General features: G+C 62.3%; 57 protein-coding genes and 2 riboswitches. Of the genes, 43 read left to right on the top strand and 14 right to left on the bottom strand.

Translation table 11 applies throughout. The annotated features are described in order from the left end of the window. Positions 1 to 205: 205 nt before the first annotated feature. Positions 206 to 580: a 50S ribosomal protein L19 gene (gene rplS / locus R1W01_RS00900; RefSeq protein ID WP_297756482.1), complete on the top strand. Its 375-nt coding sequence runs from the start codon at positions 206 to 208 to the stop codon at positions 578 to 580. 11 nt (positions 581 to 591) lie between these two features. Next, positions 592 to 813 carry a 50S ribosomal protein L31 gene (rpmE, locus tag R1W01_RS00895; RefSeq protein WP_243611385.1) on the top strand — a complete coding sequence of 74 codons (222 nt, stop codon included), beginning with the start codon at positions 592 to 594 and terminating at the stop codon, positions 811 to 813. A 59-nt stretch (positions 814 to 872) separates the two neighbouring features. On the opposite strand, the gene R1W01_RS00890 is transcribed toward rpmE, so the two are convergent. Further along, positions 873 to 2,114 (bottom strand): NAD(P)/FAD-dependent oxidoreductase, encoded by a 1,242-nt coding sequence (locus tag R1W01_RS00890; RefSeq protein WP_297756483.1) that lies wholly within the window; start codon positions 2,112 to 2,114, stop codon positions 873 to 875. 251 nt (positions 2,115 to 2,365) lie between these two features. On the opposite strand from R1W01_RS00890, the gene R1W01_RS00885 reads away from it, so the two are divergent. The 6 genes from R1W01_RS00885 (at position 2,366) to R1W01_RS00860 (ending at position 7,586) form a co-directional block, all read left to right on the top strand. Continuing rightward, entirely contained in the window at positions 2,366 to 3,472 is a 1,107-nt protein-coding gene (locus R1W01_RS00885; protein WP_297756484.1) for a CobW family GTP-binding protein, read from the top strand. 179 nt (positions 3,473 to 3,651) lie between these two features. After that, on the top strand, positions 3,652 to 4,062 hold the full coding sequence (locus R1W01_RS00880) for a GFA family protein (RefSeq protein ID WP_297756485.1): 411 nt from the start codon (positions 3,652 to 3,654) through the stop codon (positions 4,060 to 4,062). 120 nt (positions 4,063 to 4,182) lie between these two features. Beyond that, on the top strand, positions 4,183 to 4,869 hold the full coding sequence (locus R1W01_RS00875; protein WP_297756486.1) for a lysoplasmalogenase: 687 nt from the start codon (positions 4,183 to 4,185) through the stop codon (positions 4,867 to 4,869). Positions 4,870 to 4,914: 45 nt separating this feature from the next. Further along, positions 4,915 to 6,015, top strand: a complete 1,101-nt coding sequence (gene ftsY, locus R1W01_RS00870; protein WP_297756487.1) for a signal recognition particle-docking protein FtsY — start codon at positions 4,915 to 4,917, stop codon at positions 6,013 to 6,015. Positions 6,016 to 6,031: 16 nt separating this feature from the next. Beyond that, a complete protein-coding gene (locus R1W01_RS00865; protein ID WP_243611391.1) occupies positions 6,032 to 6,934 on the top strand; it encodes a DMT family transporter in 903 nt (300 codons plus the stop codon). Between the two features lie 40 nt (positions 6,935 to 6,974). Continuing rightward, complete coding sequence (locus R1W01_RS00860) at positions 6,975 to 7,586, top strand: inner membrane-spanning protein YciB (protein WP_243611392.1); 612 nt, start codon at positions 6,975 to 6,977, stop codon at positions 7,584 to 7,586. A 6-nt stretch (positions 7,587 to 7,592) separates the two neighbouring features. Here R1W01_RS00860 and R1W01_RS00855 read toward each other — a convergent pair whose 3' ends face one another. Then, positions 7,593 to 8,528: an alpha/beta hydrolase gene (locus R1W01_RS00855; protein ID WP_297756488.1), complete on the bottom strand. Its 936-nt coding sequence runs from the start codon at positions 8,526 to 8,528 to the stop codon at positions 7,593 to 7,595. Between the two features lie 114 nt (positions 8,529 to 8,642). Then, positions 8,643 to 8,720: riboswitch (SAM riboswitch) on the top strand. Positions 8,721 to 8,783: 63 nt separating this feature from the next. Between R1W01_RS00855 and metZ the strand changes: the two genes are divergently transcribed. After that, complete coding sequence (gene metZ / locus R1W01_RS00850; protein WP_297756489.1) at positions 8,784 to 9,965, top strand: O-succinylhomoserine sulfhydrylase; 1,182 nt, start codon at positions 8,784 to 8,786, stop codon at positions 9,963 to 9,965. Between the two features lie 118 nt (positions 9,966 to 10,083). Further along, entirely contained in the window at positions 10,084 to 11,184 is a 1,101-nt protein-coding gene (folE2, locus tag R1W01_RS00845) for a GTP cyclohydrolase FolE2 (protein WP_243611395.1), read from the top strand. A gap of 94 nt (positions 11,185 to 11,278) precedes the next feature. On the opposite strand, the gene R1W01_RS00840 is transcribed toward folE2, so the two are convergent. The 3 genes from R1W01_RS00840 to R1W01_RS00830 form a co-directional block, all read right to left on the bottom strand. Then, on the bottom strand, positions 11,279 to 12,676 hold the full coding sequence (locus tag R1W01_RS00840) for a PepSY-associated TM helix domain-containing protein (RefSeq protein WP_297756490.1): 1,398 nt from the start codon (positions 12,674 to 12,676) through the stop codon (positions 11,279 to 11,281). A gap of 41 nt (positions 12,677 to 12,717) precedes the next feature. Then, a complete protein-coding gene (locus R1W01_RS00835) occupies positions 12,718 to 13,011 on the bottom strand; it encodes a hypothetical protein (RefSeq protein ID WP_297756491.1) in 294 nt (97 codons plus the stop codon). A gap of 358 nt (positions 13,012 to 13,369) precedes the next feature. Continuing rightward, positions 13,370 to 14,512: a trans-sulfuration enzyme family protein gene (locus R1W01_RS00830; RefSeq protein WP_297756492.1), complete on the bottom strand. Its 1,143-nt coding sequence runs from the start codon at positions 14,510 to 14,512 to the stop codon at positions 13,370 to 13,372. A gap of 103 nt (positions 14,513 to 14,615) precedes the next feature. Here R1W01_RS00830 and R1W01_RS00825 point away from each other — a divergent pair, with 103 nt between their 5' ends. Further along, entirely contained in the window at positions 14,616 to 15,191 is a 576-nt protein-coding gene (locus R1W01_RS00825) for a pseudouridine synthase (protein WP_297756493.1), read from the top strand. A 141-nt stretch (positions 15,192 to 15,332) separates the two neighbouring features. Further along, complete coding sequence (locus R1W01_RS00820) at positions 15,333 to 16,142, top strand: division plane positioning ATPase MipZ (RefSeq protein WP_297756494.1); 810 nt, start codon at positions 15,333 to 15,335, stop codon at positions 16,140 to 16,142. Positions 16,143 to 16,200: 58 nt separating this feature from the next. On the opposite strand, the gene R1W01_RS00815 is transcribed toward R1W01_RS00820, so the two are convergent. The 3 genes from R1W01_RS00815 to R1W01_RS00805 form a co-directional block, all read right to left on the bottom strand. Beyond that, positions 16,201 to 17,058, bottom strand: a complete 858-nt coding sequence (locus R1W01_RS00815; RefSeq protein WP_297756495.1) for a DMT family transporter — start codon at positions 17,056 to 17,058, stop codon at positions 16,201 to 16,203. Continuing rightward, on the bottom strand, positions 17,055 to 18,494 hold the full coding sequence (locus tag R1W01_RS00810; protein WP_297756496.1) for a pyridoxal phosphate-dependent decarboxylase family protein: 1,440 nt from the start codon (positions 18,492 to 18,494) through the stop codon (positions 17,055 to 17,057). The genes R1W01_RS00815 and R1W01_RS00810 overlap by 4 nt, the downstream gene beginning before the upstream one ends. Before the next feature lie 74 nt (positions 18,495 to 18,568). Beyond that, on the bottom strand, positions 18,569 to 19,006 hold the full coding sequence (locus tag R1W01_RS00805) for a MarR family winged helix-turn-helix transcriptional regulator (protein WP_243611403.1): 438 nt from the start codon (positions 19,004 to 19,006) through the stop codon (positions 18,569 to 18,571). Between the two features lie 76 nt (positions 19,007 to 19,082). On the opposite strand from R1W01_RS00805, the gene hmgA reads away from it, so the two are divergent. From hmgA to R1W01_RS00710, 19 genes are all read left to right on the top strand, one after another. Then, on the top strand, positions 19,083 to 20,438 hold the full coding sequence (gene hmgA / locus R1W01_RS00800; protein WP_297756497.1) for a homogentisate 1,2-dioxygenase: 1,356 nt from the start codon (positions 19,083 to 19,085) through the stop codon (positions 20,436 to 20,438). A gap of 46 nt (positions 20,439 to 20,484) precedes the next feature. Beyond that, positions 20,485 to 21,756 carry a fumarylacetoacetase gene (gene fahA, locus R1W01_RS00795; RefSeq protein ID WP_297756498.1) on the top strand — a complete coding sequence of 424 codons (1,272 nt, stop codon included), beginning with the start codon at positions 20,485 to 20,487 and terminating at the stop codon, positions 21,754 to 21,756. Between the two features lie 80 nt (positions 21,757 to 21,836). After that, positions 21,837 to 22,787, top strand: coding sequence for an MBL fold metallo-hydrolase (locus R1W01_RS00790; RefSeq protein WP_243611406.1), 951 nt, complete (start codon positions 21,837 to 21,839; stop codon positions 22,785 to 22,787). 132 nt (positions 22,788 to 22,919) lie between these two features. Beyond that, complete coding sequence (locus R1W01_RS00785; RefSeq protein ID WP_297756499.1) at positions 22,920 to 24,530, top strand: FAD-dependent oxidoreductase; 1,611 nt, start codon at positions 22,920 to 22,922, stop codon at positions 24,528 to 24,530. A 4-nt stretch (positions 24,531 to 24,534) separates the two neighbouring features. Continuing rightward, on the top strand, positions 24,535 to 24,741 hold the full coding sequence (locus R1W01_RS00780; RefSeq protein WP_243611408.1) for a DUF2783 domain-containing protein: 207 nt from the start codon (positions 24,535 to 24,537) through the stop codon (positions 24,739 to 24,741). A gap of 4 nt (positions 24,742 to 24,745) precedes the next feature. Continuing rightward, a complete protein-coding gene (locus R1W01_RS00775; RefSeq protein WP_297756500.1) occupies positions 24,746 to 25,291 on the top strand; it encodes a VOC family protein in 546 nt (181 codons plus the stop codon). A 78-nt stretch (positions 25,292 to 25,369) separates the two neighbouring features. Continuing rightward, the gene (maiA, locus tag R1W01_RS00770) at positions 25,370 to 26,008 is read left to right on the top strand and encodes a maleylacetoacetate isomerase (protein WP_297756501.1); all 639 of its coding nucleotides are present in this window, start codon (positions 25,370 to 25,372) and stop codon (positions 26,006 to 26,008) included. Positions 26,009 to 26,275: 267 nt separating this feature from the next. Beyond that, the gene (pcaF, locus tag R1W01_RS00765; protein WP_297756502.1) at positions 26,276 to 27,478 is read left to right on the top strand and encodes a 3-oxoadipyl-CoA thiolase; all 1,203 of its coding nucleotides are present in this window, start codon (positions 26,276 to 26,278) and stop codon (positions 27,476 to 27,478) included. Positions 27,479 to 27,496: 18 nt separating this feature from the next. Beyond that, complete coding sequence (gene paaA / locus R1W01_RS00760; RefSeq protein WP_243611412.1) at positions 27,497 to 28,489, top strand: 1,2-phenylacetyl-CoA epoxidase subunit PaaA; 993 nt, start codon at positions 27,497 to 27,499, stop codon at positions 28,487 to 28,489. Positions 28,490 to 28,596: 107 nt separating this feature from the next. After that, positions 28,597 to 28,881 (top strand): 1,2-phenylacetyl-CoA epoxidase subunit PaaB, encoded by a 285-nt coding sequence (gene paaB, locus R1W01_RS00755; protein ID WP_243611413.1) that lies wholly within the window; start codon positions 28,597 to 28,599, stop codon positions 28,879 to 28,881. Continuing rightward, entirely contained in the window at positions 28,881 to 29,645 is a 765-nt protein-coding gene (gene paaC, locus R1W01_RS00750) for a 1,2-phenylacetyl-CoA epoxidase subunit PaaC (protein ID WP_297756503.1), read from the top strand. The genes paaB and paaC overlap by 1 nt, the downstream gene beginning before the upstream one ends. 33 nt (positions 29,646 to 29,678) lie before the next feature. Further along, the gene (gene paaD, locus R1W01_RS00745; RefSeq protein WP_297756504.1) at positions 29,679 to 30,140 is read left to right on the top strand and encodes a 1,2-phenylacetyl-CoA epoxidase subunit PaaD; all 462 of its coding nucleotides are present in this window, start codon (positions 29,679 to 29,681) and stop codon (positions 30,138 to 30,140) included. 12 nt (positions 30,141 to 30,152) lie between these two features. After that, complete coding sequence (locus R1W01_RS00740; RefSeq protein WP_243611416.1) at positions 30,153 to 31,229, top strand: 2Fe-2S iron-sulfur cluster-binding protein; 1,077 nt, start codon at positions 30,153 to 30,155, stop codon at positions 31,227 to 31,229. 13 nt (positions 31,230 to 31,242) lie between these two features. Beyond that, positions 31,243 to 32,001, top strand: a complete 759-nt coding sequence (locus tag R1W01_RS00735) for a Phenylacetic acid catabolic protein (RefSeq protein ID WP_297756505.1) — start codon at positions 31,243 to 31,245, stop codon at positions 31,999 to 32,001. Positions 32,002 to 32,114: 113 nt separating this feature from the next. After that, positions 32,115 to 32,326: riboswitch (cobalamin riboswitch) on the top strand. Positions 32,327 to 32,453: 127 nt separating this feature from the next. Further along, complete coding sequence (locus R1W01_RS00730) at positions 32,454 to 34,289, top strand: TonB-dependent receptor plug domain-containing protein (protein WP_297756506.1); 1,836 nt, start codon at positions 32,454 to 32,456, stop codon at positions 34,287 to 34,289. Further along, entirely contained in the window at positions 34,276 to 35,115 is an 840-nt protein-coding gene (locus R1W01_RS00725; RefSeq protein ID WP_297756507.1) for an ABC transporter substrate-binding protein, read from the top strand. Before R1W01_RS00730 ends, R1W01_RS00725 begins: the two co-directional genes overlap by 14 nt. Then, positions 35,115 to 36,095 (top strand): FecCD family ABC transporter permease, encoded by a 981-nt coding sequence (locus R1W01_RS00720; protein ID WP_243611420.1) that lies wholly within the window; start codon positions 35,115 to 35,117, stop codon positions 36,093 to 36,095. Before R1W01_RS00725 ends, R1W01_RS00720 begins: the two co-directional genes overlap by 1 nt. Beyond that, positions 36,092 to 36,850, top strand: coding sequence for an ABC transporter ATP-binding protein (locus tag R1W01_RS00715; protein ID WP_297756508.1), 759 nt, complete (start codon positions 36,092 to 36,094; stop codon positions 36,848 to 36,850). The genes R1W01_RS00720 and R1W01_RS00715 overlap by 4 nt, the downstream gene beginning before the upstream one ends. Continuing rightward, the gene (locus tag R1W01_RS00710; protein WP_243611422.1) at positions 36,850 to 37,518 is read left to right on the top strand and encodes an adenosylcobinamide amidohydrolase; all 669 of its coding nucleotides are present in this window, start codon (positions 36,850 to 36,852) and stop codon (positions 37,516 to 37,518) included. The genes R1W01_RS00715 and R1W01_RS00710 overlap by 1 nt, the downstream gene beginning before the upstream one ends. A 115-nt stretch (positions 37,519 to 37,633) precedes the next feature. Here R1W01_RS00710 and R1W01_RS00705 read toward each other — a convergent pair whose 3' ends face one another. The 4 genes from R1W01_RS00705 to paaG are packed head-to-tail and all read right to left on the bottom strand — an operon-like array spanning position 37,634 to position 40,769. Further along, the gene (locus R1W01_RS00705) at positions 37,634 to 38,230 is read right to left on the bottom strand and encodes a TetR/AcrR family transcriptional regulator (RefSeq protein WP_297756509.1); all 597 of its coding nucleotides are present in this window, start codon (positions 38,228 to 38,230) and stop codon (positions 37,634 to 37,636) included. A gap of 3 nt (positions 38,231 to 38,233) precedes the next feature. After that, positions 38,234 to 39,544, bottom strand: a complete 1,311-nt coding sequence (paaK, locus tag R1W01_RS00700) for a phenylacetate--CoA ligase PaaK (RefSeq protein WP_243611424.1) — start codon at positions 39,542 to 39,544, stop codon at positions 38,234 to 38,236. A 17-nt stretch (positions 39,545 to 39,561) separates the two neighbouring features. Continuing rightward, a complete protein-coding gene (gene paaI, locus R1W01_RS00695) occupies positions 39,562 to 39,987 on the bottom strand; it encodes a hydroxyphenylacetyl-CoA thioesterase PaaI (RefSeq protein ID WP_297756583.1) in 426 nt (141 codons plus the stop codon). 2 nt (positions 39,988 to 39,989) lie between these two features. Continuing rightward, positions 39,990 to 40,769 carry a 2-(1,2-epoxy-1,2-dihydrophenyl)acetyl-CoA isomerase PaaG gene (paaG, locus tag R1W01_RS00690; protein ID WP_297756510.1) on the bottom strand — a complete coding sequence of 260 codons (780 nt, stop codon included), beginning with the start codon at positions 40,767 to 40,769 and terminating at the stop codon, positions 39,990 to 39,992. A gap of 106 nt (positions 40,770 to 40,875) precedes the next feature. Between paaG and paaZ the strand changes: the two genes are divergently transcribed. After that, positions 40,876 to 42,906, top strand: coding sequence for a phenylacetic acid degradation bifunctional protein PaaZ (gene paaZ, locus R1W01_RS00685; protein ID WP_297756511.1), 2,031 nt, complete (start codon positions 40,876 to 40,878; stop codon positions 42,904 to 42,906). Positions 42,907 to 42,942: 36 nt separating this feature from the next. Next, positions 42,943 to 43,806, top strand: coding sequence for a PaaX family transcriptional regulator C-terminal domain-containing protein (locus R1W01_RS00680; protein WP_317275010.1), 864 nt, complete (start codon positions 42,943 to 42,945; stop codon positions 43,804 to 43,806). 25 nt (positions 43,807 to 43,831) lie between these two features. Here the strand turns inward: R1W01_RS00680 and hpaR are convergent, their stop codons facing one another. After that, positions 43,832 to 44,290: a homoprotocatechuate degradation operon regulator HpaR gene (gene hpaR / locus R1W01_RS00675; protein WP_243611429.1), complete on the bottom strand. Its 459-nt coding sequence runs from the start codon at positions 44,288 to 44,290 to the stop codon at positions 43,832 to 43,834. Between the two features lie 118 nt (positions 44,291 to 44,408). Here hpaR and R1W01_RS00670 point away from each other — a divergent pair, with 118 nt between their 5' ends. The 10 genes from R1W01_RS00670 to R1W01_RS00625 all read left to right on the top strand — a co-directional run bounded on the left by R1W01_RS00670 (position 44,409) and on the right by R1W01_RS00625 (position 54,810). Further along, positions 44,409 to 45,821 carry a pyridoxal phosphate-dependent decarboxylase family protein gene (locus R1W01_RS00670; RefSeq protein ID WP_317275009.1) on the top strand — a complete coding sequence of 471 codons (1,413 nt, stop codon included), beginning with the start codon at positions 44,409 to 44,411 and terminating at the stop codon, positions 45,819 to 45,821. A 118-nt stretch (positions 45,822 to 45,939) separates the two neighbouring features. Next, positions 45,940 to 47,115, top strand: a complete 1,176-nt coding sequence (locus R1W01_RS00665) for a substrate-binding domain-containing protein (RefSeq protein WP_243611431.1) — start codon at positions 45,940 to 45,942, stop codon at positions 47,113 to 47,115. 76 nt (positions 47,116 to 47,191) lie between these two features. Next, complete coding sequence (locus R1W01_RS00660; protein WP_243611432.1) at positions 47,192 to 47,956, top strand: ABC transporter ATP-binding protein; 765 nt, start codon at positions 47,192 to 47,194, stop codon at positions 47,954 to 47,956. Continuing rightward, positions 47,949 to 48,674: an ABC transporter ATP-binding protein gene (locus R1W01_RS00655; RefSeq protein WP_297756514.1), complete on the top strand. Its 726-nt coding sequence runs from the start codon at positions 47,949 to 47,951 to the stop codon at positions 48,672 to 48,674. Before R1W01_RS00660 ends, R1W01_RS00655 begins: the two co-directional genes overlap by 8 nt. Before the next feature lie 46 nt (positions 48,675 to 48,720). Further along, positions 48,721 to 49,752 (top strand): branched-chain amino acid ABC transporter permease, encoded by a 1,032-nt coding sequence (locus R1W01_RS00650; protein WP_243611434.1) that lies wholly within the window; start codon positions 48,721 to 48,723, stop codon positions 49,750 to 49,752. 10 nt (positions 49,753 to 49,762) lie between these two features. Further along, entirely contained in the window at positions 49,763 to 50,821 is a 1,059-nt protein-coding gene (locus tag R1W01_RS00645; protein WP_297756515.1) for a branched-chain amino acid ABC transporter permease, read from the top strand. Between the two features lie 131 nt (positions 50,822 to 50,952). Further along, on the top strand, positions 50,953 to 52,125 hold the full coding sequence (locus tag R1W01_RS00640) for an MFS transporter (protein ID WP_297756516.1): 1,173 nt from the start codon (positions 50,953 to 50,955) through the stop codon (positions 52,123 to 52,125). Positions 52,126 to 52,134: 9 nt separating this feature from the next. Next, positions 52,135 to 53,151 carry a glycosyltransferase family 4 protein gene (locus R1W01_RS00635; RefSeq protein ID WP_297756517.1) on the top strand — a complete coding sequence of 339 codons (1,017 nt, stop codon included), beginning with the start codon at positions 52,135 to 52,137 and terminating at the stop codon, positions 53,149 to 53,151. A 110-nt stretch (positions 53,152 to 53,261) separates the two neighbouring features. Continuing rightward, positions 53,262 to 54,284 (top strand): aspartate-semialdehyde dehydrogenase, encoded by a 1,023-nt coding sequence (locus R1W01_RS00630; protein ID WP_243611438.1) that lies wholly within the window; start codon positions 53,262 to 53,264, stop codon positions 54,282 to 54,284. A gap of 205 nt (positions 54,285 to 54,489) precedes the next feature. Next, positions 54,490 to 54,810 (top strand): hypothetical protein, encoded by a 321-nt coding sequence (locus tag R1W01_RS00625; protein ID WP_297756518.1) that lies wholly within the window; start codon positions 54,490 to 54,492, stop codon positions 54,808 to 54,810. A gap of 13 nt (positions 54,811 to 54,823) precedes the next feature. On the opposite strand, the gene R1W01_RS00620 is transcribed toward R1W01_RS00625, so the two are convergent. Beyond that, on the bottom strand, positions 54,824 to 55,474 hold the full coding sequence (locus tag R1W01_RS00620; protein WP_243611440.1) for a carbonic anhydrase: 651 nt from the start codon (positions 55,472 to 55,474) through the stop codon (positions 54,824 to 54,826). Between the last annotated feature and the right edge of the window lie 99 nt (positions 55,475 to 55,573).

Below are 55,573 nucleotides of genomic sequence, written 5' to 3'. Positions count from 1 at the left end.
GTGTTTTTGATGTGCCTGCATGAGGCCGCAACGGGTTTTCTTCTGCCCTGCGCACCGCCTGCACCCCGGCACAAAGGAAACAGGACCAAGGAAAGACGATCTTACCTCCGGCGGGCGCATCCTCGCGGACCCGAGCGAAGACCAGGAGCTATGAGACCGCGCAAATCTTCGTGGGTTAACCACGGGCAAAATAGGAGATGATCAGATGGACCTGATCGCACAGCTCGAGGCGGAACAAGTTGCCGCCCTGGGGAAAGACATCCCCGATTTCAAAGCCGGTGACACCGTGCGTGTCGGCTACAAAGTGACCGAAGGCTCGCGCACCCGTGTGCAGAACTACGAAGGTGTCTGCATCAGCCGCAAGAACGGCGACGGCATTGCCGGTTCCTTCACCGTCCGCAAGATTTCCTTCGGCGAAGGCGTGGAACGTGTGTTCCCGCTGCACTCGACCAACATCGACGCGATCACCGTGATCCGCCGTGGCCGCGTGCGTCGCTCGAAACTCTACTACCTGCGCTCGCGCCGCGGCAAATCGGCCCGTATCGCGGAAGACACCAACTACAAGCCCAAGCAAGCCTGAGGAGTGGTATCATGAAAAAAGACACCCATCCCGACTACCACTTCATCGACGTCAAGATGACCGACGGCACCGTCATTCAGATGCGCTCCACCTGGGGCAAAGAAGGCGACTCGATGCAGCTCGACATCGACCCGACCGTGCACCCGGCATGGACCGGCGGCACTTCGCGCCTGCTCGACGCTGGCGGCCGCGTGTCGAAGTTCAAAAAGAAATACGAAGGCCTCGGCTTCTAATAAGCCCCTTCTGGTTTCAAAAAGACGCCGCTCCAACCGGGGCGGCGTTTTTCTTTGGCTCAGACAAAACGCCGATCCGGCGCAAACCCCGCAATCGGCAGGTTCGGCTGACGCCCCTCGGCAAGGTCCGCCACGATCCGCCCGGTGATCCCGCCAAGCGTCAGCCCAAGATGCTGATGTCCAAAGGCATGAATGATCCGTTCCGACTGCGGCGATTGCCCGATCACTGGCATACTGTCGGGCATCGTGGGACGAAACCCGAGCCATCGGCTCTCCGGTTCCGGCAGCGGGCCAAGCATCCGCTCGCCCATCTTGGCAAGGTAGCGGAGCCTGCCCTGGTTCTCCGGCGCATCCAGCGCGGCGATCTCCACCGTGCCGACAATCCGAAGCCCCTGCGCCATGGGCACCGCATAGAAACCGCCCTCGGCCCACCCGACGGGCCGCGTGACCCGATGCGCCTCTTCCGGGAAAAGCAGGTGATAGCCCCGCTCCGTCCCAAGCGGCAATCTCTCAGCCCCCGAGCCGCGCACGGACTTCGAATGCGCCCCCGCCGCAATGACAACCCGCGCCGCATTCACCCTGTCGTCACCCACGCAGACCTCGACACCCTCCGCATGTGCGCGTGTCTCGTCCACGCCGGCCTGCCGCCACTGCCCGCCAAGGGCAATGAACCGGCGATACATCCGCGTGATAAGTTCCTGCGGATCGCGCACCGAGCGCGCAGCCTTGAAATGCACCGCCGAATGCACCGGCAGCTTCAACCCCGGCTCCATCGTAAGCGCCTCTTGCGGACCAAGCGTCTCGAACGGAATGCCCTGCGCCTTGCGAAAGGCGAGCGCCCCGGCATCCGCCTCCGCCCCGGCCTTCGTGGACCAGACCGTCATTTGCCCCCGCTCCACAATCAGGTCTTCCGCCCCGGCGTCTTCGATCAGCGGGTTAATCCCGGCATCGGCATGCGCCATGATCCCGGCCAACTGCCGCGCGATATGCGCTGACCGCGCCGACCGGCAATTCGCAAGAAAGGACAGCATCCAAAGCGGATGCCGCAACGCATGTGCGAAATTGAGAGACAGCGGGCTTTCACTGCCAAAAACCAACTTGGGCAGATCGCGAAACACAGACGGTGTATTGACCGGAAGGACCGCATAGGTCGCCAATGTGCAGGCATTGCCGAAACTCGTCCCTGACCCCGGCGCATTCGGATCACACAGGAGCACCTGCAAGCCTCGCTTCTGCGCCCAAAGCGCCGAAGATACGCCCACGATGCCCGCACCGACAACCACAAGGTCAAAGTCATGCATGTTCCGGCTTCCCGTCCCTAAACGTCCGAAGGCGAGTTAGGGCAGTGCAAATCCCCCCTGTCAAGATATGGACCGCGCCGCTGTTCTCATCCACGCAAAAGGGTTTTCGATAGCCCTCCCCCCGGCGCGAGACCCCGCACCGTCGCGCCCCCAGATCCCCTCTTGCACTGCGCGCGCGCATCGCAATAGTGACCCTCTGACCCTTTTCGCGCGCGTCTCCCCCGCGACACCGACCGCAAGGATGCCTTCACATGCAAGACCCAAGAACCCCCGTCACCTTGTTGACCGGCTTCCTCGGCGCCGGGAAAACGACGCTTCTCAACGCAATCCTTGCCGATTCCTCTGCCGGGCGCATCGCCGTGATCGTCAACGAATTTGGCGAGGCCGGGCTTGACCATGACCTGATCGAAAGCACCAGCGAAGAAGTCATCCTGATGCAATCGGGCTGCCTCTGCTGCACGGTGCGCGGCGATCTGGCCCGCACGATCATTAGCCTCTACGCCCGCCGCGAGCGAGGCGAGTTGGAGTTCGAGCGCGTAGTGATCGAAACCACCGGCCTCGCCGATCCCGCGCCGATCCTGCAAACCCTGACGACCGATCCTTACCTTGCCCAGACGACGCGCCTCGACGGCGTGGTAACGGTCGCCGATTGCGCCAACGGTCCAGCCACGCTCGACGCCCAGTTCGAGGCCGTCTCACAGGCCGCGATGGCCGACCTCATCGTCATGAGCAAACCCGACCTCGTGTCCCCGGAAAATCTCATCATGTTCGAAGAGCGCCTGCGTGGCATCAACCCCGGCGCGCGCCTGCTGCACGCCGTGCGCGGCGCGGGTCTCGAAGGCCGCCTCTGGGGGCTTAGCGGTCTGCGCCAAGGCGTTGCGCCGAAAGAGGCGCTCGACTGGATGAAACTCCCCAAGCCCGCCGCCGATCCGCTGGCCAACCTCTCCGGCCTTGCCCCCGTCGCCCCGGCGGCAAAACCGATCTCATCGCATGACACCCGCATCAAAAGCGCCTCGATCACTTTTGATCACCCGCTGACGGATACCGCATTCGACAACTGGCTCAATATCCTCGTCGCCCGACACGGCGCCAATCTTCTGCGCGTCAAAGGCATCGTCTTTCTTGAAGGGATCGACTTCCCCTTCGTCTTCCACGGGGTGCAGCACATCTTTGAACCGCCCTTGCCGCTCAAGGATTGGCCCGCCGGAGACACCACCTCGCGCGTCGTCATCATCGCCCGCGACCTAAGCGAACGCACCTTGAAAGAAAGCCTCGAAGAGCTGCGCGCCAACGAGGCACCGGAAAAGGAAGACCCATTCCCCGGCTGGAAAGACGTCGAAGTTACGAACTGGCCGTAAGGGGCCGCGCAAAGCCCCCCCTGTCGCGGTATCTCTGCCCCCACAGCGTATATTGGACCTGAGGGCCGGCGAAGGACGGGTTGGGGCACATTTTGACCTTGGTCCAACACGCGGATACAAGGGCCAATAAAAACGCGTTCGACTGGCTGCATGAGGCTTGCCTGTCGAGAGGAGTGCGAATGGAGAACAATCCGACCACCGGACAATGCCTCTGTGGCGCAGTAAAATTTCGCATAGCGGGAGAGTTCGAGAGCTTTTTCCTGTGTCACTGCACCCGCTGCCGTAAGGACAGCGGTTCAGCCCATTCGGCTAATCTGTTTTCGTCCACCGCCAAAATCACTTGGGTCTTAGGCGAAGAACAGATCAAGACGTTCCAGTTATCCGGTTCACTCCATGTGAAGAGCTTTTGCTCCCAGTGCGGGTCCGCGCTGCCAGTTTCCCAGCCGGAGATTGGATTGCTTGTGGTGCCGGCGGGGGCACTTGACAGCCAATTCGACATGCGACCGAACGCGCATATCTGTTGTTCCAGTCGCGCGAACTGGGACAACGACCTTGCCTCCATTGAAAAGATCGAAGGGCTTCCCGGCTGAACGGTCGAGCCGATGATGCAACTCAGACAATAGGCAGATGACAAATGCGGGAATGTCCACTTCGCCCGCATAGCCGACCTCCCCCTTGTGCCCCCTGCCATTTCTGAGTCAGATACATCCATGGGTGTTGTCGAGGAAATCATGCTGCGCCAGTCGGTGCGGTTTGGGCTGCTTCTTGCGGGAGGCGGGGCGGCGCTGATTTATGCGCTGTGGTTTTGTTATCGCGGGGCCTCGGGGCTCAAGACGCTGGTAAAGGCGATCCCGATGCTCGCGTTCGCGGTGGCGGTCTGGGTGTCGTTTGGCCATCCGCTCATCACCCTCGCGCTTCTCGCTTCGGCGCTGGGCGATATTGCCTTGTCGCGATCGGGGGAGCGGGCGTTTCTTGTCGGCCTCATCAGTTTCGCAGTGGCGCATCTGTTCTATATCCTGCGCTTTTGGGGGCTTGTGGGGCTCGAGGGCGTGATCGCATTGCCTTGGGCGGCGGGGCTCGTCATCATTTTCGCGCTCTCAACCGAGCGCTGGCTCATCCCGCATACGGGCGATTTGAAGGTGCCGGTGCGGATCTATGTAGGACTGATCTCGCTCATGGGGCTGACGGCGCTTGGCCTGACGGCGGTGCCGGTCGCGGTGATTGGGGCGTTTGCCTTCATGGCCTCGGATACGATCCTCGCGATCCAGTTGTTCCGCATGACAGAAGCATCCCGCCTGCAAATCCCGGCCTCGATCCTTCTTTGGTTGCTCTATGCGGGCGGGCAATTGGCGATCGTGATTGGCGTCGGCTGGACAGAGCCGCTCTTCCATCTTTGATAAACTGGCATTAGGTGAGAAGGGGTAACACCCGGAGGCCCACGCATGGCGTTTTTCTCGAAACTGAAAGACCGTTTGTTCAAGTCGTCGTCCAAACTCGATGAGGGGTTGGATGCGATTGTCGAGGAAGGCGGCGAAGAAAGCGTCGAGGAGATCGCGGGCGTCCCGGCCGAAGAGGCATTGACGCCACCGATCGCCGATCCTGAACCGCTTGCCGCGGCAGAGCCTGACGCGCCCCAAGAGGATGCAGGCGCGCCGAAGGCCGGCATCCTTGCGCGGCTCACGGGGCGCGCGACGGGTGCGGGCGAGGTCAAGCGGGTGCTTGATGACGAGATGCTTGAGCAGCTCGAAGAACTGCTCATCGCCTCGGACATGGGGGTTGATACGGCACTGCGGGTCACGGCGAATATCGCCGAGGGCCGGTTCGGCAAGCGTCTTTCGGCGCGCCAGATCAAAGAGCTTCTTGCCGAAGAAATCGCGCGGATCATGGAACCGGTGGCCAAGCCCTTGCCGATCTATCCAACCACGCCGCAGGTTGTTTTGGTCGTGGGCGTCAACGGGTCGGGGAAGACGACGACCATTGGCAAGCTGGCGAGCCAGTTCAAGAACGCTGGGAAATCGGTTGTCATCGCGGCGGGCGATACGTTCCGCGCGGCGGCGGTCGAACAGCTTCAGGTCTGGGGCGAGCGGGCCGGGGTGCCGGTTCTGACAGCGCCGGAAGGGTCAGACCCGGCAAGCCTTGCCTTTGACGCCATGACCAAGGCGCAGGCCGAGGGCGCAGACCTTCTCATGATCGACACGGCGGGGCGCTTGCAGAACCGCGCGGATCTCATGGAGGAGTTGGCCAAGATCGTTCGGGTGATCCGCAAGAAAGACGAGAACGCACCGCACAATACGCTCCTCGTGCTTGATGCGACGACGGGACAGAACGCCATCAATCAGGTCGAGACCTTCCAGAAGCTTGCCGATGTGTCGGGCCTTGTCATGACCAAGCTCGACGGGACGGCGAAGGGCGGCATCCTCGTGTCGCTCGCCGACAAATTCGGCCTGCCGATCCACGCGATTGGCGTCGGTGAACAGATTGACGACCTTGCACCGTTTGACCCGGAAGAATTTGCTGCCGCGCTGACCGGATTGTCAGACTGATGGCGGCGGCACGGGCATGAGCGACTGGCTCATCTCCCTTGAAGGCACCGAAGCGGGGCATCAGCTCGCGCTTGCGCTGGCGATCCTTGCGGCCTTCCTGCACGCGGTGTTCGGCGCACTTCAAAAAGGGCGGCATGATCCGTGGCTGTCGCGCGGGGCGATAGATGGGGCCTATGGTCTCATGGCGATGCCTTTTGCGCTTTTCGTGGTGCCTTGGCCCGAACCGCATATGTGGATCATCTTTGCCGGCGCGTTCGTCATTCATACGGCCTACAAGTTCCTACAGGCCTATGCCTACACCAAAGGCGCCTACACGGTGGTCTACCCGGTGGTGCGTGGTACGGGGCCGCTTTTCGCGGTCATCGGGGCGTGGCTTGTCTTTGGAGAGCAGTTCACGCTCTGGCAATGGGGCGGTGTGGCGGTCTTGTTGATGGGGATTTTCGGGCTGGCGCTCTATAACCTCGTCTTCCTGACCACTGCGCGCGACACGCTGCCGACGGCGCTTGGTGTTGCCGTGGTGACGGGGCTGTTCGTGGCGCTCTATACGACCTACGACGCCTATGGCATCCGCGCGACAGAGAACCCGTTTACCTTTCTCGCGTGGTTTTTCTTTCTTGATGGTCTTGTATTCCCGCCCATCGCGGCGCTTCGGTGGTGGAACATGGTCGAGCGCCCCGCTTTGCCACCGCTTCTGTTGCGCGGCTTTTCCGGCGGGATTGTCGCCTTCTTTAGCTTTGGTGCGATCATGATGGCGACACGGCTCGACAAGGTGGGCGAAGCGGCGGTCCTGCGCGAGACCTCAACGGTTTTCGCGGCACTGATCGGGTGGCTCGTGCTGCGCGAGACGGTGGGACCACGGCGGATTGCTCTCATGACCTTGATCGCGGCGGGCGCGGTGCTGGTTGAATTGGGCGGGTGAATACGCCAGATAAAGCGAAACCAGACAGGACAGACAACAGATGAGCGACACCAAAAAGATCAACCCGCTTCTTAAGATGGGGCTCGAGCTTGGTCCGATCGTGGCGTTCTTCGTCGCCTACCTGCGGCTGCGCGACAAGACGTTCCTCATTGGCGGAACGGAATACGAGGGGTTTATCCTCGTCACCGCCGGGTTCATCCCCCTGATGATCCTAAGCACGACGATCCTGTGGAAGCTGACAGGGCACCTCTCAAAGATGCAGATCGCGACGCTTGTTCTCGTGGTGATCTTCGGTGGGCTGTCTGTGTGGCTCAACGATGATCGGTTCTTCAAGATGAAGCCGACGATGATCTACCTGCTGTTCGGTGGCGCGCTCGGCATCGGGCTTCTACGAGGGCAAAGCTACCTGCGCTACGTGATGGAAGAGATGGTGCCGTTGACGCATGAGGGATGGATGATCCTGACCAAGCGCCTGACGGCGTTCTTCCTTGGGCTGGCGGTGTTGAACGAGATCATCTGGCGCACGCAGAGCACGGATACGTGGGTCTATTTCAAGACCTTTGGCCTCACGGCGGCTGTGTTCGTGTTCTTCATGACGCAAGGCGGCTTGCTTCAGCGCCACGCGGCCGACGAGGGCGAAGGCGAGGCCTAAGGCGCCTTAACCAGAAGTTTTCCGACCTTGATGCATGGCAGGCGGCAGGAACGCGATCCGGCGCACCGGGCGCACCTGTGGCTGGGGCGTGGCAAGACGATCCTGCAGGTGCTGGAGCGGCAGGCGCGCGGGCGTGCGGATAAGCGCGTTGTAAAACGGGAACACGCCAGGGCGCAGGTACGTCGACCAGTGACAATGCCGATGACGCCGCGGCGCGATGACATGGCCCATATCGGCCAATGTCTCGAGCGTCCTTGGATCGTCGAGCCGCACCGTCAGAGCATTGCGCGCGCGCAACCCGCGACCAAGGGCGCGGTCCCCGCTCTGCTCGGAGGGCAGGACTTTCTCAAAAAGGAAATCATAGGGCGCGTTCTCACGGCTGACGATGTTGAGAAGCTCTGCGCCCTGCCCGCCCGACGCGGCAAGCGCGGCTTCGGCGTGGCTCTGGTAGGTGGCGCCATTGAGCAGGATCACCCGGCCCAGAACTCCGCGCGCAACGCGTTGCATCGCCGACAGGACAAGGTGCGCTCCAAGAGAGTGCGCAATGAGGTTCACGGGACGATCTGGCGCAATCTCTGACAGCATCGCCACAAGCTCTGCAAGAGCGCGGGCGGCGGTCTCGGCCTCCTGCCGCGCGGCCCGCAACCCGCTGCGCGCAGACCACCCGAACGCAATCGCAAGCCCCTCATCAGACGCGTTGCGCCCAAACCCAAGCTGGCGCGGCCAGCTCAGAGCCTTGGGGCAGTCATGGCTCTCGCCAGTCGAGAAGATATGCGTATGGGGGCAGTGGCGCGGATCGCCGGGCAAGAACTTGAACCCGTGCACCATGATGACAATCGGGCCGGGCGCGGCGAGGGCGCGAAAGAGGACCGGAGCGACCGGGTGCGGCGCCCCGTGCAACACGGGCCTTTGACCGTCGGCGTTGATCCGTATGAGCGGCACGGTGTGGCCTCCCCCTACATGTTGTGTGGTGTATCGAGGATTTTTGAAACGGGGCCGTGAAATCCGTGTTAAAGCTCCGTGACGGTCTTGACCCGCAACGGGAGCGGCTCTATGGCATCGTTTAGTGGCGATTTGTTACCGGATTGCGGGCCACTTAAAAGATTCCGCTAAAGAGGTCAGGACGACAGTAAACCCCTGTTCGCTTGGCCGATCGGGGGTTTTTTGTTGGGCCGTGGCCCGGGAAAGGATACGCGAATGAGCGATTGGAAAGCACGCACGAAGCTCGTGCATGGCGGGACACGACGGAGCCAGTATAACGAGGTGAGCGAGGCGATTTTCCTCACCCAAGGCTTTGTATACGACACAGCGGAACAGGCCGAGGAACGGTTTATCAAGTCGGGCGAAGATGAGTTCATCTATGCCCGCTACGGCAACCCGACCGTGGCCATGTTCGAAGAGCGGATCGCGGGTCTTGAAGGGGCCGAAGATGCCTTTGCCACGGCGTCCGGGATGGCAGCGGTCAATGGCGCGCTGATGTCGATGCTCAAGGCGGGCGACCACGTGGTCGCGGCGCGGGCGCTGTTTGGGTCGTGCCTTTACATCCTCGAGGATATCCTGCGCCGCTATGGTGTCGAGGTAACGCTGGTCGATGGCACCGACCTCGACCAATGGCGCGCGGCGGTGCGCGAAGACACGGTGGCGGTCTTTTTTGAATCCATGTCCAACCCGACGCTCGAAGTCATCGACTTGGTCGCCGTGGCCGAAATCGCTCATGCGGTCGGCGCGACAGTCGTGGTCGACAATGTGTTTTCGACCCCGGTCTTCTCGGATGCCATCGCGCAAGGGGCGGATGTGGTCATTTACTCTGCGACCAAACATATCGACGGCCAGGGCCGCGCGCTTGGCGGGGTGATCCTTGGCACGCGTGACTTCATTCGTGGCACGGTCGAACCCTACATGAAACATACCGGCGGCAGCATGTCGCCCTTCAACGCTTGGATCATGCTCAAAGGGCTTGAGACGATCGACCTCCGGGTGCGGGCTCAGGCGGCGAGCGCAGAGGCCATCGCCAAGGCGTTCGACGGCCATGAAAAGCTCGCCCGGATGATCTATCCGGGCCTCAAGAGCCATGCACAGAACACGCTTGTCCAGAGCCAGCTTGGCGGCAAGGGCGGCACGGTCGTGTCTCTCGACCTCAAGGGCGGACAGGCAGCGGCGTTCCGGTTCCTCAACGCGCTTGAGGTGGCAGTGATCTCCAACAACCTTGGTGATGCGAAATCCATTGCGACCCACCCGGCGACGACGACGCATCAACGCCTTCCCGAGGACCAGAAGGTCTCGCTTGGCATCACGCCCGGCCTGATCCGGTTCTCGGTCGGGCTTGAGGACGCGGAGGATCTCATTGCCGATATCTCCCGCGCGTTGGAAAGCGCCTGAGCCAATCTGCGCCGGGAATGATCCACAGGGTCGTTTCCGGCGTAAACCTTTCGGAATTGGCAATTCTGCCGGGGACGCCCTAAGTTAAGACTGTCCCAAGGCGCGAAAGGGCAAAGCAATGAATGTTCAGATGCACGACAAGACCGACGATCAGGCACGCAAGGAAGCTGTAGAGGCGTTGGCGCTTCTGCGGGACTGGGCCGCGCGCGCGACGGCGACCGAAATCGCCGAGCTTGATCCGGCGATTGCCCGTCTTCTGCCGGATCAGCCGTTGCCGAACTATCCCGACCTGAGCCGCGATTACCCGGAGGATTTTGAGGTCGATGCCGCCTATCGCGCCTCGCTCCCCGATCTTCAGAACGGCCCGTCGAGCCTCATCAAGGGCGAGAAACAGCATATTGAACATGTGGGGATATCGAATTTCCGCCTGCCGATCCGGTTCCACACCCGTGACAACGGCGATATCACCCTCGAAACCAGCGTCACCGGCTCGGTGAGCCTTGAGGCCGAAAAGAAGGGCATCAACATGTCCCGGATCATGCGGTCATTCTACAAACACGCGGAAAAAACCTTTAGCTTCGAGGTCATGGAGGCGGCGCTGAGCGATTACGTGACCGATCTCGAGAGCATTGATGCACGCATCCAAATGCGGTTTTCCTACCCGATGAAGGTGCCGTCGCTGCGCTCCGGGCTTGCGGGCTATCAATATTACGATATCGCGCTCGAGAAGGTGCAGCGCGCAGGCGTGCTCTACAAGATCATGCACCTCGACTTCGTCTATTCCTCGACCTGTCCCTGTTCGCTCGAGCTAAGCGAACATGCGCGGCAGATGCGCGGGCAACTCGCAACACCGCATTCGCAGCGCTCGGTGGCGCGGATTTCCGTTGAGGTCAAAGGCGACGAATGTCTCTGGTTCGAAGACCTGATCGACATTGCGCGCGCCGCGGTGCCGACCGAGACGCAGGTCATGGTCAAACGCGAGGACGAACAGGCCTTTGCCGAGTTGAACGCGGCAAACCCGATCTTCGTCGAAGACGCGGCGCGGCTCTTCTGTGAGCAGTTGAAGGCCGATCCGCGTGTCGGCGATTTCCGCGTGGTGGCGAGCCATCAGGAAAGCCTGCACAGCCATGACGCCGTTTCCGTGCTGACCGAAGGCCCGCTCTTTGACGCGATTAGCCTTGATCCCCGCCTGTTCCAGACCCTGTTCCACGTCGGGTAACTTGCAACTTGCAGAGCCAGAGCGCACGCGCCCACTGGTAGTAAGAGAGGTCGGCCCGCTCGTCGCTTGAACGGACCGACTTTGCTTATGATGCTCAGGACACCATGGCTCTAACGCTCGGCACGACGCGCAGTAGCGTTCTATCAAGCACGAGCACCGTCAGGATCGCCAGCCCCGCCATCGGGAAGAGCACCCCCAGCCCAATCACCAGAGCCGCCGCCGTTTTCCAGATCGCCAGCCCTTTGGGTTTCGGCGGAGCCGCAAGGCGCGCGGTGCCATCCGGCCGACGTTTCCACCACATGACCAGACCCGAGATCGAGACCATCACAACCGAAAGGCAGAACAGCGTGTTCAACACGAGGTTCCAGATACCCATGTCCCCCTCATGTAGGGCAATGCCCCAGGCCATCGCCTTGGCATAGGGCGAATAGTCGGCATAGCGCACATCGGCGAGCACATGCCCGGTATACTGGTCAATATGAAGCGTCCGATCCGCGGACGGGTTCGGGCCGTCATTCGACATGCTGTCATGGCTGATCGTCCAGACCCCGGTGGCTTCCACAGGGAGGCTGACCTGAAAACGCCCCACGAACCCAAGGCCGCGGGCAAACTCCGCAATGCGATCAATGTTGACCGGCTGCGAAATGGCCGCGTCCCCGGCCAGAGACCCCGAGAGCGGAAGCGGCGTCTGCTCCAGTGTCCAAGGCACCTCTTCTGCGCCATTGTGGTTCATGTCGGCATGGGTCGCGTCCGATAGCGGCGCACCCCATTTCTCGGCCGGGAAGGTGTTCCAGGCCTGCACCATGCGTTCGCCCCAGATCCCGGCCCAGCTTAGCCCGGACAAAAGGAACATCACGAGGATCAGCGAAATCCACATGCCAAGCGCGCCGTGCAAGGACTTCCAGAAGGACCGCCCCTTGGCCGACAGGCGCGGCAAGAGCGCCGCACGCCAACCACCGCCCCTTGGCCAATGCAGATAGAGCCCGGTGAGGACAAGAACCATAGCCAGGCTCGCCGCGATCTCGATCATGCGATCTCCGAAAGCGCCGAGCATCAGGGTGCCGTGGATTTCGTTCATCGTGTCATACCAGCCGCCACGCCATGCAAAGCGATGAAGCACCTCGCCGGTATAGGGGTTGAGCGCGATGCCGGTGCGGCCGGTTTCGGAATCGATCGCAAAGGTGGCGACGCGATCCGCAGAGAGCGGTTCTACGTATTGCACCGCAACCCCGCCGGGCACCGCGCCTTCCGCAGCAGCCTGAAGCGTGCTGACCGCAAGAGGGGCGTCTTGTGGCGCAATGCTCATGCGCTCTGCGCCGATCCCCGCGCCCCATGCAATCCACAACATGGTCAGGCCGGTAACGGCGAGCATGAGCAAAAACGGGATTACATAGAGCCCGGCATAGAAGTGCCAGCGCCAAGCGATGAAGTAATAGGTGTTCGCAGCCGTTTTGGCCGCCGGAGCTTTCGCCCCGTGGATGACATCCGTCATGATGACCTCGTTGTGTCTCTGAAGTTTCTAAAAGGGGAACGTCAGAGAACGGCAGGAGGCCCAGTTGCCGGGGGCAGCCCGGTTGCATGGCTCGCCACGAGATGCGCCGGCGGGATGGGCAAGGCAAGGCCTGTCGCGTCGACCTGTTGCGCCAGAAGCTCGGCGCTTGAGAACAAGGTCACGAGCGGCGTCGCGCTGGCCCAGTCGCAGCGATCCGATCCTCTGTCGGGCCCTTCTTCGATGGGGGCGCCGGTCTCGCGATCAATCGTGACCTCAAGCGGCCCCTCGCCGGTACAGATCACCAGAACGAACCCATCGGCGGTTCGCACAGGCATAACCGTGTTGGAAAACAACGACAGGAGGAAGAACGGCAAAAGCAAAAATGCGATTGCCGTCTTTCGTATCCATTCTGTCCCGTCGCGCGTCATTGGGTGTGACCTATCGGTCTTTCCCCATCGCCGTCAATCCACAGACAGAACCCGATCCGGCCTCGAAGGAAACGTTTTGCGAATGAGGTTGTGGGTGCAGCCGCCGCAAAAGCCGACGTCGTCCGCAAACAGAAGCACGATCCCCTGCACAGAGCACCCATTAACCATGTCTCCCCGCCAAGCCCCGCACCACCGCGATACCGACGCAATACCGACGTGATACCGACGTTGGTTTTTGGCCCTTTGGGGCGTTAACCCTTGCGGACTACTGCCCCAAAGCCTGCCCAAGATCTGCAATCAAATCGCCGGCATCTTCGATCCCGATACTGATCCTCAATAGGTTCTCCGGAATGCCCGTATGAGGTTCGATCGTGTGGCGATGCTCGACAAGGCTTTCGACCCCGCCAAGCGACGTTGCGCGGTGAAACAGGTTGAGCCGCCCTGCCACTTTCAACGCCTCTTCCCGCCCCCCTTTGACAAGGAAGGACATCAGGAACCCATAGCCGCCCTGCATCTGTTTCGCGGCGACCTCATGGCCTGCAAACCCTTGTAAACCTGGATAAAACACGTCCTCGACCTTTGGGTGATCGGCGAGGAACTCGGCGACTTTCATCGCGTTTTCGCACATCCGCTCAACCCGGAGCGGCAGTGTCCGCATCCCCCGCAAAAGAAGCCACGCCTCAAACGCGCCAAGCACCGCACCCGCGCCCGCCCGGTCCGTCGCGATCTCGTCCCAGACCGCGCCGCCCTCTTTGGTGACAAGCACCCCGGCCAACACATCCGAATGCCCGTTGATCGCCTTGGTGGCCGAGTGCATCACCATATCCGCCCCAAGTTTCAATGGGTTCGAGAGGATCGGCGTCGCCGCCGTGCTATCCACAACCAACACCGCCCCCGCCCCATGCGCCGCCTCTGCCGCGGCTGTGATATCGGTGGTCTTGAGCCACGGGTTCGACGGCGTTTCGATCCAGACAAGATCGGCCTTTCCCTTGTCACAGACCGCCCGAAGCGCCTCTGCATCGGAGGCATCCACCTCATCCATAACCACCTGACGGCGCTCACAGAATTCACGCATCCACTTGGTCGCGCCCCAATAGATGCCGGACTGCACCACGACCCGTCCACCGGTCGGGACAGTGCGGAACAACGCGGCAATCGCCGCCATGCCCGACGGGAACAATAGCGCCTCTGCGCCCCCCTCCATCTGAGCCAATACCGCCTCTGCCTGCCGCACCACGTCGTTATGGTCGCGTGCATAGGTATTGGCCGCGTTGAGCGGCGCATAATCCCGGTCCCGCGCATAGGTCGTCGCCGGCTGGATCGGCGGCACCACCCCCCCGCTCTGAAGGTCAATCGCTCCCCCGGCCTGCGCCGCCAGCGTGGCGGGCTGCATGTCTTTCATGTCCATGACGCGCTCCTTGTCTGTCGCCCCCAAGACACGCCAGAACCGCCCGACTTGCAAGCCCCCCGTCCCCACCTCTAGAACGAAGGGACAGCAATCCGGAAACCCCATGCCGCGCACCATCCTATTCAACAAGCCTTTCGACGTGTTGTCACAGTTCACAGACAAGGGCACCGAAGGCAGCCCCCGCCGCACCCTGTCGGATTTCATCGACGTGCCAGGGGTTTACGCCGCAGGCCGCCTCGACCGCGATAGCGAGGGATTGTTGATCCTGACCGATGATGGCCGCCTGCAACAGCGCATCGCCAACCCCAAGAACAAATGGCCCAAGACCTATTGGGTGCAGGTCGAAGGCACCCCCTCCGACGCCGCGCTCGCGGACTTGCGCAAGGGGGTCACGCTCAAGGATGGCAAGACCCGCCCCGCCGAGGTCGCGCGGATGGACGAACCGGCCAATCTCTGGCCGCGCAATCCCCCGATCCGGGTGCGCAAATCAGTGCCCGATAGCTGGCTCTGCCTAACCATCCGCGAGGGGCGCAACCGTCAGGTCCGCCGCATGACCGCCGCCGTCGGCCACCCGACCCTTCGCCTGATCCGCTATGGCGTGGGCGACTGGACCATCGACGGGCTGCTCTCTGGGCAATGGAATGATGCCCCGATGCACCGCACACCGCCCAGACGATGACATATCCACAAAAATCTGACGCTCCGCACATCCATCGCGCTTCCCCTCAAAGCCGCCACAACATATAGTGGCCCCATAACGCGCCTCGGGTCGAACCCGTGGCCAAACCCGGATTTTCGAAGGGCAGACGGGACAGATCGCATGGCACATATCATCGTTGTAGGGAACGAAAAGGGCGGCGCGGGCAAATCCACCGTATCGATGCACATCGCCACCGCTCTGGCCCGCATGGGGCACAAGGTCGGCGCGCTTGATCTTGACCTGCGCCAGAAGACCTTTGGCCGATACGCCGAGAACCGACAAAAGTTCCTGAGCGAGGCACAACTTTCCCTGCCAAGCGCCGATTACCACGACCTCCCCGAAGTCGACCCGGCAAGCCTCAAGCCGGGCGAGAATATCTACGATCATCGCCTGTCGCTCGCCGTGGCCACGCTCGAACCCGACTGCGACTTTATCCTGATCGACTGCCCCGGCTCACATACTCGTCTGTCTCAGGTGGCCCATTCGCTTGCCGATACGTTGGTGACACCGCTGAACGACAGTTTCGTGGATTTCGACCTGCTCGCCCGCACCGATCCGATGGCCGATAAAATTCTCGGCCCTTCGGTCTATTCCGAAATGGTCTGGAACGCGCGTCAGCTACGGGCACAGGCGGGTCTCAAACCCATCGACTGGATCGTGCTGCGCAACCGCATGGGGGCTCAGCAGATGGTCAACAAGGAAAAGATGGGCAAGGCGCTCGACAACCTTGCCAAACGGATCGGCTTTCGGGTTGGCCCGGGCTTCAACGAGCGCGTGATCTTTCGCGAGCTGTTCCCGCGCGGCCTGACGTTGCTGGACCTCAAGGATATCGGGGTGAAACAGCTCAACATTTCCAACGTCGCCGCGCGGCAGGAACTGCGCGACCTCGTGAAGGCGCTCGAATTGCCGGGGGTCGAGGTCGATTTCTGAGCGGCCCCGTTTTCTTCAATAGAAAACGGACCGAAATCTTTCAAAGATCGCGCGTATCTCAACGCCGCCGCAAGAGCGCAACCGCATTTGACACCCCCAGCGCGCCCACCACGATCGCTCCACCGGCCAAGGCCCAGCGACCGGGGTCTTCCCCCACCACGGCCCAAGCCAGTAAGGGCGCAAGCACCGTCTCGAGCAGGATCAAAAGCGCCACTTCCGCCGAAGTGATATAGCGCGGCCCAAGCGCGAGCCCGATCGAGCTCCCGGTAATGAAGGCCCCGTGCAACAGGACGAGCCAGACCTGATCCTGCGCGATACTCATCGGCTCGACCATGGGCCAGAGGATCACGGCGGAGGCAAGGAACGCCACCGGCACAGCGGGCACCATCGACACATCCCTGACCCGACGCACCGCCGTGAGCGCGGCTGCGAAACTCACCGTTAGCAAAAGCGCCAGCGCATCACCCGACCGGCTCGCCGTGGCGTTTTCGCCGGTGCCATAGGCCACGATGGCGAGGCCCACGATCACGAAGAGCATGGTCAAGACCATGCGCCGGCTGATCGGCTCACCAAGGAAAATCCGGCTGAAAATCGCAGCAAAGACAGGCATCGTGGCAATGATGATGACGACGTTGGCGACGCTGGTGAGGCTCACGGCCATGACAAACAGAACCCCGCTCGCGGCCAGAACGACAATATATAGCGCCCCGTGCCAGCCCGTCCGAAGCGAGGCCGAGACCGCCCGCGGCCCCATCCACACGAGCACGCCGACAAGCACCGCCGTGCCGGAGGTGACCGCGCGCCAAAAGGCGATCACGAGCGGATCGGCGTCAATCAACCGCACGAAAAGCGAATCCGGCACCACCAGAAGCGCGCCCATCATCGTGATCAGAAGCCCCTTGGCCTGCATGCTCATGCGTGCGCTTCCTTCATGACCGCATCGAACAGAATATCGAGATCCCGCTCCGACGTGCGATGATTGGTGATATTCACACGGATCGCAAGTTTGCCGCCGATCCGCGTGGTCGAAGGCGCTGCGATCCCCGCCTCCTGAAGCCGGAGCACGATTTCCGCGTTAAGCGCATCGAGCGCCGCCGCGTCTGCTCCGTCGCGCAGCACGCGGAAACACACGATATTGAGCGCCACGGGTGCAAGAAGCTCCATCTCTGGCGCGGCCTCGACCCGGTGCCCGAGATAGGCTGCCTGAGTACAGTTGCGCTCGACGAGGGCGCCGAACCTATCGACCCCATGCTCGACGAAAGACGCCCAGACCTTCAACGCCCGAAACCCGCGCGAAAGCTCCGGGCCATAATCCACGGGCCAGCGATCCCCCGCGGCAAGCCCCCGAGGCGCCCCTGCAAGATAGTCGGGCCGCGCCGCAAACGCACGGCGGTGATCCTCTTCCGAGCGAATCAGGACACAGCCCGCGTCATAGTTCACATGCATCCATTTGTGGAAATCAAAGGCGAGGGAATCGGCGCGTTCGAGGCCGCAAAGCTGCGGCTTGATCTTGGTGCTCGCCATGCCAATCGCGCCAAACGCCCCATCCACATGCAACCAAAGCCCTTCTGCCGCGGCAATCTCGGCAAGCGTGTCGAGCGGGTCAATTGCCCCCACATTCACCGCACCGGCTGTCCCGACGATCAAAAATGGCTGCGCCCCATCTGCGCGATCCTTGGCAATGGCCTCACGCAATGCCTCTGGTTGCATTCGAAATGCTGCATCGACCGGGATAAGCCGCAAAGCATCGCTGCCAAGCCCGAGAATATCAAACGCGCGGGCCACACAGGCATGGGTTTCGCTCGAGCAATACCCGACAAGCCGCGCCGCGCCGCACCCTGCCCTCCGCGTCTCGATCCCAAGCGCGCGATCCCGCACCGCCTTGAGCGCGATCAGCGTCGCCATCGACGTGCCCGACACGACGAGCCCGCTCGCGCTTTCGGGAAAGCCCATCAATGCGCGGCACCACTCCACGACCTGCCGTTCGACATAGATCGCTCCATGGTCACGCCCGCCCAGATTGGCGTTCATCGCCGCCGCTGCGATTTCGGCGATTATGTTGCCCGGCGTGCCACTGCCGTGAACCCAGCCGAAAAAGCGCGGATGCGTATTGCCGACGCCATAGTCGAGAAGCGCCTCACAGCCCTCACGCATCGCCGCAACGCCCCGCCCTTGGCGCGGCAGCGCCTCTTGCAGCCCGGCTTTCGCGTCCTCTGGCAAGGGGGTCCAGACGCGGCCATCGCAAGCGCCCTGCATCCGGTCGAGCGCCGCGTCGAGCATCGCATGAGCCTCCTTGCGGAACCCCTCCCAGTCTTCGGGATCAAGCCCGCCCGCCGCATGTTCTGCTGTCATCTCTCGTTCCCCTGATCGCCTTTGTCCCGCCTATTCAGCAGGTGCCCCGCAACCCGTCAAGAGAGCGACCGCCTTCAGCCCCGCTCGCCAAGCCGCCGCAGCATGGCCCGCAAGAGCGCAACTTCCTCCTCCGAGAACTTCGCCTCCAACGTCCGATCATAGGCCGCCGCCACCTCGCGCAGGTCTTTATAGGCCGCGAGCCCAAGCGGCGTCAGGCGCAGGAATTCCTGTCGTCGATCATCCTCGGACCGCTCCCGCGCCACGAATCGCTTCTCGACGAGCTTCTGCACCGCACGGCTTATTTTGGTCTTGTGAATGCGCGCGCGGGTCACAATCGTCGAGGCCGTCATTTCCCCAAACGCCCCGAGATGGAACAGGACTCGCCACTCTGTGCGAAGGATTCCGTATTTGTTTTTATAGACTTGCTGGAACTCGAGACTGCTTTCCTCCGCCGCTTGGTTGAGCAGGTAAGGCAGGAAATTCTGGAGATCAAAATCATCTTTTTCTACCATGAAGGCGGTCCTCCTACCTTGTTAGTTACAAATTCAACCATTACCAAAGCAACTAAATTCAGAACAGGAGCCTGAAATGACCAAGCACACTGTCCCGTCCCGTATGCAGATGGCGCCCTCGATTTCCGGGCCGCACGAAGGCTACATGCCGGGTTTTGGGAATGACTATGAGACCGAGGTATTGCCGGGAGCTTTGCCGCAGGGGATGAACAGCCCGCAGAAATGCAACTACGGTCTTTATGGTGAACAGTTGTCTGGCACGGCGTTTACGGCCAATCCGCCGGAGCGGACGTGGTGCTATCGCATCCGCCCCTCGGTCAAACATTCTGCGCGCTATACGAAGATCGACGTGCCTTTCTGGAAATCCGCGCCCAACGTGGACCCGGACGTGACCTCGCTTGGCCAGTATCGCTGGGATCCCGTGCCGCATACCGAGGACAAGCTGACCTGGGTGACGGGGATGCGCACGATGACCACGGCAGGCGACGTCAACACGCAGGTCGGCATGGCGAGCCATGTCTATCTGGTGAATGAGTCGATGGTGGATGACTATTTCTTCTCGGCCGATTCCGAGCTTCTGGTGGTGCCGCAGGAGGGCGTCCTGCGCTTCTCGACCGAGCTTGGCATCATCGACCTCGAACCCAAGGAGATCGCCATTCTTCCGCGCGGCCTTCTCTATCGCGTTGAGGTGCTCGAGGGCCCGGCACGCGGCTTTGTCTGCGAGAACTACGGCCAGAAATTCGAGCTTCCGGGCCGCGGTCCGATCGGCGCCAACTGCATGGCCAACCCGCGTGACTTCAAGGCGCCCGTTGCGGCCTTCGAGGACCGCGAAGTGCCCTCGACCGTGACCGTCAAATGGTGCGGCCAGTTCCACAAGACAGAGATCGGTCAATCGCCGCTCGACGTGGTGGCATGGCATGGCAACTACGCGCCGGTGAAATATGACCTGCGCACCTATTGCCCGGTCGGCGCGATCCTCTTCGATCACCCCGACCCGTCGATCTTTACCGTGCTGACCGCCCCCTCGGGCCAGCCCGGCACCGCCAATATCGACTTCGTTCTATTCCGCGAACGCTGGATGGTGGCCGAAGATACGTTCCGCCCGCCGTGGTATCACAAGAACATCATGTCCGAGCTGATGGGCAACATCTATGGCCAGTATGACGCCAAGCCGCAGGGTTTTGTCCCCGGTGGCATGAGCCTTCATAACATGATGATTCCGCACGGCCCCGACCGCGATGCCTTCGAGGGTGCGTCGAATTCGAACCTTGGACCGGACAAGCTTGAAAACACCATGTCCTTCATGTTCGAAACCCGCTTCCCCCAGCATCTGACGGGTTTTGCCGCCGATGAAGCCCCGCTTCAGGATGACTATATCGACTGCTGGACCAGCCTCGAGAAGAAGTTCGACGGCACCCCCGGCAAGAAATAAACCGTAGGGCGGGCATCTGCCCGCCACAACGACCAAGGAAACGCGAATGCCCCTTCTGAAATCCTGGGTGGCATCGGCCAATAGCGCCGATCACCCCTTCCCGCTCAACAACCTGCCCTATGGCGTATTCTGGACACGTCAGAAAATCGAAGACCTCGAGTGGGATGCCCCCCACTGTGGCGTCGCGATTGGAGATATGATCCTCGACATCACCGCGCTTGAGGGTGAGTATTTCGAATACGGCGAACCAGTATTCGATGTCGGGTGCTGGAACGCGTTCATGGAACTGGGTTCGGACGTTTGGGCAGAGTTCCGCGAAAAAGTCATCAAAATGCTCGAAGAAAACTCCCCCTATCAGACGGAGATCGAGCCTCATCTCTACCCCATCGCAGACGCCCAAATGGAACTGCCCATCGCCGTGCGCGAATACACCGATTTCTATGCGGGCCGGAACCACGCCTTCAATGTCGGCACCATGTTCCGCGGCCCGGAAAACGCGCTGCCGCCGAACTGGCTCCATATCCCGATCGGCTATAATGGCCGCGCCTCTTCCGTGGTCGTGTCGGGCACCGATGTGCGCCGCCCTTGGGGGCAGCTCAAATCCCCCGACCACGATCTTCCCGCCTTCCTGCCCTGCCGCCGGTTTGACCTCGAGCTCGAGATGGGCGCGATCGTCGGCACCGCCTCAAACGGCCCGATCACCGTGCAGGAAGCCGATGACAACATCTTTGGCTACGTGCTCCTGAACGACTGGTCCGCGCGCGATATCCAGGCTTGGGAATATCAGCCCCTCGGCCCGTTTCAGGCCAAGTCGACCGCGACCTCGATCTCGCCCTGGATCATCACCAAACCGGCGCTCGAGCCGTTCCGCACCGACACGCCCGAACGCGAGTTCGAGCTTCTCGACCATCTCAAGGATTGCGGGCCGATGCTCTATGACATCGACCTCGCCGTGACGCTGGCCCCCGAGGGCAAGGACTCGACGACCATCACGCGCACCAACTACAAAGAGATGTATTACTCCGCCGCCCAGCAACTCGCCCATCACACCACGGCAGGCACGCCGATGAACGTAGGCGACCTGCTCGGGTCGGGGACAATCTCTGGCGCGACAAAGCCCGAGCGTGGCTCCCTCCTCGAACTGTCGTGGGGCGGAAAGGAGCCGCTGACCCTCGACACCGGCGAGACCCGGACCTTCCTCGAGGATGGCGACACGCTGACCCTTACGGGCGCGGCCAAGGGCGATGGCTACACCATCGGCTTTGGGGCCTGCACCGGCACGGTCCTGCCCGCACTCAAAGACCCGTACGCAAGATAAACAGTGGCGGGCCAAAGCCCGCCCGCCCCTCCATTCGTAGGGTGGGTTTCCAACCCACCAAACCGCAAAGGACAAATCCAATGGCCAAAGCATTCGCATCCCAAGGCGACATGACCGAAAAAGAAATCTCCTTCACCGAAGTCGGCGAAGGTCTCTACGCCTTCACCGCCGAGGGCGACCCGAACTCCGGCGTCATCATCGGCGATGACAGCGTGATGATCGTCGAAGCCCAAGCCACGCCGCGCCTCGCCAACAAGGTGATCGAATGCGTGCGCTCGGTGACCGACAAGCCGATCTCCCACGTGGTCCTGACCCACTACCATGCCGTGCGCGTCCTCGGCGCCTCGGCTTTTGGCGCGGATCAGATCATCATGTCCGACACCGCCCGCGCCATGGTCGTGGAACGCGGTCAGGAAGACTGGGACAGCGAATTCCAACGCTTCCCGCGCCTCTTCGAAGGCCATGAATCGATCCCCGGCCTGACCTACCCGACCACGACATTTTCGGACTCGATGACCGTCTATCTCGGCAACCGCCGCGTCGATATCCGTCAGATCGGTCGCGCCCACACGGCGGGCGACTCGATCATCCACGTCCCGGACCAGAACGTCATGTTCACCGGCGATATCGTCGAATATCACTCCGCCTGCTACTGCGGTGACGGCCATTTCGGCGACTGGGGCACGACGCTCGACCGGATCAAAGCCTATGACGTAGACGCCATCGCACCGGGCCGTGGCGACGCGCTCGTCGGCAAGGAGATGGTCAACGCCGCCATTGAGAACACCCGCGATTTCGTCGAAAGCACCTACCGCCCGGTCGCCAAAGTCGCCGCGCGCAATGGCACGCTGAAGGAAGCCTGGGACGCCTGCCGCGCCGAATGCGATCCGAAATTCGCAGAGTACGCGATCTACGAACACTGCCTGCCGTTCAACGTCGCGCGCGCTTATGACGAAGCCCGCGGCATCGACACCCCCCGCATCTGGACCGCCCAGCGCGACCTCGAGATGTGGGACGCTCTACAGAGCTGACCACGGTGGGCCACGCCTTGATCCAGATCGTGGCGAGGCCAGCACGGCCATGAAAGCATGACGCCAAGACCCTCGCCGCCACGCGCGCGGCGGGGTGCAGAGGAGATTTGCCCATATTTGGGAGGAGACACCATGAACAAGATCTTCGAAACACCGCTCTACCCCTATGAGCGCCACCCCGACCAAAACGCCGACACCACGGTGCGCCGCAAGGTCGTCATCGTGGGTGCTGGCCCCATCGGCCTCGCCGCCGCCATCGACCTCGCCCAGCAAGGCATCGAGGCGATCATTCTCGATGACAACGACAAGGTGAGCTTCGGCTCGCGCGCAATCTGTTTCGCCAAGCGTCCGCTCGAAATCCTCGACCGCCTTGGTGCAGGCAAACAGATGGTCGAGAAAGGCGTCAAATGGGACGTGGGCAAGGTCTTCTTCGATGACCGCAAGGTCTATGAGTTCAACCTCCTGCCCGAGGACGGCCACGAATTCCCCGCCTTCATCAACCTTCAACAATACTATTTCGAGGATCACCTCGTCCGCCGCGCCCACGAACTTCAAGCCGACGGCGCTCCGATCGAGATCCGTGGCAACAACAAGGTTCTCAAGGTCGAGGACAAGGGCGATCATACGCTTCTGCATATCGACACACCCGATGGCCCCTATGACCTCGAGGCCGACTGGCTCCTCGCCTGCGACGGGGCCGGTTCACCGATCCGTGGCATGCTTGGCCTCGATTTCGTCGGTCGCATCTTCGAAGATAACTTCCTCATCGCCGACGTGATCATGGATGCCGATTTCCCAACCGAACGCTGGTTCTGGTTCGACCCGCCCTTCAACCGGGGCCAGTCCGCCCTCCTGCACAAACAGCCCGATGGCGTTTGGCGCATCGACCTTCAGCTCGGCTGGGACATCGACAAGGAAGAAGAGAAGAAACCCGAGAATGTCATCCCCCGGCTCAAGGAAATGCTTGGCGAGGATGTGCAGTTCGATCTCGAATGGGTCTCGATCTACACCTTCCAATGCCGCCGCATGGAGAAATTCCGCCAAGGCCGTGTGATCTTTGCTGGCGACGCCGCGCATCAGGTCTCGCCCTTCGGCGCCCGCGGGGCCAATTCCGGCGTGCAGGATACGGATAACCTCGTCTGGAAACTGAAACTCGTGATAGACGGCAAAGCCCCCGAAAGCCTGCTCGATACCTACGATATCGAACGGATCCACGGCGCGGATGAGAACATCCTGAATTCTTCGCGCTCGACCGATTTCATCACCCCGAAATCGGAAATGAGCCGCGTCTTGCGCGATGCTGTGCTTGACCTCTCGGAACACTATGAGTTCGCCCGTCCGCTGGTGAACTCGGGTCGCCTCTCGGTGCCCTGTACCTATGACGGCTCGCCGCTCAATTCCGCCGACGCGCTCGACGGGCCAGAGCGCACGCGCCCCGGCTCGCCCTGCCCGGACGTGCCGCTCAAGGATGGCTACCTGTTGCCGAAACTGGCAGACAAGTTCACCCTCCTGACCATCGACGCCGACGCTCCCGACGAGATCGAGGAAGACGGCATCACGGTCACGCGCCTCGCGCTGTCTGTGCATGACGATCCGACCCGTTTCCTCAAAGAACGTTACCTCGGCGACGCCACGTCCGGCGTCTACCTGATCCGCCCGGACCAGCACGTCGCCGCGCGTCGCCCCTCCTTTGACGAGAAACTCTTCCGCGCCGCGATCCGCCGCGCCACAGGCAAGGAGTAATCCCATGTCCGAGACCCTGACCCTCGCCCCGAACCTTGAACAGGCCGACGATTTCTACGCCGATCTGCTCGCTGCTCACGACGGCCTGTCCAAGGCCGAAAGCGATGCATTCAACGCCCGCCTCGTGCTTATCCTCGCGAACCATATTGGCGCACGCACCGTGTTGACCGAGGCGCTCGCCGCCGCGGCCCGCCAACAGGCAGAGGACTAAGCCCATGAAAATCGAGAAAATCCACCACGTCGCCTATCGCTGCAAGGACGCCAAGGAAACCGTCGAATGGTATGGCAAGATGCTGAACATGGATTTCATCCTCGCCATCGCCGAGGACCATGTGCCGTCGACCCACGAACCCGACCCCTACATGCATCTCTTCCTTGATGCGGGCGACGGCAACGTGCTCGCCTTCTTCGAGTTGCCGACCAAACCCGAAATGGGCCGCGATCCCAACACGCCGATCTGGGTTCAGCACATCGCCTTCAAGGTCAAGGACCGCGAGACGCTGATCGAATTCAAGGACCACCTCGAGGCCAATGGCGTCGAAGTTCTTGGCGTCACCGACCATTCGATCTTTCACTCGATCTATTTCTTCGATCCCAACGGCCACCGGATCGAGCTCGCCTGCCCCGATCCCGAAGAGGAGGCGCTTCTCGAACGCATGGACGCGGTCAAATGGGACATGCTCGAGGAATGGTCGCGCACCAAGAAAGCGCCCCAGCACGCGGCATGGCTACATGCCAAGGAACTCGACAAAGACGTTTAACATCGCAAGCAGTTTGCGGTATATCTTCCTGCGCCGACCTCTCACGGGGTCGGCGTCTTGCCTCCTGAAGGATTCCCCATGACCGAAACGATCCTGCACGACTATTGGCGCTCATCGGCGAGCTACCGGGTGCGTATCGCGCTCAATCTCGCCGAGATCGACTATCGCGCCGTGTCGGTCGATTTGGTCGCCGGGGATCACAAGGCAGAGGCCCATGTCGCGCTCAACCCACAAGGCCTCGTGCCTGTGCTCGAAATCGACGGACATCGCTTCACGCAATCGCTCGCGATCCTCGATTACCTGAGCGAGACCCGCGCCCTCGGGCTCTTGCCCGCCAATCCCGCCGAGGCAGCCCGTGTCCGCGCGCTCGCCCATTCCGTCGCGGTCGATGTGCATCCGGTCTGCAATCTCGGGGTGGTGGGCCATGTCTCGCGCCTCCTCCCGGATCAGCCCGACGCCAAGGTCGACTGGATGCGCCGTTTTATCCCGCCCGGCCTTGCCGCCTTCGAGGCGCTTCTCGAAGGCTTCGACCAAGCGCCCTATTGCTGCGGCGACAGGCCTTCGCTCGCCGATATCTGCCTCATGCCTCAACTCTACAACGCGCGCCGCTGGGAGGCCGACTATCGCGCCTGCCCCCGCATCCGCGCGGTCGAGGCCGCCTGCGCCGCGCACCCGGCCTTTGCCGCCGCACACCCGGACTCGGTCGGGCCACACTAAACTCCCCCAAGTGACGCAGCGACGCTCGAAAAGGCATCCGCGCACCTGGCCTCTTCTTGGTCTAAAATACCTCGGGGTGAATGGGCCGCTTGCGGCCCAGAGGGGCAGCGCCCCTGCGCCCCCCGAAAATGGAGTTACGTTACCGAAAAATGAAAAATTCATTCACATCGTAACATAATTCTTGCCACGAATCGCTTCAGGCCTTATCCCGACCATGCGGTCGGCTTATATTCGGGCCGATGAACAGGACGAAGGACACTATTCCCAATGGACGCATTCATCTGTGACGCCACCCGCACACCCATCGGCCGCTACGGCGGCGCGCTGTCCTCGGTGCGCGCGGACGATCTCGCCGCAAGCCCCATCGCCGCCCTCATGGCGCGCAACCCGTCCGTTGACTGGGCCAGCGTCGATGACGTGATCTATGGCTCCGCCAACCAGGCTGGCGAAGACAACCGCAACGTTGCCCGCATGGCAGGCCTCCTCGCAGGACTGCCCATCGACGTGCCCGGCACCACCGTGAACCGTCTCTGCGCCTCTGGCATGGACGCCGTCGGCATGGCGGCCCGCGGCATCAAGGCGGGCGACTATGACATGGTCATCGCAGGCGGCGTCGAAAGCATGTCGCGCGCGCCCTTCGTCATGCCGAAACATACCTCTGCCTTCTCGCGCGCCAATGCGGTCTTTGACACGACCATCGGCTGGCGCTTCGTGAACCCGAAGATGAAAGATATGTATGGCATCGACTCGATGCCCCAGACCGCCGACAACGTCGCTGCCGACTACGACATCTCGCGCGAGGATCAGGACGCTTTCGCCGCCCGGTCGCAGGCCCGCTGGGCCGCCGCGAACGAGGCTGGCCTCTTCGCCGACGAGATCACCCCGGTCTCCGTGCCTCAGCGCAAGGGCGATCCGATCGTCGTCGATACCGACGAACATCCCCGTCCCGGCACCGACGCGGCGAAACTCGCCAAGCTGCGCGGCGTGAACGGCCCTGACCTCTCCGTGACCGCGGGCAACGCCTCGGGCGTCAACGATGGCGCGGCGGCGATCCTGCTGGCCAACGGCGCGACGGCCGAAAAGAACGGCCTCACGCCCATCGCCCGCGTCGTCGGCATGGCCGCCGCCGGTGTCGCGCCCCGCGTTATGGGGATTGGGCCGGTTCCCGCCACCCGCAAAGTGCTCGCGCGGACCGGACTCACCATCGAACAGATGGATGTGATAGAATTGAACGAAGCCTTCGCAAGCCAGGGTCTCGCGACACTGCGCGAACTGGGTGTCGCGGATGACGCGCCCCATGTGAACGCCAATGGCGGCGCGATCGCACTTGGCCACCCGCTCGGCATGTCCGGCGCGCGGCTTGTGCTGACCGCCGCCTATCAACTGAAACGCACCGGCGGGCGCTATGCCCTCTGCACCATGTGTGTCGGTGTCGGTCAGGGTGCGGCCCTGATCCTCGAACGCGTCTAAAACAGGGAGGAGCCTGTCATGTATGCACAAATGGTCAAATCCACCGGCTCGGGTGTCAAATCCCGCGACGAGATGAGCGACGAAGAACGCGCCTTTCAGGACAAGGTCGACGCCGATATCAAGATCGAGCCGCGCGACTGGATGCCCGAGGGCTATCGCAAGACACTGATCCGTCAGATCGGTCAGCACGCCCACTCCGAAATCGTCGGACAGCTTCCCGAAGGCAACTGGATCACCCGCGCGCCGACGCTCGAGCGCAAGATGATCCTCCTCGCCAAGGTGCAGGACGAGGCCGGCCACGGTCTCTACCTCTACTGCGCCGCCGAAACCCTCGGCGTGACCCGCGACGACCTCACCGAACAGCTTTTGTCGGGCAAGATGAAGTATTCCTCGATCTTCAACTACCCGACCCTGAACTGGGCCGATATCGGCGCGGTGGGGTGGCTCGTCGATGGCGCCGCGATCATGAATCAGGTGCCGCTTCAGCGAACGTCCTACGGTCCCTATAGCCGCGCCATGATCCGCATCTGCAAGGAAGAGAGCTTCCACCAGCGTCAGGGCTACGACATCATGATGAAGATGGCCCAAGGCTCCGAAGCCCAGAAGAAGATGGCACAGGATGCGCTCAACCGCTTCTGGTATCCCTCGCTGATGATGTTCGGCCCGTCGGACGCCGAAAGCGTCCACTCGGCCCAGTCGATGGCGTGGAAAATCAAGATCAACACCAACGATGAGCTGCGCCAGAAATTCGTCGACCAGACCGTGCCGCAGGCCGAATACCTTGGCCTCACGATCCCGGACGAGAACCTGAAATGGAACGAGGAAAAGGGCGGCTACGATTTCTCCGAGCCGGACTGGACAGAGTTCTTCGAGGTCCTCAAGGGCAACGGCCCCTGCAACAAGGAACGCCTCGGTGACCGGGTGAAGGCATGGGAAGACGGCGCATGGGTCCGTGACGGCCTGCTCGCCCACGCCGAAAAGAAAGCCGCGCGCAAAGTCGCCGCAGAGTAAACGCCGCATCCACGCGCACGAACCAAGCCGCTCATCGCCTGTCCGGGTCGCCACGAACCCAAGCCCCGTACAGGCCTGACGAGCACCGCAAGGAAAAGGGAAGAGACATGAAAAACGAATGGCCCCTTTGGGAAATCTTCATCCGTGGCCAACACGGGATGAGCCACCGCCACGTCGGCTCGCTGCACGCACCCGACGCCGAGATGGCGATCAAGAACGCCCGCGACGTCTATACCCGTCGCAACGAAGGCGTCTCGATCTGGGTCGTCGAGGCTCGCCATATCGCGGCCACCGTGCCGGGCGAAAAGGGCCCGCTCTTTGAGCCCTCCGAGAGCAAGGTCTATCGCCACCCGACCTTCTTCGACATTCCCGACGAAGTGGGGCACATGTGATGGCTGTCGATAAGAACCTCCTTCTGGAATTCCTGCTGCGGCAGGGCGACAACGCGTTGATCCTCGGGCATCGTGTGTCCGAATGGTGTGGCCATGCGCCGGTGCTCGAAGAAGACATCGCGCTCGCCAATACCGCGCTTGATCTCATCGGCCAGACCCAGATGTGGCTCGGCTATGCCGCCGAGGTGCAGGGAGAAGGCAAGACGGCGGACGATCTCGCCTTCCTGCGCGACGCTTGGGATTTCCGCAACGTGCTCTTGACCGAACTGCCCAATGGCGACTTCGGCCAGACCCTGATGCGCCAGTTCCTCTTTGATGCGTTCCAGTCGGTCTACCTCGCCCGCCTGCTCGGCTCGACGGACGAGACCGTTGCCGCCATCGCGGCCAAGGCGTCGAAAGAGGTCGCCTATCACGTGGAACGCTCCGCCGATACCGTCGTCGGCCTTGGCGACGGCACCGAGGAAAGCCATGCCCGCATGCAGGCCGCGCTTGACTACCTCTGGCCCTATGTCGGCGAGATGTTCGAAAGCGATGCGGTCGATACCGCCATGGCCGAGGCCGGTGTCGCCCCCGATCCCGCGACCCTGCGCGACGAATATGACGCGCTTGTCACTCGTGTGCTGACCGAGGCCACGCTGACCATTCCCGAAAGCCGTTTCGCCCACAAAGGCGGACGCACGGGCCAGAGCCATACCGAACATCTCGGGCATCTTCTGACGACGATGCAATGGCTGCAGCGCGCCTATCCGGGCAACACCTGGTAGGCACCGCGCCCCCGCCGCCCAAGGAGCAAGGACATGACCCAGCCAAGCATCGAACAGGTCTGGGAGTGGCTCGGAGCCATTCCCGACCCCGAGATCCCGGTCATCACATTGGTCGATCTCGGCATCATCCGCGATGTCGCCTTTCATGGCGAAACCTGCGTCGTCTCGGTCACGCCGACCTATTCCGGCTGCCCCGCGACCTCGATGATCAATGTCGATATCGAGACCTGCCTGCGCGACCACGGGCTGAACAAGATCGAGCTCAAACAACAGCTGAGCCCCGCCTGGACCACGGACTGGATGTCCGAAAAGGCCCGCGCCGCGCTCGAGGAATACGGCATCGCCCCGCCCCAGGCCAAAGGCACGCCCGCCCGCTGCCCGCGCTGCGGTGGTGATCATATCGAGAAGCTGAGCCAATTCGGATCGACCCCCTGCAAGGCGCAATGGCGCTGCAAGGACTGTCTCGAGCCGTTTGAATATTTCAAGTGCATATAGGGAGGAGACCCGATGGCACGTTTCCATGAACTGGAAGTCACCGACATCCACAAGACGATCCGCGACGCCGTTGTCGTGACCCTCAAGCCGACCAATGGCGCGGCGACCGAATTCGACTTCACCCAAGGCCAATACCTGACCTTCCGCCGCGATTTCGACGGCGAAGAACTGCGCCGCTCCTATTCGATTTGCGCCGGCAAAGGCGAAGGCATCCTTCAGGTCGGCATCAAGCGCGTCGATGGCGGCGCCTTCTCGACCTGGGCCAATGAAGACCTCAAGATCGGCGACCGGATCGAGGCCATGCCCCCGATGGGCGGCTTCTTTACCCCGCTCGACGCCGCGCAGGAGAAACAATATCTCGGCTTTGCCGGTGGCTCCGGCATCACCCCGGTGCTCTCGCTTATCAAGACCACCCTCACGCTCGAGCCGAGATCGACCTTCACCCTCGTCTACGCCAACAAGGCGGTGAACACGATCATGTTCCGCGAAGAGATCGAAGACCTCAAGAACACCCATATGGGCCGGTTCAACGTCATCCACGTCCTCGAATCCGACGCCCAGGAAATCGACCTCTTCACCGGTCTCGTGACCGAAGAGAAATGCGCCGACCTGTTCAAGACCGGCTGGATCGACATCGACCACGTTGACACCGCCTTCATCTGTGGCCCCGAACCGATGATGCTCGGAATCGCCTCCGCCCTGCGCAATGCGGGCCTCGACGACTCCCGCATCAAGTTCGAGCTTTTCGCCTCGTCGCAACCGGGCCGGGCCAAGCGCAAGGCCGTCTCCAAGGACGCCGCCGCCGGGGCCAATCAGGCCAGCGCCGCGATTACCCTTGATGGCTCGACCCAGACCATCGAGATGCCCAAGGATATGTCCATTCTCGATGCCGCGCTCTCGAACAACATGGACGCGCCCTATGCCTGTAAGGCCGGGGTCTGTTCGACCTGTCGCTGCCGTGTGATCGAGGGCGAGGTCGAGATGATGACCAACCACGCCCTCGAGGATTACGAGGTTGAAAAGGGCTACGTGCTCTCCTGCCAATCCTACCCGGTGACGGACAAGCTCGTCATCGACTACGACCAGTAAGGAGGACAGAGCCATGGCTGACGACATGTCGATCGAAAACTACCTCGCCCAAGGCGGGGTTCTCACCAACCCCTCGAACGTGCCGCCGCGCTACCGGGGCGAGTTGATGAAACTGATGGCGAGCTTCGTGGATTCCTCTCTCGCAGGGGCCGCGGGCTTTGCCGATATCATCAACGAGGGTCCGGGCATCAAAGAACGCATCGCCGCCGCGCGCATCGTGCTTGAAAAGACCGACAATGCCGACAAGGTGCTCTCGATCATGGGGGAGTTCGGCGCCGATACCGCCCGCTACGCAACGCATCACCCGTGGACCGCGCGCCTCGCACGCGACGCCGACATCGGCACAACGCGGACCGAACAGGACATGCGCCTTGCAGTGTTCAACTACCCGCTCGCGGGCTGGTCGGATGCGGTGGTGATGAACCTGCTGATGGGCCGCGCTGTCACCGTGCAACTGACCGAGCTGTGCCGCGTCTCCTATCAGCCGCTCGCCGAAGCCTTCCGCGCGATCCAACCGGTGGAACGCCATCATGCGGAACTCGCCGAAGAAGGCGTCGCCAAACTTCTTGAAACCGAAGAGAGCACCACGCTGCAAGCCTCGGTCGACTATTGGATGCCGCGCGTGGCCGCCTCTTTCGGCGCCGCGGAATCGACAAAGGCAGAGATGCTCGCCGCGATGGGCCTGCGCCACGAAAGCAACGCCACGCTGAAAGCACGCTGGAGCGCGGAAACCGGTGCCTGCCTCGAAAAGCTGGGCCTGAGCGCCGCCTGAAATCGCGATGGGATGCGGGTCAAAGGCCCCATCCCTTGCTTTTTTGCAACGCGCCCTGTCCGCAAAGGTCTGGCGAAACGCGATTCCGCATTGACTTTGCAGCCCGTCTCGGGCCATTCACCTCTCGTTCTGGTCGGGCTGTTCAGCAGCCCGTGAAAAGGGAACGAGGTGCGCCGCGACCCGCGGCAAACCCTCGACTGCCCCCGCAACTGTAAGCGGCGAGCGACCTCGGACAATGCCACTGTTCTCCTTAGGAGAGGATGGGAAGGCCCGAGCCAGCTTTGACCCGCAAGTCAGGAGACCTGCCAGAATGTTCACCCTGTCCGGACGCGGGGCGCGTTCAGACAACGGACCTTCCGTCGTGGTGGCACTTCTCACCGTCGCGGGAGGGCCACGTCCTTCCTCAAGACATCTTGCATCAAACGGGCATCACCCGAATGAAGGACAGACACATGAAACGGACGCTCCTGGCCTCCGCCGCCCTCGCGGCCCTCGCCACAGGCCTTACAACCCAAACCGCATGGGCCGAAGAGGTCTATGACCTCGACGAGATCCTCCTCTCCCCAAGCCTCGCCCCTATCGAGGCCGCCCGCACCGGCGCGACGGTCGAAATCATCGACGAGGAAGACCTCGAAGATGCCGATACAACCCTGATCCAGACCCTGTCTCGTGAACCGGGCGTGTCCTTCTCGGCAAACGGTGGCGTCGGCACCAACACCACGATCCGCCTGCGCGGCCTCGATAGCAAATATATCGGCGTGCGCATCGACGGCATCGACGTGAGCGATCCGACCTCGACCCAGAACGCCTTCAACTTCGGTGGCCTGACAAGCGCAGGCATCGGCCGCATCGAGGTTCTCAAAGGCTCGCAATCGGCGATCCACGGCTCCGAAGCCATCGCTGGTGTCATCAACATCACCTCCAAACGCCCGACCAAGCTTGGCTTCTCCGGCTCTGTCGGCGGTGAGGTCGGCAGCTTCGGCACCGTGTCGAGCGATTTCACCACCGCCTACATGAACGATCGCGCCGAAATCTCCTTCACCCTGTCGCGTTTCCATACCGAAGGTATCTCCGCAACCGCGGGCGACCCCGAGAAGGACGGCTTCGATCAGACCATGGCGAACTTCAATTCGCGCTTCGACCTGACCGACACCCTGACCATCGGGGCCTCGGCGCTGTGGCGCGACTACGAAGTCGAAATCGACGGCAGCACCCCGAACAACCTCGGCACCCAGAAAGGCGCGCGCGTCTTTGCCGAGTTCGTGACCGGCGCCGTGACTCACGAACTGAGCTATTCCTACTACAAGACCGACCGCCGCGATCCGGCAAGCATCTACACCACCCGCTTCCTCGGCGACCGCGAGCAGATCGCCTATCTCGGTTCGGTTGACCTCGGTGCCAATGCAGGCCTGACCTTCGGTCTCGATCACACCGAAGAAACCGCGAGCCTGACAACCGCCGTTCCGGCCACCACCGTCAATACCATCGACACCAACTCGGCCTTTGCTGAACTCATGGTGCAGCCGATGGCGAACCTCGACCTTTCGCTCGCCCTGCGCCGAGACGATCACTCGCTCTTTGGCGGCGCCACGACGGGCCGCGTTGCAGCTGTCTGGCACGTCTCTGACGACCTGCGCCTGCGCGCGGTCTATGGCACCGGCTTCCGCGCGCCGTCGCTCTATGAACTCTATAGCGCATCGGGCAACCCGGCCCTGAAACCGGAAGAAAGCCGCTCCTTCGAGCTTGGCCTTGAGAAAGACTTTGGCCCGGGCAACACGGTCCGCGTCACCGCTTTCCGCACCGATGTCGACGACCTGATCGAGTATTTCGACCCCGATGGCTGGCTCGGCCCGATCCCCGGCGCCTATGCTCAGGTGCCCGGCACCACCTCCTCCAAAGGGATCGAGCTTTCGGGCACCTATGTGATCTCCGACATGCTGTCCTTCTACGGCAACTATACCTTTACCGATGCCGACAACTCCGGCGTGACCCTCGCGCGCGTTCCCAAGCATGACCTGATCCTCGGCCTTGACGCCACCTTCGGCAACGGCTTCACCGGCAACGCCGAGGTGCAGCACGTCGCGGACGTCACGCCAAGCATCTACGCCCCCGCGGGCCACAAGGTCGGCGACTACACGCTCGTAAACCTTGGTGTCGGCTATGACATCAACGAGACGGTCAAGGCATATCTGCGCCTCGAGAACGTGCTCGACGAAGACTACGAGACCGCAGGCGGCTTCAACACGCCAGGCCGCGCAGCTTACTTCGGTATCCGTGCGTCCTTCTAAGGTCATATCCCTGCTCGCCGCGCTGGTGCTTTCCAGCGCGGCGGCGTTTGCCGATGCGCCCCGGCGCGTCGTCTCCCTGAACCTGTGTACAGATCAGCTCGCCATGCTGCTCGCCGCCCCGGATCAGCTCAAATCCGTTTCCTACATTGCCCGTGACCCACGCGCCTCCGCCATGCCCGAAGAGGCCGCGCGCTACCCGATCAACTATGGCGGTGCCGAGGAGGTCTACCTTCTCAATCCCGACCTCGTGCTCGCCGGCGCTTATACTGCGCGTGCGACCGTCAACATGCTGCGCCGCCTTGGCATTCCCGTCTACATCATGCGCCCCGCCCTGACCCTCGATGAGGTGTCGATCCGCATCACGGAAATGGGCGCAGCCTTGGGTCGTGAAGAGGCCGCCGCCGCGCTGCGCTCGTCTTTCGAAACCGAGCTTGCCGCCCTGCGCGCAACCGAAGGCCCCCGCCCCCGCGCCGCAATCTACAACGCCAATGGCTGGACACCGGGCGAGAACTCGCTGCCAAGCCAAGTGCTCAAGGCCGCAGGGTTCACCAATGTCGCCACCGAAGCAGGCTTTGCTTATGGCGGGTCAATGCCGTTAGAACTCTTGGTCATGGCCGAACCCGATATCATCATCTCCGCCGCCGCCTATGACGGCCATTCCCGCGCCGAGGACATCCTCACGCACCCCGCCTTGCGCGCCCTCAAAGGGGCCGTCGCCGGGGAACAGGTCGGCGACAACCACTGGATCTGCGGCACGCCCCATGTGCTCGACGCCGTGCGCGATCTTTCTGCCGCGCGCCGCGCCCTTCTGGAAGAGGCCAACTGATGCGCCTGTTCCTGATCCTCGCCACGCTCGTCACCGTCCTCTTCGCCGTTTCCCTGACCATCGGCCCCGCCGAAACCGGCGGCCTCCAGAGCCTCGCCGCGCTCCTGACCGGCTCGGACGGCCCGTTGCCGATGGTCATGCGCGAAATCCGCCTGCCCCGTGCCCTGCTTGCAGCGTTGATCGGCGGCGGCCTCGGCATGGCCGGTGCCGCGCTTCAGGGCTATCTGCGCAACCCCCTTGCGGAACCGGGGCTGATCGGCGTCTCTGGCTCTGCCGCTTTCGGCGCTGTGCTCGCGCTTCAGGCCGGGCTCACGGCGACCGCCACGCTTGGCCTACCGCTGGCCGCGCTTCTTGGCGCAGTCGTGGGCGTGTTCCTCGTCATGGGCCTCGCCGGGGCGCGCGGCGGCTCTCTGACCCTGATCCTCGCGGGCATTGCCATCTCGGCGTTGGCAGGCGCGCTGACCTCGCTGGTGCTGAACCTCTCGCCCAACCCCTTCGCCGCCAATGACATCGTGTTCTGGATGATGGGCTCGCTCGCCGACCGCTCCATGACCCACCTCTGGCTCGCCCTGCCCTTTATCGTGATCGGTGCAGGCCTCCTTGCAAGCACGGCGCGTGGCCTCGATGCCCTGACCCTTGGTGAAGACGCCGCCGAAACCCTCGGCCTGAGCCTCTCGCGCCTACGCCTCCTCGTGGTGCTCGGCACCGCCGCCATCGTCGGTGGCGCAACGGCCGTCGCGGGCTCCATCGGCTTCGTCGGCCTCGTCGTGCCCCATATCCTGCGCCCCTTTGTCGGCGCACAACCCTCGCGCCTGCTCTGGGCTTCGGCGCTCGGCGGCGCAGCGCTCCTCCTTATGGCCGATATCTCCGTGCGCGTGATCCTACCTGACCGCGACCTCAAGCTCGGTGTCGTCACCGCCCTGATCGGGGCCCCGCTCTTCCTGCACCTGATCTTCAAGACCCGGAGGGAACTGCCATGACCCTCCTCTCCCTGACCGATCTCGCCGTGACCCTACGCAACCGTCCGGTCTTTTCCGGCGTCTCGATGACGATTGGCGAAGGCGAACTGGTTGGCCTCATCGGTCCCAACGGTGCCGGGAAAACAACCCTGATGCGCTCCGCCCTCGGCCTCCTGCCGATCCAATCGGGCCAAAGCTCCCTCGCCGCGATGTCCACAGCCGACCGCGCCCGCGCCGTCGCTTGGATGCCGCAAGCGCGCGAGATCGCCTGGCCCGTGCCGGTGGAACGTCTCGTCGCGCTAGGTCGTCTGCCCTACCTGCCAATCTCCGGCAAGATCCCCCCGGCGGATCAGGAAAAGATCGACGCCGCCATTGCCTATCTCGGCCTTGAAGAGTTCCGCGCCCGCGCCGCCTCGCGCCTCTCGGGAGGGGAACAGGCCCGCGCCCTGATCGCCCGCGCCATTGCGCAGGACACACCGCTCCTGATGACCGACGAACCCATCGCAGGCCTCGACCCCGCGCACCAGATCGCCACGATGCAGGTCTTTGCCGACCTAGCACGCCATGGCCGCTCGACCCTCGTGTCGCTGCATGACCTCGGCCTCGCCGCGCGCCACTGTACCCGCCTTGTCCTTCTTGCTGAGGGCGGAATCCTCGCCGACGGTGCGCCCGAGGACGTTCTGACAGACGCCCTTCTCGCCCGCGCCTTCGGCGTCACGGCATGGCACCAACAGACGTCCTCCGGCCCGGTCTTTCAGCCGCTCGAGGTGATTTGATGCCCACCCTGTCGCGCCCCTGGTTGGCCTTCGACCTTGGCGAAGAGATGCGTGTTCTGAGTTGGGCCGTGCATCGCCCCGGCTTCGTGACCGCCTCGCGCATCCTCTGGCGCGAAGTGCACGAGGACGACCTGCCAAGGGATCTCGATGCCGAAACATGGCTCGCCTCCGAACTCGCCGCGCGCGGTGCCTCGGACGCGGTTGCCTTCCTGACCTCCCGAGACCTCGCCCGGCATCACTGTAAGACCGCCCGTGTCGAGGATGTGACCGCCGACGCCATCATCACCATCGGCCTCTCCAACGCCGAACGAGTCGGTAGTCGTGAGGACTATACCGGCCGCGATTGGGGCAAGGATTGGGGCACCATCAACATCGCCCTGCGCGTCGATCAGCCCCTTTCCGACATCGGTCTCCTCGAAGCAATGAGCGTCGCCACCGAAGCCCGCACCGCCGCCGTGCACGATCTTGGCCACCGTGTCGCCACCGGCATCGCGACCGGGACAGGCACCGACTGCATCGCCGTTGCCGCTCCGCCGGGTCACATGCCCTATGCTGGCAAACACACCGCCCTCGGAGAAGCCATCGGCAAGGCGACCTACGACGCGGTGCTCGAAGGTGCGCGCCAATGGCTCATCGACGACACAGAACGCCGCAGCCGCGCAAGCTGAGGCCGGTTTCTTGCAAAAGAGAACGGGCCGAAATCTGTTTCAGATTTCGACCCGCTCCCGATTTCCGCACCACCGCGATACAGACGCAATACCGACGTGATACCGACGTTGGTTTTCAGAGCGCTTTCAGCCCCCCAAGCGTCAGGTTCACAACCAGCGTCGCATAGGATTCCCGCGCATCGCTGCCCGCGCCGCTGTTCCACATGTAGTACCAGTTGAGCATCCCAAAGACCGACATGGTCGTCGCCCGAAGGGTCTCTCGCTTCCCGTCAAAAACCTCTGGCGCAGCGGCGCAAATGATGGCCTCAACGAATTTGACAAGGTCGCGCTGATAACCCCGCAAGAGCTGTTGTTGATCCTCCGGTAGGGCCGACATGGCGCCGATCTGAACTTGATGTTCATAGTCCGCGCCCTGATAGGCCATGAGGATTTCCGCGACCACCGCCCGCAGCTGCGCCTCTTCGGACAAGTCACTGATCTCAATGTGACAAATCCGGTCTCGAAGCTCCCGAAGGTAGGTCTCGAGCAGGTCGAACAGAAGCGCATCCTTGCTGTCATAGTAGTGGTAGATATTGGCCTTGGAGATGCCGCACTCCCGCGCCAGCAGGGCCATGGACGCGCGATCAAACCCCTGCGTGGCAAAGACTTTTGCCGCGCTCTTGAGGATTTGATCACGCTTCTGATCGTGGTCTTTTGCTATCGTGCGGGCCAAATCCTACTCCTTGTCGCGGTTGTCGACGACGCGCACCGCTTTGCCTTGCGAGCGCGCCACATCGCCGGGATCACCGACGATAACCTCGGTCGAAACCCCGACCATGTCCTTGATATGCTTGGTCAACATCCGCGCCGCCGCCGTCTTCGACAGGTTGTCCGCCGCATCCGCATTGGCCTCCACGTAGACCCGCATCGCATCCATCCGACCGGACTTGTAAAGTTCGATCTGGAAATGCGGCGCGAGGCCACCCGTGGCCATGACCTGTTCTTCGATCTGGGTCGGGAAGACGTTGACGCCACGCAGGATGATCATGTCGTCGCTGCGCCCGGTGATCTTTTCCATCCGCCGCATCGACCGCGCCGACCCGGGCAAAAGCCGCGTCAGATCGCGCGTGCGATAGCGGATCATCGGCATCCCTTCCTTGGTCAGCGTGGTGAACACCAATTCGCCCTCTTCGCCTTCTTCCACGACCTCGCCGGTCGCCGGGTTGATGATCTCCGGGTAGAAATGGTCTTCCCAGATATGAAGCCCGTCTTTGGTCTCGACGCATTCATTCGCGACACCCGGCCCGATGATCTCGGAAAGGCCATAGATATCAACGGCGTGCATGTCAAAGGCGTCTTCGACCTCCTTGCGCATCGCGTTGGTCCACGGCTCTGCCCCAAAGACCCCAACCGAAAGCGACGAGGCCCGAGGATCAAGACCCGCCTTGTGGAACTGCTCAAGGATGTTGAGCATGTAGGAGGGCGTCACCATGATCCCGTCCGGCTGAAAATCCTGAATAAGGTTGACCTGTTTCTCGGTCTGCCCGCCGCCCATCGGCACGACCATCGCGCCAAGCCGCTCGATCCCGTAATGCGCGCCAAGACCGCCGGTGAAGAGACCATAGCCATAGGCGTTATGCACCGTATCGCCTGCCCGAAGCCCCGAGGCCCGCAGGCTCCGCGCAAGAACATCTGCCCACATCGAAATATCGTTCGCCGTATAGCCGACAACCGTCGGCTTGCCCGTCGTCCCCGACGAGGCATGCACGCGCACGATCTTCTCTTTCGGCACCGCGAAAAGGCCAAACGGGTAGTTGTCGCGCAGGTCGTTTTTATAGGTGAACGGGAATTTCGCGAGATCTTTCAACTCCTTAAAGTCATCCGGATGCACCCCGGCCTCGTCGAACCGCTGCCGATACATCGGCACGTTCTCATAGGCATGGCGCAGCGACCACTTGAGCCGGTCGAGCTGAAGCTTGCGGATTTCGTCGATCGACGCGGTTTCGATCGGATCAAGGTCTCCCGGTTTCGGGCTCAGGTCTTTCATGTCGTCCTCCTCGACAACTATTCTTCGAAAAGCTGGCCTTTGATCGCGCGGGACATACCCCGAAACTCCGCGATCACGGTGCCGCTCTGATTGGTCACTTTCACATCGTAAATTCCGCTGCGCCCGGTAAGGCTCAGCTCGGTTGCCTCTGCCCGAAGACGGTCTCCCAACCGGCCCGGCGCGAGGTAGCTGACGATATTGTGCTGCGCGACAGTCGCCTGATTGCGGCTGTTGCAGGCAAAGGCAAAGGCACTATCGGCAAGCATGAAGGTCACCCCCCCGTGGCAAATTCCATGCCCGTTGCAATGGTGTTTCTCGACGCTCATCTCGAGCGTCGCGGTGCCCTCATCGACCGAGGTGATCTCGAACCCCGCCCATTGCGAGGCATTGTCATCCGCCCACATGGCGGCAGCGGATTTTTCCGCGCGCTCCTTCGGCGTCATCGTCATTCCCCCTTGAACACGGGTGCGCGCTTTTGAAGGAACGCCGCGACGCCCTCCGCGTAATCCGCGCTTTCGCCGCAAGTCTTCATCGCGTCGGCTTCCATCTCGAGGTGATCCTCAAGCGTATCGACCGCTGCGGCCTGAATGCATGCCTTGCTAAGCCCAAGGCCAAGCGTCGGCCCGGCGGCAAGCCGCGCCGTGAGCGCGCGCGCCTCCTCCATCAGCGTCTCATCCGGCAGCGCTTTCCAGATCAGGCCCCAATCCTCGGCTTTCTGCGCGCTGATTGGCTCGGCGGTAAAGGCAAGCCCCTTGGCCCGCGCTTCGCCAAGAAGCCGGGGCAGGTGCCAACTTCCGCCCGTATCCGGGATCAGGCCGACCTTGGAGAAGGACTGAATGAACTTCGCGCTCTCGGCGGCCAAAACCATGTCACACGCCAGCGCGATATTCGCCCCGGCCCCCGCCGCCACGCCGTTCACGGCACAGATCACCGGGAACTCAAGCGACCGGATAAGCCGCACCAGCGGCGCATAGAAGGTCCGCACAGTGTGCCCGAGGTCCGGCGCGCCTTTCGACGGGTCACGGTCCCCAAGATCTTGGCCCGCGCAGAACCCGCGCCCCGCGCCTGTCAGAAGAATCGCCCGCGCGCCATTGTCCCGCGCCGCTTCGATGGCAGCGCGCAGCGCGCCATGCATTTCGTCATTGAACGAATTGAGCCGGTCCGGACGGTTGAGTGTGATTTCAACCCAATCCCCATGCTCCTCGATGCGTATCGTCTCGCTCACCCTGTCCTCCCAAAACGATGATCTGCGACTCATCTTGCATAAACCGAACGGTTGGTCAATAAATAGCATCAACCACTCACACCGGCCTTTCTGGAGGAGAAAGACGATGACCATCGAACAGATTTCGAGCTTTGCCGCCGGGCAATGGATTGCCCCCGGCTCTGGTGCGCGCACCATTCACAGCGCCATCACAGGCGCGCCCTTTGCTTCTGCGGGCAATGACGCGCTCGACGTGCAGGCCATGCTCGACCATGCCCGCAACGTCGGCGGCCCCGCCCTGCGTGCGCTCGGGTTTCACGACCGCGCCCGCATGCTCAAGGCCCTCGCGGCCCATCTCGGTGCGCATAAACAAGCGCTCTATGACCTCTCCTTCAACACCGGCGCAACCCAGAGCGATCACCTGATCGACATCGACGGCGGCATCGGCACGCTCTTCGTCTTCGCCTCCAAGGGGCGCCGCGAAATGCCTGACGGACAGGTCTATGTCGATGGCGACGTGGAACAGCTTTCGCGCAACGGCACTTTCCTTGGCCAGCATATCTGCACCCCCCTGCATGGCGTCGCGGTGCATATCAACGCCTTCAACTTCCCAGTCTGGGGGATGCTCGAGAAACTCGCCCCGACGATTCTCGCGGGCGTTCCGGCGATCGTGAAACCGGCGACCAATTCCTGCTACGTGACCGAACTTGCGGTGAAGCTGATGCTCGATTCGGGCATCCTGCCCGACGGCGCGCTGCAACTGGTGACGGGTGGCCTCGGCGACATGCTCGACCGCCTAACCTGTCAGGATGTGGTGAGCTTTACCGGCTCCGCTGACACCGCCCTCAAACTGCGTCAGAACCCGCATATCCTTGAGAACTCGGTCCGTTTCGTTGCAGAGCAGGATAGCCTCAATGCCTCGATCCTCGGCCCCGACGCCGCTCCTGGCACGCCGGAATTCGATCTTTTCGTGAAAGAGGTCCAGCGCGAAATGACTGCCAAAGCCGGGCAGAAATGCACCGCCATTCGCCGTATCATCGCGCCGGAAAATACCGTCCCCGCCGTGATCGAAGCCCTTTCCGCGCGCCTCGCCAAGACCACCATCGGCGATCCCCGCCTCGAATCGACCCGCATGGGCGCGCTGGTCTCGCTCGACCAGAAACAGGACGTTCTCGCCAAGGCCGCCCTGATCGCCGAGGACGCCGAGCGCGTCTATGGCGACCCCGAGAACTTTGCCGTCGAAGGCGCAGACGCAGAGGCAGGCGCCTTCCTGCCGCCGATGCTGTTCCACTGTGCCGACCCCGACAATGCCCGCCACGTCCACAACACCGAAGCCTTCGGCCCGGTCTCGACCGTGATGGGCTACCGTGATCTCGACCACGCCATCGCACTGGCCAATCGCGGCGAAGGCTCGCTTGTCGCCTCTGTGATCACCCATGATCCGACCGTCGCCCGCGAAGTCGCCCTTGGCGCAGGGGCGTTCCACGGCCGCCTCTATTTCAACAACCGCGACTCGATGAAGGAATCGACGGGTCACGGCTCGCCCCTGCCGCATATGGTGCATGGCGGCCCCGGTCGCGCCGGTGGTGGCGAGGAAATGGGCGGCGTGCGTGGCGTGATGCACTACATGCAACGCACCGCCATCCAAGGCTCTCCCGATATCCTCTCGGCCATTGCCGACGTCTGGGTGCCAGAGGCGCAGGAGATCAAGGCCGAGGCCCATCCCTTCACCCGCCGCTTCCACGACCTCTCCATTGGCGAGACGATCCACACCGATCCGCGCACCGTCAGCCTCGAAGACATTGAGCATTTCGCCGAGTTCACCGGCGATACCTTCTACGCCCATACCGACGAAGACGCGGCCAAGCGCAACCCGTTCTTCCCGGGCCGCGTGGCGCATGGCTACCTGCTCCTGTCCTTCGCCGCCGGTCTCTTTGTAGAGCCGAACGAAGGCCCGGTCCTCGCCAATACCGGCCTCGACAACCTGCGCTTCATGAAGCCCGTTTCGGCGGGCGATGCGATCAAGGTTCGCCTCACGGTCAAGAAGAAGACCCGCCGCAATGACGAGTATGGCGAGGTGCGCTGGCACGTCACCCTCACCGATCAGGACGACGAGAAGGTCGCGGAGTATGAACTCCTGACCATGAACGCCTATTGATCCCGCCTGCGGCACCCTCGCGCGAGAGGGTGCCGCATGGCCAAACCCTTTCGCGCCAAGTATAATCCACCCATGCGCGACAGTTCCGAGACATGGTTCGACAAGAGCCTCGATATCCTGACCTACAACCGCAACCAGATGGTCTGGTCCATCTTGGTAACGATCTTTGGCGATCTGGCACGTCGCCCCGGCGACCGCATCAGCGGCTCGCTTCTGTCTCGCCTGACCGAGCCTATGGGGATCAAGCCCGAGGCCGTGCGCGTCGCGCTTCATCGGTTGCGCAATGACGGCTGGATTACCTCCGAACGTCAGGGCCGCACGAGCCGCTATAGCCTGACCGCTCACGGGCTGACCGAAAGCGACGCCGCCAGCCCGCGCATCTATGCCGAAACCCACCACGCCGAGGAGGCTGGCCCATGGCACCTCTTGCTTGGCGAACCCGGCCCCGCCGCGCAACGAAGCGAGGCCGAGAGGGTCTGGCGCGGTCGCGGCTACGTCCCGGTCGCGCCCGGCGCCTACCTCGCGCGCGGCGCCGCCCCCTCGGACGCCCCCGACTTCCTCGTGATCGAAGGCCTACCGCAACAGGTGCCGGACTGGCTCCGCGACAAGATCGGCCCGCCCGACCTCACCGCCGCCTACCAAGCGCTGGAAACGGCCCTCGACGCTGCACTTCCGCAGATCACCAAGGCGGCGCAGATCTCACCATTGGAGACAGCGATCTTGCGAGTGGTGATCGTGCACAATTGGCGCCGCGCCTTGCTCGCACATCCTGACCTCCCCGCGATGTTCTTCCCGGCGCATTGGCGCGGCGCAGCCTGTCGCGACAAGGTCATGACCGCGCTCGCAGCCCTACCGCGCCCTGCGCTCGATCGCTTGGAAGAGACGCAAAGAAACGGCTAAGGCATGTCTGGGAAAATGGCTCGGATCAGGCGCCGTGGTCTTTTTCAAGATCAAGTTCGGTCAACTCGGCCAGAAGCTCGATCAGGATTTCATGACGCTCCGCCCCAAGACGCTCGCGCATATCGGTGAGGATGCGGCGGCTCGTCGCCATGTTCGCGTCGATGATATTGCGGCCATCCACTGTGATGTCGATCACCTGTCGACGCCGATCATGATCATCCCGCCGACGTGACACGAGGCCTTTTTCCTCAAGCTTCTGCAGGATTCGCGTCAGGCTCGGGAGCAATAGCACAGCTCGCGAGGCGATGGTCGTCGGATCGAGCGGCCCTTCCTCGTCAAGCACACGCAACACCCGCCATTGCTGTTCTGTCACCCCGGCATCGGCCAGCATCCCGCGGATCGGCATCATAACGCGCTCGCGGGCGCGCAGAAGGGCAATGGGCAAAGACCGGTTTGTAAGGGTCTTGGATTGTGTCGTCGTCATGCGATATTCATGCACCGCAACCCCTCAGAGGGCAACAAAAAGCGACCAATCCGCCCCCGAGCGCGCGCAAGAGCCGCACCTATCGGGCGCAATAGGTCGCAAAGACAGGAGAGCAGTGATGAAATGGAGCGAATTTGCCACCTGGGGCGCCCGGATTTCCGACTGGGCGCGCCAGTATCACGAGACGCTGCGCGACCGGCCCGTGCGGGCTCAGGTCGCCCCCGGCGACATCCTCGCCCAGCTCCCCGCAACCCCGCCGCAGAAAGGCGGCGCGATGGAAGAGGTCTTTGCCGATTTCGAACGCATCGTCATGCCCGGCCTGACCCATTGGCAGCACCCCCGCTTCTTTGCCTATTTCCCCGCGAACGCGACCCCGCCCTCGATGCTCGCCGATTACCTCGCAACGGTGATCGCACCGCAATGCATGCTCTGGCAAACCTCTCCAGCGGCGACTGAGATGGAAACCCGCATGCTCGAATGGCTGCGCGACGGGATCGGCCTCGCGCCGCATTTCACCGGCGTCATTCAGGACAGCGCCTCGACCGCAACACTCGCCGCCGTGCTGACGATGCGCGAACGCGCCCTCGGCTGGCAAGGCAATGAGACGGGCCTCGCGGGTCTCGACACACTCCGGGTCTATTGCTCGGACGAAGTCCATACCTCGATCGACCGCGCGATCTGGATTTCCGGCATCGGGGCCGCCAACCTACGCCGCATCCCAACCACCGGCCCAACCCGCGCCATGGACGTCGCCGCGCTCGACGCCGCCATTGCCGAGGACATTGCCGCTGGTCTCAAACCTGCCGGCATCATCGCCTGTGTCGGCGGCACAGGCACCGGCGCTTGCGACGACATTTCCGCGACCTGCGATGTGGCCGCAAAATACGATCTCTATACCCATGTCGACGCCGCTTGGGCCGGGGCGGCTATGATCTGCCCCGAGTTCCGCACACTTTGGAACGGGGTCGACAAGGCGGATTCGGTCGTCTTCAACCCACATAAATGGCTCGGGATGCAGTTCGACTGCTCCGCGCATTTCGTCCGCAATCCCGAAGACCTCGTGCGCACGCTGGCGATCAAGCCGGAATACCTCAAGACCCACGGCCATGACGGGATTATCAACTACTCGGAATGGTCTGTGCCGCTAGGACGCCGTTTTCGGGCGCTGAAGATCTGGTTCGTGCTGCGCACATACGGTCTCGAAGGGTTGCAGGTGATGATCCGCAACCATGTGACATGGGCCGAAGAGCTTCACGCCCGCCTCGCCGCCGAACCCGATTTCGAGATCGTGACCGCGCCTGTCCTGTCGCTCTTCACCTTCCGCTATGCCCCCAAGGGCGCGGGCGACCTTGACGCACTGAACCAACGGCTCGTCGATGCGATCAACGATGACGGACGCATTTACCTGACCCAGACACGCGTTGGCGGCGCCCTTGTGATCCGCTTTCAGGCAGGTCAGGTCGACGCCACGAAAGAGGATATCGACACGGCCTTTGACGTCATCTGTGAGATCGCGCGCAACATGGCCTGAAAGGACGCATATCCGATATAGGTATTTTCACTCAATTGACCGATTAGCCCCCTGCCTCCTACTGTTTTGACAATGCATAAAGGGCCAAATCCGGCCCCGGCATAAGGGAGGAAATCAAATGAAGAAGATGCTGCTCGGCGGCATGGTCTCGGCGCTTGCCATGACCAGCGCGGCCTTTGCCGATATCAAGATCGCTCATGTCTATGGCAAGACCGGCCCCTATGAGGCCTACGCCAAACAAAGCCATGACGGTCTCATGCTCGGTCTCGAATACGCGACCGGCGGCACCATGGAGATCAACGGCGAAAAGATCGTCGTGATCGAAAAAGACACCCAGCTGAAGCCCGACAACGGCAAGGCGCTCCTCGAAGAGGCCTATGGCGATGACGAGGTCGATCTCGCCATCGGTCCGGTAAGCTCGGGCGTGGCCCTCGCCATGCTGCCCGTGGCCGAGGAATACGAGAAGATCCTGATCGTCGAGCCCGCGGTGGCCGACTCGATCACTGGTGACAACTGGAACCGCTACATCTTCCGCACGGGCCGCAACTCGTCGCAAGACGCCGTCTCCAACGCCATCGCCCTGAGCAGCGGCGGCGCACATATCGCCACGCTGGCGCAGGATTATGCCTTTGGCCGCGACGGCATCGCCGCGTTCAAGGAAGCGCTTGAAAGCGTCGGTTCCTCGGTGACGCACGAAGAATACGCGCCCACCGACACCACCGACTTCACCGCCGCAGCCGAGCGTATCTTCAACGCCATGAAGGATCTCGACGGGCCGAAAAAACTCTTCATCATCTGGGCCGGTGGCGGCAACCCGATGGGCAAGATCAATGCGATGGACCCGTCCCGCTTTGGCATCGAGATCGCAACCGGGGGCAACATCCTCGCCGCGATGAAGGCCTACAAGGACTTCCCCGGCATGGAAGGCGCGACCTACTACTACTATGAGATCCCGCAAAACCCGATCAACGACTGGCTCGTGAAGACGCATTTCGAGCGTTTTGACTCCCCGCCGGATTTCTTTACCGCAGGTGGCATGGCCGCAGGCCTTGCAGCGGTCGAAGCGATCAAGAAAGCGGGCGGCACGGATACCGAAGACCTGATCTCGGCCATGGAAGGCATGGAATGGGAGACCCCGAAGGGCACCATGAAATTCCGCGCCGAGGACCATCAGGCGATGCAATCCATGTATCACTTCAAGATCCGCGTGGATGACGATGTGGAATGGGCGATCCCGGAGCTGGTCAAGGAACTGACCATCGACGAACTGCCGATCCCGATCCGCAACCAGTAAATCCTGACACCATCATGGCCCGGCGGCATCCCTCGCCGCCGGGCTGTTCTTTTCCCGCACGCGGAAACCAAGCCCCATGTCCCATCCCATTCTCGAAACCCGCGACCTGACCGTGCGCTTTGGCGGCCACGTGGCGGTGGATCGCATCTCCTGCCGCTTCAATACCGGTGAACTGACGGCAATCGTTGGCCCGAACGGCGCAGGCAAGACCACCTATTTCAACCTGATCTCGGGCCAGATCCCGGCGAGTCAGGGTTCGGTGACGCTCAATGGACGCGACATCTCGCGCATGTCCGTCGCCCAGCGCACCCACCACGGCATCGGCCGGGCCTTCCAGCTCACGAACCTCTTCCCGAACCTCAATGTTCTGGAAAACGTCCGCCTCGTGATCCAATCCAAGGCCGGGCGTGGTTTCAACATGTTCTCCATGGCCTCGAGCCACGATGACCTCACCATTCCCGCCCTCGAGATCGTCGAGCGCGTCCGCCTGCGCGACCAGGCCGACCAGATCGTCTCCGAACTCTCGCATGGCGACCAACGCAAACTCGAAGTCGCGCTCCTGATTGCGCTCGACCCTCTTGTCTACATGTTCGACGAACCCACCGCCGGGATGAGTGTCGACGAGGCCCCTGTGGTCCTCGACCTTATCGCCGAGTTGAAACACCGCAAAGACCGCTCCATCCTCCTTGTCGAACACAAGATGGACGTGATCCGCACCCTCGCCGACCGCATCATCGTTCTGCACAACGGCGCCCTCGCCGCCGATGGCGACCCCGCCGAAGTGATCGCCTCCGACGTGGTACAAGAGGCCTATATGGGCAAGGAGCTGACCGATGTCTGACCCGATCCTCAAACTCTCGGGCGTCAAGACCAACATCGCCCAGTATCATATCCTGCAAGGCGTCGACCTAGTTGTTCCGCGCGGACAGGTGACGATGCTCCTCGGGCGCAATGGCGTCGGCAAGACAACGACGCTGCGCACGATCATCGGCCACTGGCGCAACCACGCGGGCGAAATCCTCTTTGACGGTGAAGACATCTCGCGCCTGCCGACCCCCGCCATCGCGCGGCTTGGCATTGGCTTCGTACCCGAGGACATGGGTATTTTCTCGGACCTCACGGTCGAGGAAAACATGGTCCTCGCCGCCGTCTCCGGTCCCATCGACAGCGCACGATTGGATTGGTTGTTCTCTGTCTTTCCCGCGCTCAAGACCTTCTGGAAGAAGGACGCAGGCACGCTCTCGGGTGGTCAGAAACAGATGCTCACCATCGCCCGCGCGATGATCGAAGAGCGCCGTCTCTACCTCATCGACGAGCCGACCAAGGGCCTCGCGCCCGCGATCATCTCGACCATGGCCCGCGCCCTGCGCGAGTTGAAAGACCAAGGCGCATCGATCCTTCTCGTGGAACAAAATTTCTCGGTCGCCCGCGCCCTGGGCGACAGCGCCAACGTAATGGACGACGGCCGCATGACATGGTCCGGCGAGATGAAACAACTCGCGACAGATGCCGAACTTCAGGAACGCCTCATGGGCCTCAGCCTGGAGGCGCACCAATGATCCCTGCGTTCCGTCCCCTCGCATTCAACCGACAGGAGCCACGCCCATGAGCGCCGCCCCCGATCACACCCCGACCATGGCCGCCGCGAGCCTCTCGCAGCGCCTCGCACCATACGCTCCCGTCTTGTTGGTGGTGGTGCTGATGCTGCTCGGTCTCATCGCCATTCCCTCGACCTCGAGCTGGCTCACGCTGACAGTGTCCGGCCTCGCTATGGGCATGATGATCTTCATCATGGCCTCCGGCCTGACCCTGGTCTTCGGCCTCATGGACGTGATCAACTTCGGCCACGGTGCCTTTGTCTCGGTCGGGGCCTTCGTTGGGGTCTCTTTCCTGCTCCTCTTGGAGAACATGACAGGCGCCCCCTCTCTGGCCCTCAACCTCACCGCCATGATGGTCGCCATCATCGGGGCCATGGCAGCCACGGCCCTCATGGGCTGGGCCTTTGAAAAGGTGATCGTCAAACCCGTCTACGGCCACCACCTCAAACAGATCCTCGTGACCATGGGCGGGCTGATCGTCGTGGAACAGCTCATCATCGTCTTCTGGGGGCCGGAAGAAATCTACATCACCCGCCCCGAAGCCCTCAAAGGCGCCGTGACCTTCTTCGGTGCCGCGCTCGAGAAATACCGCCTCGTCGCCGTAGGCATCGGCGCGGTCGTCTTCCTCGCCATGCGCTGGATCCTGCGCCGCACCAAGATCGGCCTGATCGTGCGGGCTGGCGTCGAGAACGGCGAGATGGTCGAGGCGCTCGGCTATCGCCTGCGTCTCGTCTTTATCGGCGTCTTTCTCGCAGGCTCTGCACTGGCTGGTCTCGGCGGTGTCCTCTGGGGACTCTACCAGGAAGTCATCACCGCCCATATGGGCAACCAATCCATGATCCTGATCTTCATCGTGGTGATCATCGGCGGCCTTGGCTCGGTCGAGGGCTGCTTCATCGGCGCGCTCCTCGTGGGTCTGTTGCAAAACTACGTGGCCTTCCTCGAGCCAAAAGTGGCGCTGATCTCCAATATCGGCCTGATGGTCGCGATCCTGATGTGGCGTCCCATGGGCATGATCCCCGTGGTCAAGGCGAAGTGAGGAAAGACAAATGCTGACCAAACTCCTCTCCGGCGACATGCCCCGAAGCCCCGTCCTCGCGGTGATCCTCATCGCGATCCTCATCGGCCTCGCCTTTGCACCGTTCCTGTTTCCGGGTGTGCGATCCATCGACACCGCCGCAAGGATCTGTGTCTTTATCGTGCTGGTCGCCTCCTATGACCTGATGCTCGGCTATGGCGGAATCGTAAGCTTCGCCCACACCATGTTCTTCGGCCTCGGCGCCTATGGCGTGGCGCTCGCCTCGACGCATATGGGGCGCGGCTTCGACGCGCTTTTTGTCGGCGCGGTCTCCGGCGCGCTCCTCGCTGCGATCCTCGCCTTCATCATTGGCCTGTTTTCGCTCCGGGTGCGGGCAATCTTCTTTGCGATGATTACCCTTGCCGTCGCCTCCGCCGTCGCGGTCCTCGTGTCCCAGCTCTCGGGCCTCACGGGCGGCGAAGATGGCCTCTCCTACAAGATCCCCCGCGAGCTTGGCCCCGCCTTCAAATTCGCCGATGGCGAGCTTTTCGGGGTCAAGATGAACGGCAAGCTACTGAAATACTACCTGATCTTCGGCGGCTCTCTGGTGCTGTTCCTGGTGATGCTGCGCATCGTGCATTCGCCCTTTGGCCGCGTCCTCCTCGCCATCCGCGAGAACGATTTCCGTGCCGAAGCGATCGGCTATCGGGTGGTGCACTACCGCGTCGCCGCGACCTGCCTCTCGGCCGCCATCGCCGCTCTGGCTGGGGCGCTCTACGCGATCTGGCTGCGCTATGTCGGCCCAGATACATCGCTCTCGATGGAGATCATGATCGATATCCTCCTGATGGTGGTGATCGGCGGCATGGGCACCATGTATGGCGCGGTGATCGGCGCGACGATCTTTATCCTCGCCCAGAACTACCTCCAGAATCTCATGGGCACCGCCGCCGACGCGCTTCAGGGGCTGCCGATCCTGCCCGATCTGCTCAATGCCGACCGCTGGCTCCTATGGCTCGGTGTGCTGTTCATTCTCTCGGTCTATTTCTTCCCGACCGGGATCGTCGGACGCTTGCGCAGCAGCAAATAACATCCAGGATTTCTTTTTGGTGAAAACACCTTGGGGGTGAATTGGGCCAGCGGCCCAAGAGGGGGCAACGCCCCCTCCCCCTTGCCTTTCCCCGCGCCATGGGATCATGTCCTGCGCAGGAGGAAACCCGCATGCGCCCAGACCTGATCCTGTTGTGCTTCGCCTATGTGCTGAGCCAGTTTTTCCGTGCCTTCCTGGCGGTTCTGACCAAGGCACTGGAAGCCGATATTGGCACTACGCCCGAAGACCTTGCCTTTGCCTCCGGCATCTGGTTCCTCGTCTTCGCCGCAATGCAGGTTCCCGTAGGCGCCGCGCTCGACAAGATCGGCCCGCGCCGCACCGCGGCCTCGCTCCTGCTTGTGGGCGGGGGCGGCGGCGCGCTCCTTTTTTCGGTCGCGACAACGCCTGCCCATGTCACCCTCGCCATGGGTCTGATCGGGGTCGGCTGCTCCCCCGTTCTCATGGCCTCCTATTACATTTTCGCAACCTCCTACCCCCCTGCCCGGTTTGCGACGCTTGCCGCGCTGATGCTCGGGGTCGGCACCGTCGGCAACCTCGTCGCCTCCTATCCGATGGCGCTTGCGTCCGAACTCATCGGCTGGCGGCTGTCGCTGGTGGGGCTTGCCGCGCTATCGGCGCTGACGGCCATCGGGCTCTACATCCTGATCCGCGATCCCGAACGCGACGCCGCGGCCCAGAAAGGCTCGCTCCTAGATTTGCTAAAGATCCGCGCCCTTTGGTTCATTTTCCCGGTCATGTTCGTGAACTACATGGCCGCGGCCGGTATTCGCGGCCTCTGGATTGGGCCGTATCTGTCGGACACCTTCGCCCTTTCCACCGGCCAGATCGGCACAGCCTCCCTCGTCATGGGCTTGGCGATGATCGCAGGAACCCTCGCCTATGGCCCGGCAGACCGCCTGTTCAAGACCCGCAAATGGGTCGTCTTCGGTGGCAATCTGATCGCGGCCATTGCGCTTTTCTGGCTCGCCTTCGCGCTGTCGGCCTCGGTCTGGCTCTCGGTCGTCCTCATGGCCGCGATCGGCTTTTTCGGGGCGTCTTTCCCGGTCATCATCGCCCACGCCCGGAGCTTCTTCCCCTCTCACCTCACCGGGCGCGGCGTCACACTGATGAACCTCTTTGGCATCGGCGGTGTCGGGATCATGCAATTCGCCTCAGGCCGCCTGCACACGTCCCTCTCCGCAACCGATCCCGCTCTCGCCTACCAGACGCTCTTCCTCCTCTTCGGTGCATTGCTTGTCGCAGGGCTTGCGGTCTATCTCTTGTCTCAGGACCGCACCGACTAAGGCCACCCCATGACCGCGCCAAAGGACATCGCCGTGATCGCGCCCAACCTGAACCGCCGCCTCTCGGGCGTGACGGCCACGGTGATCGCGCTCGTCCCCCTGCAGGCGCGTAAGATCGGCATTGTCACAACGGGCACCGGCCTTCCGCCAGGCCTGCCCGCCGTCCCACTCTGGCAACTCCCTTTCCTCAAGCGCCGCCTGCGCGTCTGGCACGCCCGGCGCAATAACGAACTCCTGCTCGGCATCTTCTTGCGCGGCCTTGGCCTGATGCGCCTGCGCCTTGTCTTTACCTCATCCTCGCCGCGCAAACGTGGCAGGTTGACCAACTGGATGGCCCGGCGCTGCGACGCGCTCGTCGCGACAACCCCCGTCAATGCCGAGGTGATGCCCGGCCCGTGCGAGATCATCCCCCACGGTGTCGACACGACGCATTTCGCCCCCGGTACGCCACATGACTATGGCACCGGCGGCCAAAAGCTCATCGGCTGTTTCGGCCGTGTCCGGCCAATGAAAGGCACGCATCATTTCGTCGAAGCCATGTGCCGCCTCCTTCCGGATCACCCGGAGTTCAGCGCCGTCATCATGGGCCGGATAACCCCCGACAATGCCGACTATGGCGAAACGCTCAAATCCCGTATCCGCGACGCCGGGCTCGAAGATCGCATCCTGTTCAAGGACGAACTACCCCTTCCCGCGATGCCCGCCGCCTACCGCGCGCTCTCGCTCTATGTTGCGCCCTCGCTCCTCGAGGGATTCGGGCTGACCCCGCTCGAGGCGCTTTCCTCTGGCGTGCCCGTTGTGGCAACGAATGTCGGCGCCTTCGCCGATTTCGTCTCACAGGACTGCGGCATGATCGTGCCCAAGGACGAGACCGACGCCCTGACCGGGGCTATCTCAACCATGCTGGCGCGTGATCTCCCGGCCATGGGGCGCGCCGGGCGCACCCGTGTCATCGCCGAGTTCGGCCTCAACCGAGAGGCCGACGCCCTCGTGGCGCTCTATCGCGATCTGCTGAACGACACCTAGCCGCTCATCGCGCCCCGAAATGACCCCCATCACGAAAAAGGCGCGCTTTGCCCTTTTTTCTTTGGGGAATCGACGGTATGAGGGCGCGTCTGAAACTTTGGAGAGACACAATGGGTTATCGCGTCGTCGTCGCAGGCGCCACGGGCAATGTGGGCCGCGAAATGCTGAACATTCTGGCCGAGCGCCAGTTCCCGGTGGATGAAATCGCCGCACTTGCTAGCCGCCGTTCGCTCGGCACCGAGGTCACGTTCGGCGACAAAACCCTCAAAACCCAAGACATCGAACAGTTCGATTTCTCGGGGTGGGACATGGCGCTGTTCGCGATCGGCTCTGACGCGACCAAGAAATACGCCCCCATCGCCGCTGCGGCGGGCTGTGTGGTGATCGACAACTCGTCGCTCTACCGCTACGACCCGGACGTGCCGCTCATCGTGCCGGAATGTAACGCCGATGCGATCCACGGCTATTCCAAGAAGAACATCATCGCCAACCCCAACTGCTCGACCGCGCAGATGGTTGTCGCGCTGAAGCCGCTGCATGACCGCGCCAAGATCAAGCGCGTCGTGGTCTCGACCTATCAATCGGTCTCCGGCTCGGGCAAGGACGCCATCGACGAGCTCTGGGACCAAACCAAGGCCGCCTACAATCCGACCGACGATTATGAGCGCAAGGTCTACCCGAAAGACATCGCCTTCAACGTCATTCCCCATATCGACGTCTTCATGGAAGACGGCTCGACCAAGGAAGAATGGAAGATGGTCGCCGAAACCAAGAAGATCATCGACCCGGCGATCAAGGTGACCGCAACCTGCGTGCGCGTCCCGGTCTTTGTGGGCCACTCCGAAGCCGTGAATATCGAATTCGAAGAGTTCCTCGACGAGGACGAAGCCCGCGATATCCTGCGCGAAGCGCCGGGCATCATGGTCATCGACAAGCGCGAAGACGGCGGCTACGTGACGCCCAAGGAATGCGTCGGCGATTTCGCCACCTTCATCTCGCGCATCCGTCAGGATTCGACCATCGACAACGGCATCAACCTTTGGTGTGTCTCCGACAACCTGCGCAAGGGTGCCGCGTTGAACGCGGTGCAAATCGCCGAAACGCTCGGCCGCGAAGTCCTCAAAAAGGGCTGATCCAAGCCAACCATTTCTGTTTTGAAGGGGGCGTCATGCGTGGCGCCCCTTTCTCTTGCCGCCTGCCTCACAGGAACGAACCCTACGCTTTCGGATATGAGTCACTCCGCTCGGGACACCGCATATCCGTTTTCGGGGCGCGAAAAGGCCATCTCTCTGCGCTACCTCTCGGGACATAGCGGAACCCGCCGAGAGGACCAAAGCCATGTACCAAGAGATGACAATCGCCAGCGCAACGCCTGTGGTAGACGACGAGAGCCAACAATCAGCATGGGCCAGCGCCCGTATCGCACGGCGCATGGATACCGAAACCCGCGTGTGGCTCCGCGCCAGCCTTCTGCCCGAGTTCGACGCGTCAAATTCCCTCAACGGATTGAAGCGACGCCTCGCGCAAAAGGGGTTCTACCTCGCCAAGAGCAATGCCGGGATTGTCCTGCGGGATTGCCACAGCCGTGTCGAGATCTGCACCCTTGAGGCTTTGGGCGTGTCGGCCTACGCGCTCGAACGTCGTTTCGCTGACGCATAAGCCGGCAACTGGCTTAAACCTCGAGAAAGGCTCCCATCTCCGGGTCATAAGCCTCAAGACCGCCTTCCGCGATATTGTGCCAAAGCCCATGTAGCGTCAGGTCGCCGCTCGCCACGCGGTCTTGCACAAAGGGAAAGCTCATCAGGTTCTCAAGCGATACAAGCACCGCTTCCTTCTCAAAGGCCCGCGACTTCTCGGCTTGGTCCTTGATCCCGGCGACCTTCTCATAGCTCGGGCGCAGCGTGTCCATCCACCGCCCGACAAAGCTCTCCTTGGCTTCAAGCGCCGGGGCATTGCCTTCGCACATATCGATGCAGCCCTGCACCCCGCCACATTTTGAATGGCCAAGCACAATCAGATGCGCCACCTGAAGCGCCGTCACCGCGTATTCGATCGCCGCCGAGGTCCCGTGGCGGTTGCCATCCGGCTCATAGGGCGGCACGAGATTGGCGATGTTGCGGTGGATAAAGAACTCTCCCTGATCCGCTCCGAAGATCGACGTGACATGGACCCGGCTATCGCAACAGGAGATGATCATCGCCCGCGGGTGTTGCCCGAGGATTCCGAGGTGGCGGTACCACGACTTGTTGTCGGAATAAGTCGTCGCTTTCCAACCCTGATAGCGTTGCACAAGGTAAGACGGCAAAGGCTTTGCGTGTTTCATCTGATCTCCTGTCAATCTCAGCGTTCGAATGGAAATAAGCGCAATTTGCGCAGATTTCGAGAGAAAAACGCGTTTCAGGGAAACCTTTTGGGAAGGGTT

The organism is Shimia sp. FJ5 (genome assembly GCF_032918335.1).
Taxonomy (GTDB): Bacteria; Pseudomonadota; Alphaproteobacteria; order Rhodobacterales; family Rhodobacteraceae; genus Shimia; species Shimia aestuarii_A.
The sequence above is the reverse complement of the archived record's forward strand: the minus strand, read 5'-3'. Positions and strand labels throughout refer to the sequence as shown.

Bases quoted from the DNA above. Each gene is read 5' to 3' on its own strand.
- rplS (WP_297756482.1), top strand. From the start codon at position 206: ATGGACCTGATCGCACAGCTCGAGGCGGAACAAGTTGCCGCCCTGGGG.
- rpmE (WP_243611385.1), top strand. From the start codon at position 592: ATGAAAAAAGACACCCATCCCGACTACCACTTCATCGACGTCAAGATG.
- R1W01_RS00890 (WP_297756483.1), bottom strand. From the start codon at position 2,114: ATGCATGACTTTGACCTTGTGGTTGTCGGTGCGGGCATCGTGGGCGTA.
- R1W01_RS00885 (WP_297756484.1), top strand. From the start codon at position 2,366: ATGCAAGACCCAAGAACCCCCGTCACCTTGTTGACCGGCTTCCTCGGC.
- R1W01_RS00880 (WP_297756485.1), top strand. From the start codon at position 3,652: ATGGAGAACAATCCGACCACCGGACAATGCCTCTGTGGCGCAGTAAAA.
- R1W01_RS00875 (WP_297756486.1), top strand. From the start codon at position 4,183: ATGGGTGTTGTCGAGGAAATCATGCTGCGCCAGTCGGTGCGGTTTGGG.
- ftsY (WP_297756487.1), top strand. From the start codon at position 4,915: ATGGCGTTTTTCTCGAAACTGAAAGACCGTTTGTTCAAGTCGTCGTCC.
- R1W01_RS00865 (WP_243611391.1), top strand. From the start codon at position 6,032: ATGAGCGACTGGCTCATCTCCCTTGAAGGCACCGAAGCGGGGCATCAG.
- R1W01_RS00860 (WP_243611392.1), top strand. From the start codon at position 6,975: ATGAGCGACACCAAAAAGATCAACCCGCTTCTTAAGATGGGGCTCGAG.
- metZ (WP_297756489.1), top strand. From the start codon at position 8,784: ATGAGCGATTGGAAAGCACGCACGAAGCTCGTGCATGGCGGGACACGA.
- folE2 (WP_243611395.1), top strand. From the start codon at position 10,084: ATGAATGTTCAGATGCACGACAAGACCGACGATCAGGCACGCAAGGAA.
- R1W01_RS00840 (WP_297756490.1), bottom strand. From the start codon at position 12,676: ATGACGGATGTCATCCACGGGGCGAAAGCTCCGGCGGCCAAAACGGCT.
- R1W01_RS00835 (WP_297756491.1), bottom strand. From the start codon at position 13,011: ATGCCTGTGCGAACCGCCGATGGGTTCGTTCTGGTGATCTGTACCGGC.
- R1W01_RS00830 (WP_297756492.1), bottom strand. From the start codon at position 14,512: ATGGACATGAAAGACATGCAGCCCGCCACGCTGGCGGCGCAGGCCGGG.
- R1W01_RS00825 (WP_297756493.1), top strand. From the start codon at position 14,616: ATGCCGCGCACCATCCTATTCAACAAGCCTTTCGACGTGTTGTCACAG.
- R1W01_RS00820 (WP_297756494.1), top strand. From the start codon at position 15,333: ATGGCACATATCATCGTTGTAGGGAACGAAAAGGGCGGCGCGGGCAAA.
- R1W01_RS00815 (WP_297756495.1), bottom strand. From the start codon at position 17,058: ATGAGCATGCAGGCCAAGGGGCTTCTGATCACGATGATGGGCGCGCTT.
- R1W01_RS00810 (WP_297756496.1), bottom strand. From the start codon at position 18,494: ATGACAGCAGAACATGCGGCGGGCGGGCTTGATCCCGAAGACTGGGAG.
- R1W01_RS00805 (WP_243611403.1), bottom strand. From the start codon at position 19,006: ATGGTAGAAAAAGATGATTTTGATCTCCAGAATTTCCTGCCTTACCTG.
- hmgA (WP_297756497.1), top strand. From the start codon at position 19,083: ATGACCAAGCACACTGTCCCGTCCCGTATGCAGATGGCGCCCTCGATT.
- fahA (WP_297756498.1), top strand. From the start codon at position 20,485: ATGCCCCTTCTGAAATCCTGGGTGGCATCGGCCAATAGCGCCGATCAC.
- R1W01_RS00790 (WP_243611406.1), top strand. From the start codon at position 21,837: ATGGCCAAAGCATTCGCATCCCAAGGCGACATGACCGAAAAAGAAATC.
- R1W01_RS00785 (WP_297756499.1), top strand. From the start codon at position 22,920: ATGAACAAGATCTTCGAAACACCGCTCTACCCCTATGAGCGCCACCCC.
- R1W01_RS00780 (WP_243611408.1), top strand. From the start codon at position 24,535: ATGTCCGAGACCCTGACCCTCGCCCCGAACCTTGAACAGGCCGACGAT.
- R1W01_RS00775 (WP_297756500.1), top strand. From the start codon at position 24,746: ATGAAAATCGAGAAAATCCACCACGTCGCCTATCGCTGCAAGGACGCC.
- maiA (WP_297756501.1), top strand. From the start codon at position 25,370: ATGACCGAAACGATCCTGCACGACTATTGGCGCTCATCGGCGAGCTAC.
- pcaF (WP_297756502.1), top strand. From the start codon at position 26,276: ATGGACGCATTCATCTGTGACGCCACCCGCACACCCATCGGCCGCTAC.
- paaA (WP_243611412.1), top strand. From the start codon at position 27,497: ATGTATGCACAAATGGTCAAATCCACCGGCTCGGGTGTCAAATCCCGC.
- paaB (WP_243611413.1), top strand. From the start codon at position 28,597: ATGAAAAACGAATGGCCCCTTTGGGAAATCTTCATCCGTGGCCAACAC.
- paaC (WP_297756503.1), top strand. From the start codon at position 28,881: ATGGCTGTCGATAAGAACCTCCTTCTGGAATTCCTGCTGCGGCAGGGC.
- paaD (WP_297756504.1), top strand. From the start codon at position 29,679: ATGACCCAGCCAAGCATCGAACAGGTCTGGGAGTGGCTCGGAGCCATT.
- R1W01_RS00740 (WP_243611416.1), top strand. From the start codon at position 30,153: ATGGCACGTTTCCATGAACTGGAAGTCACCGACATCCACAAGACGATC.
- R1W01_RS00735 (WP_297756505.1), top strand. From the start codon at position 31,243: ATGGCTGACGACATGTCGATCGAAAACTACCTCGCCCAAGGCGGGGTT.
- R1W01_RS00730 (WP_297756506.1), top strand. From the start codon at position 32,454: ATGAAACGGACGCTCCTGGCCTCCGCCGCCCTCGCGGCCCTCGCCACA.
- R1W01_RS00720 (WP_243611420.1), top strand. From the start codon at position 35,115: ATGCGCCTGTTCCTGATCCTCGCCACGCTCGTCACCGTCCTCTTCGCC.
- R1W01_RS00715 (WP_297756508.1), top strand. From the start codon at position 36,092: ATGACCCTCCTCTCCCTGACCGATCTCGCCGTGACCCTACGCAACCGT.
- R1W01_RS00710 (WP_243611422.1), top strand. From the start codon at position 36,850: ATGCCCACCCTGTCGCGCCCCTGGTTGGCCTTCGACCTTGGCGAAGAG.
- paaK (WP_243611424.1), bottom strand. From the start codon at position 39,544: ATGAAAGACCTGAGCCCGAAACCGGGAGACCTTGATCCGATCGAAACC.
- paaI (WP_297756583.1), bottom strand. From the start codon at position 39,987: ATGACGCCGAAGGAGCGCGCGGAAAAATCCGCTGCCGCCATGTGGGCG.
- paaZ (WP_297756511.1), top strand. From the start codon at position 40,876: ATGACCATCGAACAGATTTCGAGCTTTGCCGCCGGGCAATGGATTGCC.
- R1W01_RS00680 (WP_317275010.1), top strand. From the start codon at position 42,943: ATGGCCAAACCCTTTCGCGCCAAGTATAATCCACCCATGCGCGACAGT.
- hpaR (WP_243611429.1), bottom strand. From the start codon at position 44,290: ATGACGACGACACAATCCAAGACCCTTACAAACCGGTCTTTGCCCATT.
- R1W01_RS00670 (WP_317275009.1), top strand. From the start codon at position 44,409: ATGAAATGGAGCGAATTTGCCACCTGGGGCGCCCGGATTTCCGACTGG.
- R1W01_RS00665 (WP_243611431.1), top strand. From the start codon at position 45,940: ATGAAGAAGATGCTGCTCGGCGGCATGGTCTCGGCGCTTGCCATGACC.
- R1W01_RS00660 (WP_243611432.1), top strand. From the start codon at position 47,192: ATGTCCCATCCCATTCTCGAAACCCGCGACCTGACCGTGCGCTTTGGC.
- R1W01_RS00655 (WP_297756514.1), top strand. From the start codon at position 47,949: ATGTCTGACCCGATCCTCAAACTCTCGGGCGTCAAGACCAACATCGCC.
- R1W01_RS00650 (WP_243611434.1), top strand. From the start codon at position 48,721: ATGAGCGCCGCCCCCGATCACACCCCGACCATGGCCGCCGCGAGCCTC.
- R1W01_RS00645 (WP_297756515.1), top strand. From the start codon at position 49,763: ATGCTGACCAAACTCCTCTCCGGCGACATGCCCCGAAGCCCCGTCCTC.
- R1W01_RS00640 (WP_297756516.1), top strand. From the start codon at position 50,953: ATGCGCCCAGACCTGATCCTGTTGTGCTTCGCCTATGTGCTGAGCCAG.
- R1W01_RS00635 (WP_297756517.1), top strand. From the start codon at position 52,135: ATGACCGCGCCAAAGGACATCGCCGTGATCGCGCCCAACCTGAACCGC.
- R1W01_RS00630 (WP_243611438.1), top strand. From the start codon at position 53,262: ATGGGTTATCGCGTCGTCGTCGCAGGCGCCACGGGCAATGTGGGCCGC.
- R1W01_RS00625 (WP_297756518.1), top strand. From the start codon at position 54,490: ATGTACCAAGAGATGACAATCGCCAGCGCAACGCCTGTGGTAGACGAC.
- R1W01_RS00620 (WP_243611440.1), bottom strand. From the start codon at position 55,474: ATGAAACACGCAAAGCCTTTGCCGTCTTACCTTGTGCAACGCTATCAG.